This is a genomic window from Paenibacillus oleatilyticus (genome assembly GCF_018998565.1).
Lineage (GTDB): Bacteria > Bacillota > Bacilli > Paenibacillales > NBRC-103111 > Paenibacillus_G > Paenibacillus_G oleatilyticus.
In genome coordinates, this window is record NZ_JAHNZO010000008.1 from 113244 (window position 1) to 170914 (window position 57671).

Below are 57671 nucleotides of genomic sequence, written 5' to 3' on the forward strand. Positions count from 1 at the left end.
TTCAAGTGTCGGGCGTTTCCATGCGCGGGGAAAGGAAGCCGCATATGGATCGTGTTTATCCGTTGTCCAACATCGGGGATGCCGTTTCCGCCGCCGACTGGATAATCAATACTTTGCCGCTCACCGCACAAACGGATAAGCTGTTCGGGCGTGCGCTTTTCGCACGGATGAACGGGGCCGGCTTTATTAACGTCGGCCGTGGCCCGTCGGTCGATCAGGCTGCGCTGCTGGAGGCGCTTGATCAAGGCCATCTTCGTCTGGCGGTGCTCGACGTGTTCGAGGAGGAGCCGCTTCCCGATGCGTCCCCGCTATGGAAGCGCAAGGATGTGCAGGTAACGCCTCACGTAGCTGCCGTGACTTCCGTGGAAGAGGCGCTGAGCGGTTTTCTGGACACACTGCACAAGCTGGAAGCGGGAGAACGGGAGCTTGCGAATCGGGTGGACCCGATACGTGGATATTAGACGGTTGCCGTGATACGGAACTATGCAACGAGTTTTAGCTAGCTGGGGAGGAACAACACCATGACGCCAAGCGATGAAATCTTTGACATTTTTGACGAACGGATGAATCCGGCGGGACAGGCATCCCGCTCCGAGGTTCATGCACGGGGGCTGTGGCACCAAACGTTTCATTGCTGGATTGCGGTCCCTGCGGATGGGGATACGGAAGCGGTGCTGTTGTTTCAAGAACGGCATCCGGGCAAAGATACGTTTCCGTCATTGCTCGATACGTCCTGCGCCGGTCATCTGCTGGCAGGCGAAGCAGTCGAGGACGGAGTCCGCGAGCTGGAAGAGGAGCTTGGACTAAGCGTTCCGTTCGAAGCGCTCGTTCCCTGCGGGTTGTTTGCCGAGGAGGACGTCATCTCCGAAGCATGCATCGACCGTGAGTTCTGCCATGTGTTTCTTCATGTGAACCGGCAGCCGCTGACCCAATACCGGCTACAACCGGAGGAAGTCACGGGCTTATACCGGGTTCCGCTTGAGCAAGTACGGAAAATGGCTCAAGGAACGTTATCGGAGCCCATCCGGATTGCCGGCATTGCATCGGATGAGGACGGCGTGCCGGTGCCGGTCGAGCGGATAGTCGGACCTGCGGATTTCGTTCCGCATCCGGGAGCTTATTATGAGCTGGTGCTGAAGGCGATAGACCGGATAGGAAAATCCGCACTTTGACGTAGAGCGCTAAGCCGCATCCGGGTTTGCCAAGAGCGGGGAAGCGGGGTAATAACAGAGAATCGGGAAATGAAGCAACGCTGGGAAATGAACGGTGTATTTCCCGGGTAAGCGCACAACTCGATTCGTTATTCGATTTTTCAGACTTTTTCGACAATGGTGTTGTCGGGTTTATCCTATATAATGGGATACTTGCCATTCGTATAAAGAATTTCAAAAAAATAAGCGGGTAACGCCGTTATCATCGACATTCCTCAAGAAAGTCGGATGAACGGGGATACCCGCTTTTGCACCATTATACGGACACGCGGCTGATGGTCAAGAACGTCTTATGCACGTCGCCCTCTGGCACTTCTACCAGCTCTTGCTTCCGGTTCAGCTCGTCGGTTTTGGCCATCCACGGCTCGACGCAGACGAAGCTTTTGCCGCTTACGGACCACAGCACGACATATTTGAACGGCTCGCCATACGTCATCCGCACGACCAAGCGCTCTGCCGGGCTGAAGGTAATGTCCCTCCGCTGCGCGTTCAGGAAAACGACCGATTCCGGCAGCTTATCGAGATCGATGATCCGGCCGTCGTAGCTTTTTTCCGTTCCGTCGTTGTAATCGAAATATTTCGTCGCGTCGGTTTCGTAGGCGAGCGCTTTGCGGTCGGCGACAAAATACGGATGAAATCCGGGGTACATCGGCATCGGCTCTGCCGAGCCGTTCCGGTATTCCTGCTCGATGGTCAATTGACCGTTCTTCAACCGGTAGGTAAACCGAAGCTCGAAGTCGAACGGGTACGATTCCCGCGTTTCTGCGTCGCTGGCGAGCGTCAACGTAATGGCGGCGCCGTCATGGGTATCCGTCGATTCGACGCGCCAAGGGCGCACGCGGGCGACGCCGTGATTTTTCATGCTATAGCGCTTTCCGTTCCATTCGTAGGCGCCTTCCGCAAGCTGCCCGGAAATCGGGAACAGTACCGGAATGCCGCCGCGGATATTCGCGTTCGGATCGTCGAACGTCGCCTTGTCCAAATAAAGCAGCTCCTGACCGTTCGCCCCGAAGCTGATGATGATTCCGCCGCGCTCCGGGGCGATTTTGAACCACGAACGGGTACTGTGCTCGATCAACTCGTATATCTCGTAGGAATCTTGGTAAGTGCGGATTTCATATGGTTTCATGGTCCGTCTCCTTTCTCGTTTCCGCTATATTTTACCATAACGTTCCACGTTGTTCTACGAGCACGTTTTGCCCACTTGACGAAAATCCGAAATAACCGGCAGACCGCCGTTCCGGGCATGCATAATATTTCCGCACATGAAGATACTGGAATTAAAAAACAAGAGGTGTTCTTCATGTGCGAACGTTTTTCGTTGACGGCCGAATTGCCGGAGCTGTCGGAGCGTTATCGGATCGGTCAGGTGACCTACGCTTACAAGCCGCGATATAACATTGCGCCGACACAGCAGGTTGCCGTAATTGTCCGTGGGGCGGAAAGCCGGATGCTGGAGGAGCACCGATGGGGGCTGGTCCCGTTCTGGGGGAAGGACGCCGTGAACGCCGACAGTGCAGCCGTACACGAAAAACCGGCGTATCGCAAGCTGTTCGGCAAGCAGCGCTGCATCATCCCGAGCAACGGCTTTTATGTCTGGAAAACGGAGGGCAAAACAAGACGGCCGATTCGCATCGTCCTGAAGGACCGGGGCGTCTTCGCCATGGCCGGGCTGTATGAAGTGTGGAAAGATTCGCGGGGCGGCGAAACCCGCACCTGCACGGTCATGACGACGAGGTCGAACCGGCTGGTGTTCGATTACGACGAGCGGATGCCGGTTATTTTGGACGAACGGGACGTCGAGACGTGGCTCGATCCGAGCATGAACGGCGAACCGGACAGGCTGCAATCGCTGCTCCGGCCTTACGCTCCCGAGCGCATGTATGCGTACCCGGTCTCCCGGCGGGTAGCGGACCCTCTTGTCGAGTCGGAGGAATGCGTCGAAGAAGCGGCACCCCCCAAGTATGCGCTCCTCCGATGGTAAGACCGAGGGAAGCGTCCGAGCCTGGGACAGCGTGCCGGCCTGAAATAAACGTGAGCCTTATTCCTTGATGGAGTAAGGCTTCTTGACGTTAGGATGAAGGATGGAAAAACAAGTTAAAAAAGGAATTCGGCACGGCTCTCTCGAACTTGGAAAGGAATGCCTTTACCATAAGAGGCTGAAGAGGGGGGATGTGAGATGGCAAAGCGAGTTTATCCTGTCGAGGAATGGATCGAGGAAGCGACGGTCGGCGATTTGCAGCAGGCGATGGAATCCGGGGAGCGAACTGCGGCGGAGCTGGTCCGGGCGTATATGGCGCGGATTGCGGCATACGACAAGCAGGGACCGGCGTTGAATGCCGTGCTGGAGCTTAATCCGGATGCGCTTGCGATCGCCGAAGCGCTGGATGCCGAACGGCGGGCGCAAGGCCCGAGAGGACCCTTGCACGGTATCCCGGTGTTATTGAAGGACAATATCGATACGGCCGATAAAATGCATACGAGCGCAGGCTCCCTTGCGCTGGAGGGACATTACGCGTCAAGCGACGCTTTCCTGGTCAAGCGGCTGCGGGAGGCCGGTGCCGTCATTCTGGGAAAAGCCAATATGACGGAATGGGCAAACTTCATGACGCAAGGGATGCCGGGAGGCTACAGCTCCCGCGGCGGCCAAGTGTTGAACGCGTACGGTTCCAAGCTTGCGGCAGGCGGTTCGAGCACCGGGTCCGGCGTGGCTGTGGCGGCAAACCTGTGTGTGCTGGCCGTAGGGACGGAAACGTCCGGCTCGATTCTGAGCCCGGCGGCGAGCAGCTCGGTCGTCGGCATCAAGCCGACGGTCGGGTTAATCAGCCGCAGCGGAATTATTCCGCTGGCCCACAGTCAAGATACGGCGGGCCCGCTCGCCAGAACGGTGGCCGATGCAGCGCTGCTTCTCGGGGCGATGGCCGGGACGGACTCCGCCGATCCGATCACGGGCGCATCGCTGGGCCGGGTGCCTGCCGATTACAGAGAGTTCCTGGACAAGGGCGGACTGCAAGGGGCAAGGATCGGTATTCCAAGGGCGGTCTATCATGACAAGCTGGGCGAAGAGGAACGCAGGTCGTTCGACGCTCATGTCGCCGCTCTGCGGCTTGCCGGAGCGGAGGTTGTCGATCCGGCGGATATTCCTTCGGCGCAGGAGCTTGCTTCATTTCACTCCAGCGTGTTCCGCTATGAATTCAAAGCGGACGTGAACGCCTACTTAAGCAAGCTTGCGCCGCATCTGCCGGTCCATTCGCTGCGCGATGTTATCGCCTTTAATGCGAGGCATTTTGAGAGGACGTTAAAATACGGCCAAATGACCCTAATGAGCGCCGAAGAGACGTCGGGAACGCTCACCGAAGCGGAATATGTGGAGGACAGGCTGAAGGACATGCGGCTGTCCCGCACCGAAGGCATCGATGCGACGATGGCCAGGCACAGGTTGGATGCTTTGCTGTTCCCCGGGGCGTCCGGGGCCGGGATTGCCGCCGCGGCAGGCTATCCCTCGATTGCCGTTCCCGGCGGCTATACCGCGGCCGGACGGCCGTTCGCAGTCACGTTTACAGGGCAGGCGTACAGCGAGCCCGTGCTGATCCGGCTTGCCTATGCGTTCGAGCAGCTCGGACCGCAGCGGCGAAAGCCGACGTGGACGACGTAAGACAATAAGCGCGATACGATGAGTACGGATTGGAAAAGAGGTAAAAAGGAGCCGGGAATTAAGCGTCCGTAACGGACATTTAATCCCCGGCTTTTTTACGTGCGCGAAAACGGCGCACCTTCATAAGATTGCCGCATAGTTTGTCGTCGCAGTACCGCTTGGACCGGTTGCGGGTGTCGTCGTAATATACCCACAAGCAATCGGGGTTGCTGCAAATGCGCATCCGGGCAGGATCTTTGTCGGCCAAAGTCTGTGCGAACGAGGCGGCGATTTCGGCTCTAATCTGCGTCCAGCTAAGCAACGTCGGCACGTAGTCCAGCCGATAGCGCTCGTCTGTCCGGACGATCTGACGAACGACCGGCCCGTCGGCCATGACCCGGTTTAATTCCCCGAGATCTTCCGGATCGGGCCGCGAGCCTGCAGTGAAGGCTTGAACGATGCGAAGCAGCAGGTCCCGGAGCCTTTTCAATTCAATCATCTCTTGAGACGAAGGCAGGCGAGGGGCGGCAAGCCGGTGCTCGGACAGCCATTGCCCGATCCATTCAGGGCTCTCCAGCCGATCCTCGTTTCTGCCGCTGCCGCGCCAATCCCGCCACATGCTATTGAGAAAATCATCCCATATCATTGCGATCCCAGCTTTTTTGTCCCTTATTGTAGCAGGAAATATTGGCTTGCGCCAGCTTCTATACAATCGGCTTTACTTGTGGTATATTATGGATGTAACTATTAAAATTAAAGTTGGTAGTTACAAATATGGCGAAACGGGAGGAGAAGACGGTATGAACAAGAAGGAGCTGCTCCTGCACGAATGGGATATTTGTTACGATAAGGAAGACTGGTTTCCGCCGCTGCGCGAGGCGTTGAAGGGTCTAACGGCGGCCGAAGCCGACTGGCGGCCGGAAGGAGCCGCAGCCAATACGATCCGCGAAACCGTCCGGCATTTGACGTTCTATAAGGAGCGTCTGTTGAAACGGCTGTCGGGCGAAGATCCGCACTATCCCGACGGGTTGACCAACGACGATACGTTTGCCGCGTACGGGGAAAGGGAATCGACCTGGGAAGAAGAGGCCGCACGTTTGGAACATGTACATAAGGCTGTTCGGGCTGCGCTTGCAGAGTTAAGCGAAGACGACTTGGAACGGCCGCTCCCGAAAACCACGATAGCGCTTTCCATTACGAGCCTGGTCGTACACGACGCGTATCATATTGGGCAAATCGTGCAGATCCGCAAGCTGCAGGGCTCATGGCCTGCGCAGCGTTCTTTCGACTAGCGAAGAAACAATAGATTTCAGCCATCCTCGATATCACGGCAAAAAGACCCGGGCCTTTCCCGCCAGTGCGGAAGGTCCCGGGTCTTTGCGTTGTGCCGCGCGTGCTTCGCTCGATACGAAGGCGATCGCCGTTGGACAAGCAAGGAAAAACAAAAAAATGCAAAGGACAGGAAAAATAAAATTCATATGGGAATATATAGAAATATATCGACCTATTTGAAGGACTGATCATTCATTCATTAAAGGGGGAGGTTCACTTGTCCAAAGCCAAAAAAATACTGCTGTTCTCTTTATCCGGTGTTTTGGCGTTAGGGGCCATCGCAAGTGGAGGCAGTTATTGGTTTGTCCGCCAAGCGCTGGCGAAGACTGACGGCGAACTGATTTTGGGCGTATCCAAGCCGGTGTCCGTCGTGCGGGACGATTATGGGATTCCGCACATTTACGCTTCGAACGAGCGTGACTTAATGTTTGCGCAAGGGTATATCCATGCTCAGGACCGCCTCTGGCAGATGGAGCTGGCGCGTCGTTCCGTCAGCGGAACGCTGGCCGAAGTGTTTGGCGAAGCCACGCTGCCGCAGGACCGGTTTAACCGTACGATCGGGTTCAGACGAATGGCAGACGAACTGCTTCCCAGGCTGGACGAACGGACCAAGGAAGCGCTGCAGGCCTATGCGGACGGCGTCAACGCCTTTCGGGAAACAGGCTCGCTGCCGATCGAGTATACACTGACAGGCGCGACTTTCGAGCCATGGCAGATCGTCGATTCGGTCGCCATCGGTAAGAACATGGCATGGTATCTGGGCGATAACGCCGTCACGGAGCTGTTCGTAAGCTCGTCCTTGAAGAAGCTCGGTTTCGACAAGACGCAATCGCTTATCCCGGAGATCAAGCCGATTGAAGGAGGGGCTGTCTCTCTGAAGGACGGGGACGCGCGAAAGCTTGTCGACCTGATTGACGCATCGCGCCGATACGGCATTCCCGGCGAAGGACTCGGCAGCAACAACTGGGTTGTCGCTGGGAGCAAGAGTGTAACCGGCAAGCCGCTGCTTGCCAACGATATGCATCTGCAGCTGGGTGCGCCCTCGATTTTTTACCAAAATCACCTGACCGTCTCCGGGCAGTACAGCGTAACCGGTGTAGTTTTCCCGGGGCTCCCGGGTGTCGTAGCCGGGCATAACGAGCATATCGCCTGGGGCTTTACCAACTTGAACCCTGACGTGCAGGACCTGTATATAGAGAAGCCGAATCCCAACAATCCGCACCAGTTCGAATATGCGGGCCGTTACGAAGACGCCGTCGTGATTGAAGAAACGTTTCGCGTCAAGGGAAGGGCGGAGCCTGTTCGGGGCGAAACGGTCATCACCCGGCACGGGCCCATCATTACGGACATCGTCAAGGAAATCGGTGTGTCGGAACAGTTCAGCCAGCCCCTAGCTCTCCGATGGACCGCCTATGATCCCGGACCCGGCAACGAGATCACCGCTTGGCTGATGATGAACAAAGCCAAAAACCGCGACGAGTTTGAACAAGCGATGCGTCTTTTTGCTGCGCCCGCCCAGAACATTGTGTATGCGGACGATCAGGGGAACATTGGCTGGCGGGCGAACGGTCGGATTCCGATCCGTGCGAAGGGGGACGGCATGCAGCCGGTGCCAGGCTGGACCGATGAGTACGAGTGGAAGTCGTATATACCATGGGAAGAGCTGCCGCACGCCTGGAACCCTCCCGAAGGCTATATTGCCACCGCCAACAACCGTATCGTCGATGACAAGTACCCGTACTTTATTACCAACAACTGGTCGGAATCGTACCGCGCTGACCGGATTCATCAGATGCTGCGGGAGAAAGCGCGATTGACGCTGCAAGACATGCAGCGTATCCAGGGGGACTGGCAAAACCTGCAGGCGGCCCAGTATCGGGACATTTGGCTGCCCATTTTGAAGCGGGGCTCCTGGAATGCATCCCAGCAGCAGGCGCTGCGTACGCTGGAGGAATGGATGCGGGACCCGATCGACGCCCCCGACCTGGTCGGTCCGTCCATATTCCACACTACGTTGAACAAGACGATGCAGAAGCTGCTTGAGCCCCAACTTGGCCCCGATCTTTATGACGATTTCCAGTCTACCGGATTGAGCGGCAAAGCGGTAACCGAGCTGTTCGCGGGCAAAAACAACAAATGGCTGGCGGGCACAGACGGCACGATCGAGCAGGCGCTGCTTGACGGCTTCAAGGAGGCATTGCGCCTCTTGGAGCAGCAGCTTGGCGGCAAGCAGGAAAAGTGGGTGTGGGGAGCAATTCATACGCTGACGTTCGAGCATCCGCTCGGTGCGGTTAAACCGCTCAATCTGATGTTTAATGACGGTCCGCATCCGTACGGCGGAAGCAATGTTACCGTCGGCGATGCTTCCTTCTCACGTAAAGAGTGGCCCTACGAGGTGGTTGTCGGGGCTCCATGGCGCTTTACAGCCGACCTCTCCAACTTAAAAGCGTCGGAGGAGATTATGATCATGGGAGCCTCCGGCCAGCTCGGCAGCTCGCATTATTCGGATCAAACCTCCATGTGGCTCGCCGGACGCTACAAAACGATGTATTTCGATGAAGCGGATGTGACGGCCCATACGAAAGCGACGCTTGTCCTCCGTCCGCGCTAGGGAACGGAGCCGGTGAACGCGGGAGTTTAGACTCCCGCGTTTTTGATTTTTGGTTACATAATAAATATTATGTATACTTTATTGTGGCAAGCAAGCAGCAAGTCAAATATGGTATAATAGCAGGAAACCCAAACCCTGGAGGGTTGAGGCCATGTTCGTCGTCACGGCGGAAGAAATGAGAAGGATCGACTTGCATACAATTCAAACGGTAGGCATTCCGGCGCTTGTGCTGATGGAGAATGCTGGCCGGGCCGTGGCGGAAGAGGGCATGGAACTGTTCGACGGCCGCATAGGCGCTTTGGCCATCCTTGCAGGGAAAGGCAACAACGGCGGGGACGGGCTTGTAGCCGCCAGACATTTGATCGAAGCGGGTTATGACGTTAAAATCATATATGCCGAATCCCCGGAATCGTTCCGTGGGGAAGCGGCGATTCAGCGGGACATCGCGTTCCGGTTAGGAATACCTTACGAAGTGTACGATTCGTCGCCAATCGATTGGAGAGGATACAGCGGCATCATTGATGCGCTGCTTGGAACCGGCAGCCGCGGAGCCCCGAGAGAGGCGTACGCCGCTCTGATCGAACAAGCAAACCTGTCCGGACTGCCCATCCTCTCCGTTGACTTGCCAAGCGGCTTGGACGCGGATACCGGGCAAGTCTCCGATCCTTGTATCCGGGCGACTCGTACCGTTGCGCTGGCTTTTACGAAGCGGGGCTTGGAGCAGTACCCGGGCGCAGAGCTTGCCGGTGAGGTGAAGGTGCGTTATATTGGAATTCCTCAAAAGGCGGCTGTCGAAGCGGGTGTTCGCACGTTCCGGATCGAAGAGCCGCTCTTATCGCGGCAGCTCCGGCTTGAGGATTACCGGCTGCGGCGGGCCGATTCGCATAAAGGAACCTACGGCCACGTCCTCGTAGCCGCAGGCAGCCGATCGATGAGCGGGGCAGGGCTGCTGTCAGCCAAAGCCGCGCTTCACGGCGGAAGCGGCTTGGTTACGTGGGCTCTGCCGGATCGACTAGCCGAGCCGATGTTCGGCCAGGTGCCGGAGGCCATGCTTGCGGGGCTGGCGGATGAGCAGAGAGGAGACTGGAGCGCCGTCCATGCGGACGCGCTGGCGCAGCTCGCCGTCGGAAAAGACGCGCTGCTCTTCGGTCCGGGCGTCGGACGATGGGCACAAGATACAGCCTTCCTGCGTAAGTTATGGGAGGGAACCGACTGCCCCCTCGTGCTTGATGCGGATGCGCTGAATATGCTGGCCGCTGCGGAGAATGCCGCCAATTGGCCGAAGCGCGGAGCACCGGTCGTGCTGACGCCGCATCCGGGGGAAATGGCGCGTTTGACCGGCTCCACCGTACCGGCTGTCCAGCGGGATCGCATAGAGACGGCCCGCCGTTATGCGGCGCGCACCGGCGTGACGCTTGTCCTGAAGGGGGCGCGGACGGTGATTGCCGATCCCGAAGGGAACGTCTATATCAACCCGACCGGCAATGCGGGCATGGCTACCGGAGGAGCCGGGGACGTCTTGGCGGGAATCATCGCGAGCTTGTTCGCCCAAGGCTGGCATGGTCCCGAGGCGGCAGCGCTAGGGACATATCTTCATGGCGCCGCCGGAGACCGGGCGGCCGCCAGCCGCGAGCTTCCTGCATCGCTGACGGCCGGGGATATCATCGACCATTTGTGACAATTATCGACACATACAATTAATCCAGTTGATTATACTTGTCGTTAATATTTAATGACGTTTATTATAAACTCCGACACGTTTATATTCATTTTTCGTCATAAAACGCCTCACAAAAATCATTCGGCTGTCGAATACTATAATTATGACGTTTGAAGGAGGTTTCCATGGAGAAATCCATCAATCAACGTTACGTGCTTACCGAGCCGATTCTTCCGATGTTAAGCGGAATGCTATACAGTGGGAAAGATTTGCCTTTGCGAAGAGACGTCGTTTTTTTCGTCGTGGAAAGCACGGACGAAGCCGCCAAAGAGGCGTATATCCGCAAGCTGCGCGAGGTTGCGCCGCTTAGCGACAATCGTTTTTTACATATCCTCGATGTAGGGATGGAGCCGAATTATATTTTTGCCGTGCTGAAGACATTCGACGGCAAGCCGTTCATTCAGGAGCTGAAGGGGCATCGTTTTACCCCAGAGGAAGCGGTCTCCAAAGTGCTCGAGCTTGGAAAAGGCCTAATGGATGCGCTTGAGGAAGGGATATCCGGCTGTTCCGTACATGCTGCGAACCTGTGGCTCAGTGATGACGGCCAGCTCAAGATCATTAATTACTGGGAAAAAGGGACACACGCGCAGCGAGGCGCCCAAGGTCTCGGCTGCCTGCTGTATCAGATCCTGACCCGGTCCGAATCGATCCCCGTTTCGTTCGATACGATGGAGCATCGGCTTCGCGAGGCGCTTGCGGCGATTCCTCACGCAGAACAGGAGCTGCTGATTGCCACACTGCGGCGGGTGTGGAACGATCAGGAAACGCTGGCTTCGTTTATGCTCGTGCTGCAGAGCTTGCGGCAGGACACGGCCGTCAAGCAGGAGGTGTCCATGCCCGTATGGGATAGGCAAGTCCGGGAAAAGACACAACCGGAGCGAGCGTACGAAGAGGAAGAACCGGTCGAAGAGGAAGAAGAGGCTCCACCCCGGAGAAGCTTGGGGAGGGCAGGCCGTAAGTTACTGGTCGGAACGGCAATTGCCTGCTTGGGAGGGGCCGCAGCTTTCGTATGGCTGGGGAAGGATCAAGAGGAGCCTTCGGGCAAAGGAGCCTCGCCGGCCCAAACCGAGCATCACGCTCCCTTGCAGCTGCCGCATCAGACGTACGACAAACCAGCCGGACCTGAAATAGTAGAGACGAATGATTCGAATCCAAATCAAGCGGAAGACGAAATCGTAATCGTTCCTAATTTGATCGGGCTGCAGAACGATACGGCTGGCAAGCAGGCCATGGCAGCCGGTTTGCGATTCGAATTCGCCATGGAGGTAAACGAACGCGAGGAAGGCACGGTGTTCAAGCAGGAGCCGGCTGCCCAAACGCAAGTCCCTAAGGGCACCCGGGTCAAATATTGGGTAAGCAAAGGAACGCAGCAATAAACAAGCCGGCCCCGAGCGAGACGGGGACCGGCTTACAGGCGTTATTCCGATGGCTTGTCGATCGCTTCGGCCATCGTTTTATCGGTCAGGTGGGCGTAGATCTGCGTCGTTTCCGGCGACGCGTGCCCTAATTGCTCCTGCGTCTTGTACAAATCGTTGCGCAAATAATAGTCGGTCGCGAACGAATGGCGCAGCTTATGAACAGATAAGTAAGGCTTGCCGAACCGTTTGGCGTATTTGATCACCATCTCTTGAATGGCGCGCTTAGTCATGCGCTCGCCTTCTTTTTTGCCGTTGGCAACGGCAAGGAAGAGGGCTTTTTCCCGTTTGGGCGCTTTGTATCTCAGCTGGCGCTGCTCCAAATACGCAGACAAGCAGTCGACGGCTTCCTGCCGGAAATAAACCGGCGTCTTGAACGTATCGTCGTTTTTACCTTTACGGTATACATACGTCAGCTTTTTCTTCAAGTCGATGTCTTCGACATTGAGATTAAAAACCTCGGATACGCGGAGGCCGGAATTCAGGATCAGGCTGATGATGCAGACGTCGCGGACCTTGTTGAGCTCGTAGGAGTAGAGCGCCTGCTTGTTTTTGGCGACATCAATCGGATAGCCGGTTTGGACGTACTCGATAAATTCCGCGATTTCCGACTCCTGCAGCAGCTTTCCCTCCAGCTTGGCCGCGGTATCCTTCGGCTTGTGCGTGCGCTTGATCTCGACTTTGGCCATCACGTTGCGCTTCAGCAGCGGATAGAAGTTCTCGTCCTCGGCAATTTGGCTCAAGTAATGGAACAGCGACCGCAGCGAGGACAGCTTGCGGGCGATCGTCGTCTTGCCGTTCGAATTTTCTTTGCGCGTGGCGAGGAACATTTTGAAATTGTCGATGCTGTCCATATGAAGCCGTTCCAGGTCGACGAGCGGCACGTCCTTTACCGTTGGCGCGGACGACAAGCCTTCCGCAAGCAGCCATGAAAAGAAGGTATCGTAGTCCCGCACATATTCGAGCAGTGAGGAAGGGGAGAGGTCCGGCAGCTTGTAATTGATGAATTTCTCCACATACCATGGCATGGAGGGCACTTTTTTCTCCAGCTCGCTGCGGTCTTTGATTTTGATAATATTCATGCGAACCGCCTCCATACGAATAAATAGTTTACATAATAAATATTATGTAATGAACTTGTTGAGGGGCCAAAACCACTCGGTATTTTGTTTACATAATTATAATTATGTAAACTTATTCGACGATATCATGAAACGCTCCGGTTCTTAAATTTATTATGGGAGAGCGGGAACAGGTCTGTCAATTATAAACGGGAGCCGCTGCGTATAAACGGCAATCTCCGCAAACCTGAGCGAAACATCCCTCATATCTCTGGCGTCCCGAGGAGCGGTTACGGATTTGGGCCTAAAACCGCCAATCACCAATGCCAAAAAACGCCGTCTGCTCATTCAAACAGCGGCGGTTCTCTGACTTGCAGGCAAATTAGGCGGGCAGGGGAGTCGGAGTCGGCTTGGCGTAGCCTTTTTGATATTGCTTGTCGATCTGCTCGCGGATCTCTTTGGCCGATTGGCCCTGCTGCTGCCACTGCGCGGATTTGACGGCAATTTCCAGACATACGCCACAGCGGGTGGCGTGATCGTCCCATACGACCGAGCCGTCGGACGCGGTTTCTTTAATGAAGCAGTTCATGTTGCTTTGATGCCCCGCGCTCTCGCCGCAGCCGCAATAACAGGGGATATTGCGCAGCAGATCCTTCGTCTGGGCCGCGACCAAATACGCTTTCTTCATCTGCTCCGGCTGCTTGTCCAAGAAGGAGGGCAGCGTGCTCAGCGAAGCCGTCTTCTCTTGCAGATCGCCGCTCGGCGTTTGATGCCGGGCATGAGATTCTTCCGCCGGCTTAGAGCCGCCGCAAGCGCTCAGCATCAGCAGAAGGGCGGTCGAAGCCAAAATTACCGTTGCACGTCGAAACAATGGATTCACCTCGTCGCATTCGCTTTATTCGATCAGATTATACCATACCCTCGTATACCATGACAAAAGCAGCTTGCCTCCGGTTCGTACGATTTCGTCGCAATCATCGACACCGTCAGAATCGGTTGTCGAAGATCAAGGTCTTGCGGCCTAGGCGCCCTCCGCCTGCATGTTGCTATGCGCAAACAATTTCCTCTCAACCTGGAAAATAAAATGGATTGTATCCCATAATAGTGGAAATTTATCCCTCCCCACCTCCGTGCCGATATGCCATAATGAAAAGGAATGAGCCTAAAGTACCTCATATGCCAAGAGGAGGGAATTGATGTGTTCGATACGATCGTCCAAATTTTGTGTCAAATTAAGGAGGACCCGTCGCTGCGGGAAAGGCTTGCGCTTGAAACGGATTTGAACAACGAGGTCGGACTGGACTCGCTGCAAATGCTCAACTTTATGGTCAAGGTAGAGGAAGAGCTGAAGATCGAGATCGATTACGATGAGTTCGATTACCTTCATCTTCGCTCCATCGGCACGTTTATTGATTTCTTAAACCGGTGTGCTCCGGTCGAGGGCGCTTACGAGCATGCTGTCGAGTAAAGCCGCCGTCGCTTTGCGCAAAACGGTCATGGGCACGTTTGACCCGGAAACGCGCTGGAGAGATCCTCTGTTGTCGATACTGCCCCGGATTCCCGATCCGGAAAGGGACCGGATCGTTCTTTGCATGGATGAACTGCTTTTCCCGCTATGCGGGCCTGACGATATATTGGTTACCCGTTGCCGGATCGATGACGCGCTGCTGGACTATTTCGATAAGCTGAACGTCTCGTTTCGCCACCGCAGCGTTGTAGACTTGACTTCGCCGGAGGCCGAAGAAGCGCTGCGCACGGAGCATTTCGCGTCGTGCATCTTTAAGCTGGCTCCCCGGGACGGAATCCCCGGCGCCGATGCGGACAAGCCGTATATGCTTGAGCCGTACGCGGTAACCGAGGAGGCGCAAGAGTACGCGGGAAAGGTGGCTTTCGCCAACCCGCTTCCGGATTTGGCTGTGGTGAAGCGGGTGAATTCCAAGCTGTACCACCATCGGCTGCTGGAGGACACGGGACTGCACACGTACGGTACGCCGGCCATGAGTGTGGAGGATGTGGAGCAATACGGCACCGGGCTGCTGTGTAAAGGCGCTTTTCTGATCAAGGACCCGTTCGGCGTTTCCGGCAAAGGCAACTTGCTGATCGAAAGCCCGTCGCTGCTGAAGCGGATCGTTTCGTATCTGCGGAAGCAGGAAGAAGCCGGCTCCCAGACGCTCTTTTTGCTCGAACCGCTGTTGCCCAAGGCGGCCGATTTCTCCAGCCAATGGCTGCTTGAGCCGGATGGCTCCCGTCGGCTGATTTCCGTCCAACGGATGATGAATCGCCAGCAAAATTACGGGGGTTCCGTCACCGCGGAAGCCGCCTTTGTGAATTTACTGGAGGAAAAAGGGTACTTCCGCATGCTCGAAGCAGCTTTGCACGAGCTGTATCTGGACGGCTATTTCGGATACGTTTGCTTCGACTCGATGATGCTGGAGGACGGAGAGCTTGTCCCTATTGTCGAAATTAACGCCCGGATGTCGATGGGTCTCATCAATGCCCATCTGGACCGGCTGCTTGCAGGCTGGAACCTCCAGGGCTGGCTTACCTATCTTTCCGTCGCGCTGCCGGATGAATTCCGCTTCGAACGGCTGCTCCAAACGCTGGAGGATGAGCAGCTGTTGTTTACCCCGCTGCGGCAAAGCGGCATCATGCCGCTTTCCTCCGGTACGTTAACCGTGAACTGTGGCCCGGGCGGACGGTCAGAGTCGAAGCCGAAAGGCCGGTTGTACGTGTCGGTGATCGGACAGACGGAGGAGGCCCGGGAGGAAACGCTGGAGCGGCTGAAGCAAGTGCTGCATAACCTCTCGTTTACAGTATTCCATTAACGGAAGGGCAGGGAGCTGTCCATGACCAAGGACGCGATCACGCTGTTGGCCTCGGGCAATTCGCTCGGCGCTTATATTCCTGCCATTCATCTGCGGGAATACCTTGCCCGCCAACATATACAGGCGGAAGTACAGGTGCTTGAAACGCTCTATCGCGAGGAGACCCGCAGTAAAATCAACGGGTATAAAAAAGCGTTTCACAATAATTTTTCGGTCGCCTTAACCGGACACCGGATGGCCAAGGACATCAGCCCGAATCTCGACGATTCGGCGGTCCGCCGGCTGCACGCGCATTGGCGGCAAACCGGCTGTGCGACGTTTATCGCTTTTACGGGGTTTTGGCTGCCTGTTCTGGAAGCCTACAAGGAAATTGCGGGGTTTCCCGTCCATATCGAGTGGATTCATATGGATGCTTGCGACACCCCTTCGTATAAGGTTTATAAGTCTTCCTACCAAGCATACCGCAATGTTCAATTTTACGATGCCGAGCTGGGAAGCCCAGGTTATTTGATTGCGCCGCCGGACGCAGAGGACGTGTCCTTCGAGGAACGGAACGACCGGTTTCTTATTCATGGCGGCGGCTGGGGGATCGGCACCTACCGGGACAAAATCGAGCGGCTGCGGCTTGGTGGCTGCAGGCTGGACATCATTGCGTATGACGAGAGCGAAGTGCAGGAGGACGATGGGCAAACCCGCTATTTTATGGTCGATCCCGAGTGGAGTCCGTGGATCAAGGACGCCCGCGGAGCGCATACCTATCCTCCGATGCTGGAGCTCGTGAGGCGGCAGGGAACAGTCGAACGGCGCAGACTGCCGGACTATGCTGCTTATTTGGAGCTCGTTCGCTTAAGCCGGGCGATTATCAGCAAGCCGGGAGGCGCTACCTTGAACGATTCGCTGGTGTACGCTACGCCGCTGCTGCTGCTTGAGCCGTTCGGATATCACGAGGAAAGCAATGCCGCCTTTTGGAAACGGTGCGGATTCGGCATTAGCTATAACGATTGGGAGGAGGACGGATTTCCGGCCGCGTCTTTGCAGGCCTGCCACGAACGGCTGCGAAAGCAGCGTATTACAGCCTGCCACTACGGGAGGGAATTGGATACGATCCCTAAGGAACGTTACGTCTAAATCACCAGCCTGCCAAAAGATCAGGAGGACGCCATGGAACGGATCAGGGTGAGCGGACTGCATAAATCCTACGATTATTACACGAAGGAAGCGGGTCTCCGGCATTCCTTGAAAAATTTGTTTTCCCGCAAAACGCTGACGAAGGAAGCGGTCAAGTCGATTTCGTTCGAGATCGCCTCCGGGGAATGCGTCGGCTTCATCGGACCGAACGGAGCCGGGAAGACGACGACGCTGAAGATGCTTTCCGGGATTCTGCATCCGACCGGCGGGGAAGCGTCGGTGTTCGGCCATACGCCATGGGAGCGCAAGAACGAATTCAAGCGCATCTTTTCGCTGGTTATGGGACAAAAAAATCAGCTGTGGGTCGATCTGCCCGCCATCGAATCGATCTACCTGAACAAATGCATTTACCAGATTCCGGATGACGCCTACGAGCGGATGCTTGCCGAGCTGTCGGAGATGCTGGATGTAAAGCACTTGCTGCAGGTTCAGGTCCGGCGGCTGTCGCTCGGCGAACGGATGAAGATGGAGCTGATCGCCGCGCTCATCCACAGCCCCAAGCTGTTGTTTCTGGACGAGCCGACAATCGGTCTCGATCTGATCTCACAGAAGAAGATTCGGGAGTTTCTTACTTATTACAACGAACAATTCAAGGCAACCTTGATCTTGACCAGCCATTATATGAAGGATATCGAGGACGTCTGCAAGCGTACGATTGTCATTAACGAAGGACGGATTTTGTATGACGGCGATTTTAAGAAAATCAACGAGCTGTTCAACGAAGTCAAGGTGCTGAACGTTCAGTTTTCCGAGCCGGTGCCGGAAGAAAGCCTGAGGCCGCTCGGCTGCGTCACGAAGCGCGACTCGTATCACGCCGTAATCGAGCTGCCGAAGGAGCATTTGAAGCCGGTATCCCGGATGCTGCTCGACCGGTTCCCGGTTGTCGACTTCACGGTGGCGGACCTTCCGCTTGAAGAAAGCATTGCCAAGCTGTATGGCAAAGAAGTAGCCACCGGATGACCCCGCAGGCGAATTCAACCGCTTCTACTTAAGAAAGGCAGGGGGGAGTTTATGTTATGAATCAGTATCAATTGCCGCTGCATCCGCCGCCGATCAAAGGCTTCTTGCGCTGGGCGTATACGTTATCGATTACGCACAATTACGAAGAGACGCTGCCTTGGTACTATACCAATTTCATTCAAATGTCGTGCACCAAGCATTTTCTGGAGAAACGGCGGACGTTTTTTTTCGATTTTTTCCGTGGCAAGCCGAACGAGCTGAATTTCAACAATCCGTTTCTGCTGACCTGTGCCGTCAATTATGAGCTGCTGTCGGGCTATCGGCCGGATGAGCTTGTCGAGTTTATGATCGGGCGGATTAACCAAGGCTATTATGCGATCGTCTTCATCGACGAATCGAAAATAACGGCCAGCTTTGCTTATGAGGGGGACGCCTTTCCCCATCATCTGATGCTCTCCGGATACGACTTGAAGGAACGGACGTTCGATGTGTCGATGTTCGACTTCAATCAGGTGTACCGGACGATCAAAATCCCGTTCGAGGAGTTCATCAGCGCCTGCGATTCGATGAAACGGCTTATCGAAACCGGACTTGAAGCGGATCACCATACGTTTTTTTACCGGTTTAACGGGGAGCATCCCTTTGTGTTCGATCCGGTGGCGGTCGCGGATCAGCTGCGCGATTATTTGAACAGCGAGACTCATTTGAACCGGATCAACTATAACCCGGACGGCGAAGTGTTCGGTCTGCAGACATACGAATATCTCCAACTGTATTTCAAGGCCGCTGCGGAGCGGCATCCCTCGTTGGTGTGGCCCAATGCCGTAAGGCATCTGCATTTGCTCTGGGAGCACAAAAAGGTGATGACGGACCGAATCCGGTATTTTACGCAGCAAGGCATCATCGAGCGGGACGACGAGCTGCAGCAGTCGTTCGAAGAGCTCGCGAACAAGGCGAAGCTGCTGCGCGATCAGCTGGCCATCGCGGAAATGAAGGGCGATGACCGCATTTACGCGAAGATGCCCGCCAAGCTGGAGGCGATTAAGGAAAGAGAGCCGGAACTGCTGGAGCGGCTGTTGAAGCGCGTGGAGGCGGGCCAGCCGGTGCGGACATAACTCGAAAAAGGAAACAGCTGCTTGCGGGCGGCTGTTTTTTCATGCGCTGCGGATTGGACCTTTAGATTACATTTTCATGGTTGAACGGATCGCCGCTTCGACATATACTATATCGTAACGATATGTCGGCACGATATAAAAAGAGGAGGGTCACGATGTACGACTTGTTCGTTTTGGGGGAGTTGATGGTAGGAGACACTCACGGCTACCAGCTTCAAGAAAGACTGAAGCGTGCCGTCGGTCCGGTCCGGCAGATCAGCTCGGGAACGCTGTATCCTCTTCTCTCCCGGCTCGTGGAGCATGGGTGGATCAGCCTCCGGCTTGAGGAACAGGAAGGCGGGAGAGCGCGAAAAATTTACAAGCTGACGGAGGCCGGAAGAGAACGGTTTTTCGAACTGATGGCCAGTCCGCTGGACTACACGTCGGAGACGGAGCTGGTGTTTCATTTTAAGATGTCCAACTTTCCTTTTGTCACAAAAGAGGTCCGGCTCGCGTCTTTAGAACAGTATCTGAATTACCTCCAGCACAACCTGAAATATGTGGATTCTGTCGCCTGCATGATCTCCAGCAAGAAGATGGACGAGCGGAAACGCGTGCAAGTGCTGCGAATGCTCGATCACCGGAAGCATGTCGGGCTGGCGGATGCGGAGTGGGTAACGAAGGAGTTGGAGCGCATGAAGTCAGCCGGGGAATAACCGGCATCATGCAGCTTAGAATTTGACAACATCAAGGAGGAAACAAAAGATGGAGCGTCTATGGACCAAGCCGTTCATTCAGCTGACGGCAGGCATGCTGTTTCTGTTCACGGGCTTTTATTTGCTGCTGCCGACGATGCCGCTGTTCATCAAGCAATTAGGCGGCAGCGAGTCGCAGGTTGGATTTGTCGTCGGCGTATTTACGCTGTCTGCGGTTATTTTTCGCCCGATTGTCGGAGGCTTGCTCGACCGGTATGGCCGCAGGCCGTTTATCATATGGGGGCTGCTGCTCTTCGTCGTGGCGATGTATTTGTACAGCTGGGTAGGCGGGATCGTCGTTCTGCTTGCGCTGCGGATTGTGCACGGCATGAGCTGGGCGCTGTCTACAACGGCTGTCGGGACGGCCATCACGGATGTGATTCCGCCCGCAAGGCGCGGAGAGGGGATGGGCTGGTACGGGATGGCGATGACCGTAGCTATGGCTATCGGGCCGATGCTTGGCATATGGATGCTGCAAAAGCTTTCGTTCCACGGTCTGTTCCTGTACGCTACCGGCTTTGCGGCTGTGGCTCTGCTCCTGGCGCTTGGAACCAAAATACCGTTTCAACCGAAAGCGGGCGCCGGGCGCATTCAATTGGTCGAAAAGTCGGTATTGTCCGTGACGGTGGCGATATTCTTTTTGGCCGTTCCTTATGGAGGCATTACGACCTTCTTGCCGCTTTTTGCCGAATCGATCAAGGTGAATCCGGGTACTTTCTTTCTGGTCTACGCCGTGGCGTTGACGCTGATTCGACCCATCGCCGGTAAGCTCTCCGACCGGTACGGCGAGTCGTTTATCATTATCCCGGCGCTTGGGACGACGATGGCGGCGCTGCTCGTATTGAGCTTTTCCAGCGGGCTGACCGGCGTGATCGTCGCGGCCGTATTGTACGGGATCGGATTCGGTTCCGCACAGCCGGCGCTGCAAGCGGCCACGCTGCGTCTTGCGCCTGCGGACCGCAAAGGGGTGGCCAACGCTTCGTTCTTTACTGCGTTCGACCTGGGCATCGGACTCGGGGCGATTGCACTCGGCTGGGTTTCCCAGCATACGGGATACCAGGCCTTGTTCACGGTTAGCGCCGTGTCGGTGGCGGTTTCGTTGATCCTGTTTGCCGTCTTCGTTAGACAGCTGCTGCGCGCCGCGGTGCCGCAGAATTGAGTCGAAATATGAGAAGCGGGAGGTAAGCTCGATGGATATAAATCTTTATTTACACCGCATTCAGATGGCAGAGCCTGTTCAACAGACTTTGGAAAGCTTGACGCAGCTGCAGAAGCGGCACGTGACCCGAATTCCTTTTGAAAATTTGGATATCCTGCGCGGCATTCCGATCGCGCTTCAGTCCGGCGATCTCTTCGATAAACTCGTCAATCGGCGGAGGGGTGGCGTCTGCTATGAATTAAACGGACTGTTCAGCGAGCTGCTGCGCCGGACCGGGTTCGAGACCCATATGATTGCCGCAACGGTCTATCGGGGAGAAGGTCAATGGGGGACGGAAGGCTCGCATGCCACCAATCTCGTTCGTTTGGAAGGGCGTCCATATTTGGTTGACGTCGGCTTTGGCGGCAACTCCCCCCGTCGGCCGATTCCCATGACCGGGGAGGAGATTCAGGACGCGGACGGCTTCTATCGGATCAGACCGTATCCTGAGCTGCGGAACGGTTATACTTTAGAGAAAAAGGAAGACCGGGACTGGGTCATCCTGTACAGGTTTGATCCGGAACCGAAGCAGCTCGAGGATTTTGCCGAGGTGTGCGATGTGACGCAATACGCCCCGGAATCGCCATTCAACAAGGTTTATTTCTTAATGAAAGTGACGGAGGAAGGCCGGATGACGCTGTTCGATCATTCCTTGACCGTCGTCGACGGCACGAATAAAACCAAAAAGACGATCGAAGCCGGCCGCATCGACGATATCTTGGACCGATTTCTCGCTCCCTAAGTCAGACGCACCATTGCAGCCGCTCCCATGCATGACATATAATAACGACAGACTTGCGAGAACAAGGCAGAGGAGCGTACATACAAATGAACAAACCGATTCCATTACATAAACACGGATTTCCCGCCAGCCGGCTCGTGCTTGGCTGCATGGGGCTCGGCGGAAGCTGGGACCGGGAGCCGTACACGGCGGAGCATGTCAAGCAGGCGCACGAAGCGGTCGAGGCGGCGCTCTCCGCAGGCATCAATATGTTCGATCACGCGAATATATACACCAAAGGCAAGGCCGAGCAAGTGTTCGGTCAAGTATTGAAGGAGCGTCCCGATCTGCGGGAGCGGATCATTGTTCAATCGAAATGCGGCATCCGCTTCGAGGAAGAGGGAGTTCCGGGGCGGTACGATTTCTCGAAGGAGCATATTGAAGCGAGTATCGACGGGATTTTAAGCCGCCTCGGTATCGAGACGCTGGATATTTTGCTGCTGCACCGGCCCGATCCGCTGATGGAACCGGAAGAGGTGGCGGAAGCGTTCCAGCGGCTGCACGAAAAGGGCAAAGTGAAAGCGTTTGGCGTCTCGAACATGAGCGCGGCACAAATCCGCTTCCTGCAGTCCGCGATCCGGCAGCCGCTCATCGCGAATCAGCTGGAAATGAGCCTGCTCAAGCTGGACTGGCTGGATGCAGGCGTACATTTGAACCAGCCGCAGGGCACCGGCGTCTCGTTCCCGGAAGGAACGATGGAGTATTGCCAGATGGAGCATATCCAAATCCAGGCATGGAGCCCGCTCGCACGGGGCTTGTTCACAGGCGGCGACTTGTCGGGACAGCCGGAATCTGTCCGGGCCACCGCGGCCTTGGTCAGTCGTATGGCCGAGCAGAAGGACGTATCGCCCGAAGCGATCGTGCTCGCGTTTCTGCTGCGCCATCCCGCAGGCATCCAGCCGGTGATCGGCACCGTGCGTCCCGACCGTATCCGGGCTTGCGGCGAAGCGGAGCGGGTGACGTTGACGCGGGAGGAGTGGTACACGCTCTACGTCGCCTCCCGGGGCCGCAACATGCCTTAAGCTCCTCATTTTGAGGGAAGCCCCGCTTTTCGATTGCCGGCCACCGCTGGCTCGCTTCGTGTTAAGTTCAATTCAACATGAACATGTTCAGAAAGTGTGAGAATGAACTATGACAACGGAAATGGTGCAATCCATCTATTATAATCAAGCGTCTGATACATTACGACGTAAGATTGCTATAATTTTACATCGAGCTTGGCCGGATGTTTGTCCAATGCCGGGTGCAACGATTCCGGAAGCTCACGAGAAAGAGTTTAATGTACGCTCATTTTATTCCTGCATAGATGGAAAACTGGTCAGCTATGCAGGTGTGGTGCATAAGACGATTAAGCACGATGGACAAACATTCAATATTGCCGGACTTAGCTGCGTGGCTACCGATCCCGAGTATCATGGTCAAGGGTTAGGTTTACGTACAGTTGCTGCCGCCACTCAATGGATTGAAAAACAAAGCGACATCGATTTTGGCATATTCACGTGTGAACCATCTTTAGCTTATTTCTATAATCGTGCCGGTGCTTGGCCTATTGTTCCAGATGTGGTACTCATTGGCAGTGGGGATGAGGGGGCTTTATCTAGCGAATCCTTGGACGTTGTCGTTTTGATGCGTCTGTTTTCAGAGAAAGCTAAAGCGAATGAATTACAATTGCGTCATACCACGATTAATCTTGATTTTCCTGTAGGCGAGTTTTTATAATAGCGAGCAAGAAAGTCATGCTTTGAACACTCCCATTCGTACACAAGAGATGCTGACTCATCTTCCCCTTATCGAAGAGGGAGTCTTCTCAGCCATAACGATAAAGAACCCGGACCCAACCGAAGCAGAGCCGAGCAAGCGTTGAGCCTGCGCAAAAACGGCCCGAGGCGCAAAAATGCCGCCTTCGGGCCGTTTTTATCCAATTAGCGAAAGTGACGGGATATACCGTTATACTGGCGGGCGCCGCGCTTCCAACGCAGGCGAATGAGCGCTTCGATGAAGATTAGATTCGGAATCCAGCACAGCCGAGTCTCGAGACCCATCCGCCCGTTGCATACCAAGCCAAAAAAAGATTGACGAGACCGCTTATCGTAATGGAAAGCACTAAGCATAGCCAAGCAGCAGGTGGCGGCGGCGCTTCATGCCCGCAGGCTTCGGGAACAGCTGGAACGGACCGATCACCAGCGCCAACAGGGCCGTTATGATATGGATATACAGAATATAAATCCACGGCTCCAGGTGAAAATCGGGACTTCTCAGCTTTTTCTTGATGAAATCGGTGGTCAGAGGATTGTTCAAGCCGTACTGATAGACGGCATAAGCTCCAATCGCCAACGCCAAGACGATCACAAGCGCTCTTACGCTGCTCTTGCCCATCAGAAATACCTCCTCATTAGACGATTGACCCGTCTTCGTCCGCTTGCCCCCCCGTTTACATGTGCTCCGCGCTGCCGTCGAGAGAACGCTTCGCCGCTTTGGCATCCGGCGCCACTTTGTTCGTCCCCATAACGACGTCCATAACCGGGTTGGATACGCCGTACCAAGCGTGCTCATCCAAATAATGATGCAGCAAATGCTTCTTTTTCAACCATTTGCCCCACGGCGTGAGAGGTACGATAGGGCGGTGGGAGACAAAATGCTTCCATTGGTAGTACATCTGGCAGACGACCGTCCCGAAGACGACCGACAAAGCCAGATGAAGCTCTCCCGTCAGCGCCCAAAAAAGCAGCAGCAGCAAGGGATACGTGACGACCTCGTACCAGACGGAACCGAACAAAAACTGGTCGTCGTTCGGATGCTGATGGTGCGCCACATGCCCTTCATATGCCTTCGGAAGCAGGCCGGGGAATTCATGCATAATATACCGGTGCACGACGTATTCGATAAGTCCAAAAAGGACGATTCCTCCCGCAATGGCGAGCCATGTCAGCGAAGAACCGTAGGTGATGCCTACCCCCGTTCCGCTTAGCACAATCAGGATCATCAGGAACACGATTAACCGGAATTGCAAAAACTCTAGAACATATTTCATTCGTCATACACCTCATCCGTCGCAAGCGCCTTTCGAATGCGGGCCCGCATAAAAGGCATCTCTTTGTAGTATATATACAAACCTTTAGACGGCCCCGGACGGAGAAGCCCTTCAAATCGGGTACAAATTCATGGAAAAAAGGGGGGGAGACGTATTTTCGATTAAACGGGAGAGGGGATGGAGAAAGGGTAGAGATGGCCGTTCAGGCAAAAGGAGGTTTTCCCGGTCTCCTCGGATACGACGATGATTAACGCATCGGTCCGCTCCGAGAGTCCGATGGCGGCGCGGTGACGAGTGCCGAGCTTTTGATTGGGGAAGGTTCGTTCGGTTAGAGGGAGGATATTGGCGGCCGAGACGATCTGATTGGAGCGTATAAATACGGCCCCGTCGTGCAGCGGGCTGCCCGGAACGAAGATGGACTCCAGCAAGGAACTGGTAATTTCTGCAGACAGAAGGATGCCGGGGGTGATCCACGAATCGATGCTGTCTTCCCGCTGGATGACGATGAGGGCGCCTTGGCGTTTGAGACTCAGGTGGTTCACCGAACGGGAAATCTCTTTATACTTGCTCGTATAGGGTGACAGAAAACAGTTCAAATAATAGGTGGAAGCAAGCGCTCCCGTCTTGGAGAACCGCTTGGAAATTTGCTCGATCTCGTTAAGCAGGCACGTATTGACCTCGTCCAGGCTGGAGACGACTTGTCCGATGCTGGCAAGGATATCGGTCAATTGTTCCTTGAGCTCCTTTTTTAAAGGGGAAACGTCACAGTCCAAATGCTCCATCTGCGAATCCCATCCTTTCCATACTTTAGCTTAACCGATCCAAAAAGCGATTATTCGAGGTTTGTTGATGCGAGGGAGGAGGCGCGCTAAGGAAACGCGAGAAAGGTACACAGCCCCTATCCTAGTTAAAAAGGTGGGGGCTGTTTGACGCTTGCCAACTAACCGGCCATTTCCCTACTTTACAAACCCCTTCAAGTAGTCCAGGAGCAGCGGATAGAAATCCGGCTTGAAGTGAACACCGTTGTCCGCGTAATGGATTTTGTTGGCGGCGAAGAGAGGTGACAAATCAACGTAATTGATTTTGACTTCATCGGCCAACTGTTCAAGTGCTTTGTTGAAGTCCGTAATGTTCGCATATCGCGGCTCTCGCTTCAGGGCTTCCTCAGCGACTGGCGGGATCGACAGGATGTGGAGCGTGGCCTTCGGCAGCTTGTTCCGGATGCTGCCGATCAGCTGGCGATAGCCCTCGACGAATTCCTGCTTGTCCGACAACCGAATGTCATTGCTGCCCAGCAGAATGAATACATGCTCCGGCGCCTGGCCGGCGAGTCTCTCGACGTTCGGGAGGGCGAGAGCGAGCGTCGCGCCGCTTGGGGCGATGACATTCGCCGAATCCAGTTTGTTCAGATAGGACAACGCCCCTAGAATGGAATCCCCCAGGAAAACACTGTGCCTGAACGCTGCTTTGTAGGTTTCGTTCGGATCGGTGACCACCGGACCGCGCGGCTGATGGGCCAGATCCGTCCATTCCTTCAAATAGTCCAGCAGGATTGGGTAGAATGCGTTCGTGAAATGAGAGCCGTCTTCATCGTATTGAATTTTGTGCTGCCGGAAAATGGGGGCAAGGTCGATGTAGTCTACTCCCTTCTCCTTCGCCATCTTCTGCAGGGCTGCGTTGAATGTTTCAATCTGCAGGTTCATGAACGCACCGACTGGCGATGCGGCATCTACCGGCGTAATTGACAGCACGTAAACGCGCGCCGCCGGCAGCAGTTCCCTTATCCGATCAACCAGCCGGGTGTATTTCTGTACGAACGTCTTCTTCGCTTCCTCCGGCTGTTCCCCGAGATCGTTCTGCCCCATTGACAGGAACAGATGCGACGGCTTGCGGCTCGCGATCTCTTCGAGGTTGTCCAGTGTAGTTTGGACCGTTGCGCCCAATCCCCCCATTACGTTCGCTTCAGGAAGCAGGTCATCGTTCGTCAGTCCTCCGATAATGGAGTCGCCTACGAACAAGCTGCTGCCGAACAATTCCTGAACGCTGCCCGTGGGCTCCTGCGTCGCAGCGAGCTGAGTCTGACCCTTGTCGTCAGCCGCGCCGCAGGCGGCGAGGGTCGATAGTATCACCGCTGACAGAAAAATGCTTACCCATCGTTGTACTCTTTTCATACGCAATAACTCCTTCTTGCAAGATACCCATTATCATAGAATAGAGAAATCAATATCAGGTGCAGACGAGATCAACCACTACTTTATTTTCTCTGAACAAAAAGCAGCCCCGAAGTCATCCGGAAATGACTTGCGGGACTGCCGATCATATTACTTCAGGTTTGCATCCGCATAAACGGCCATCGCATCGCGCATAAATTTCGCCAATCCGTCTCCGAAGCGGTCGATATTTTTGGTAAAACGCTCATCATCCACATACATTTGCCCCAAGCATTTGAAGGCTTCGAGCGTGTAAGAGCCCATTTGGTTCAATAGATCGTACCATTCTTTAATGGCCGCCTGCGCCTCTGCGGAATCCGGCGAGCCGCTGCGAAGTTCGGCAAGCTTGGCGTAGATTCCATTCATCGTTTTGGTCATGGCTTCCTGTTCGTCCTTCGACATGGAGCCGGCTTTGGCGTTGGCCTTGTCGACCGCTTCATCGCCCCAGCGTTCGCGGGCTTCTTGCTCATAAGGATTTCGGCTAAAGTCAAAGCCTTCGAATTTTTCTTTCGTCGTCATCTGAATTTCTCCTCTCGCGTTTCGCATCGTTTTATCGATTGTCGTTATCATTTTATCGATCCGGCTGCGCTTGTCGAGCAGCATGCTCCGGTGCAGCTCCAGCGCTTCCATACGGTCAAAGGAAGGGCTGTGAATCATTTCTTTGATTTTCGTTAAAGGGAAGTCAAGTTCTCTGAAAAATAAGATCTGCTGCAGCATTTCGAGATTTTCGTCAGAGTACAAACGATACCCGGCTTCCGTCGTCCCATCCGGGGTCAACAGCCCGATCGCATCATAATGATGAAGTGTGCGCACACTGATGCCGACTAAATCCGCAACCTCTTTTACCTTCACCGAAATCTTGCGACCTCCTTTCAAGAATTACTATAGAGTATAACGTAACGTTAGAGTCAACCACAAAATACAACCCTAAAAAACAAAAAAACACTTCCTTTTGAGAGAAGTGTCTTTGCAACGATCCGCTACCTATACCTAATTACCGGTACATGTTCCGGGACATTCGTTCCATCCGTTGATCCTGCTTGCGCTCGTGGACGACCAGACAGGCATGAATGGCGCCCGGCAGCCAGAAGAACAGCGTCAGAATGAAGTTGAGAAGGGCCTGTATCGGTTTTCCGCAAAATAGAACGGCGACAGGAGGAAGCAGTATAGCCAGAAGATACATTCGAAAAACCTCCTTTTAGGTTCGTTATTCTTTTATACGAGATTAGGTATGAAAAGTTTCCGGAAAGGGACAGTGCAATTTTTGCACGGAACGGACGACAATAGTTGTTCTGTTTTTGGCGCGAAGGTCAATTGTATAATAAGGGCGTCAGATAACATACTAGATTGGAAAGATAGACTGACGGAGGGGGGGATGGGTGATTCTGGACCAGAGGCGCGCCGGCATGCTCGCCATGCTGCAGGAAACCGGAGATTACGTGTCCGTCCGTGAAATCATGAAGAAGTTCGATATCTCCAAGCGGACGGTCTACTACGATCTGCAAGCCGTCAACGAGTGGCTCTCGGACCACGGACTCGCTCCTGTCGAATATGTTCGCGGCCGGGGGTATCTGCTGCCGGAGGAAAGCCGCTCCCGCATCCCTTCCATGGCGCAAGAAGTTGAAAAGGACGACTATTACTTGTCCCCGCGGGAGCGAAAAGCCTGGGTGGCGATTCAGTTGCTCACCCGCAGGGAACCGCTGTTTATGCAAGAGATCACGGACTTATTGTTGGTTAGCCGCGGTACCGGATTGAACGAGCTGAAGCAGGTGAAGAAAGAGCTTGCCGCTTTTCAGCTTGAGGTGATGTTCGATAAAAAGAACGGTTACAGCGTCGAAGGGAAAGAGACTGACCAGCGCAAGGCGTTGTCGTACTTTATGTCGCAAGTGCTTCATCACGTCAGCTGGAAAAGCTTCGTCTCGCAGTTTCAAGGGCTGGTCAATGCCAATGTAGTTCACCGCAAGCTTCCGTTCTTTCAAGAGGAACAGCTCGCGGAAGTGTACGAGCTCGTCACCCGCTGCGAGAAGACGCTCGGGTTGGAATTCACCGACGATATGGTGTTTAGTCTCACCACCAGATTGCTCGTTTACGCGAACCGGCTCCAACAGGGACATCGCATTACACTCGACGCCGACGAAAAAGAAGCCCTAAAGCAAACGCCGGAATACGCGGGAGCTGTCCAACTGGCGGGCGAGCTAGGACGCCTGTTCGACCTCGAATTTCCGGAGGATGAGATCTGTTACTTGATGCTCCAGCTGTTGGGGGCGCGGGTGAACCGGGCGAGCGGCGGGGAGGTGTTGGCCGATCCCGACAAGGATGCCGACGCCGACGAAACCGTCCCGCTGTTAAGGCGATTGATCCGGCAGATGATCGACTTGTTCGAGCGGCATGCGTGCATTTTTTTTCAACACCGTGACGAGCTGGAGCAGCGGCTGCTGATCCATTTGAAACCGGCTTATTACCGGATCAAATTCGGACTGGAGATCGACAATCCGCTCGCGGAAGCGATGAAAGCGAAATACGGAGAAATATTCGAAATTTCCAGAAAATGCGTAAAACCGCTGGAAGAGCATTTGGGCAAGCCGGTCGACGACAATGAGGTCGCCTACCTGGCGATGCATTTCGGAGGCTGGATGCGCCGGGAAAACGCCATGCCCGTCCGGCGGAAAAAGGCGGCGATCGTATGCGTCAACGGCATTTCCGCCGCGCGCATGTTAAGAATCCAGCTGGAGCAGCTATTCCCGGCCCTGGATATCGAAGCGGTCTTGTCGCTCCGGGATTATGAATCTTTTCCGGCGGAATCGGTGGATCTGCTGTTCTCGACCGTACCGCTGCAGGACAGCCCGGCGCCGGTGTTTACGGTGCATCCGATTTTATCGGATGCCGACAAAGCGCACCTGCTTCATCAGGTGAACCGGGTATCGGGGCAGATGGATGCGCCGCAGGGCCGCTCCGCGCAGGCGATTCTGGAGATGGTCCGGAAGTACGCGCGGATCTCGGACGAAGAAGGTCTGCTGCGGGAGCTCCAGCGCTACTTGTCCGCCGGACGCGCTCCGGCGGCGGAAGAAGAGAAGCCCTCGCTTGGCAGCTTGCTGCCGCCGGAGCACTTGGTGCTGCGGGGCGGGGCATCTGATTGGAAGGACGCGATCGGGCTGGCGGCAGGGCCGCTGCTGCGCAGAGGCTTCATCGAACCGCGGTATGTGAATGCAATGATCGCCAAAGTCGACAGCTACGGACCGTATATCGTCGTCAGCCCGGGGGTGGCTATCGCTCACGCGAAGCCGGAGGAGGGCGTCCGGCGGCTGGGCATGAGCCTGCTGAAGCTGGAGCATGCCGTCCCGTTCGGTCCGGAGGCCCGCCACCAGATCCGGCTCGTGCTGGTGCTCGCCAGCGCGGACGGCGAATCGCATTTGCGGGCGCTGTCCCAGCTGACGATGCTGCTACGGGAGGAAGAAACAAAGGATATCCTTCTCAAGGCACAGACCGCCGAACAGCTTGCCGGACTGATCCGGCAGCATACGTCATAGCAAGGAATCGTAGCAGGGAGGAGAGGAACGGATGAAATTTTTGGAAAAGGAACTGATCGGTCTCGATGTGGAGGTGCAATCGGCGGAGGAAGCGATTCGAGCCGCCGGCTCGCTGCTCGTCAGCGGGGGAGCGGCGGACGCCTCCTACGTCGAGGCGATGGTGCAGGCGTACCGCGACAAGGGGCCATACTTTGTGCTCGCGCCGCACATCGCCCTGCCGCACGCGAAAGCCGAGGACGGTGTCCATGAGGCGTCCGTCGCTTTCGTCCGGTTGAAACAACCGGTGGTGTTCGGCCACCAAACGAACGATCCGGTCGATCTGGTCTTCGCGCTCGGTTCGGCCTCGAACGCCGACCATATCGCCTTGCTAAGAAGGCTGACGCTGATTTTGAACGACCCGAACCATGTACAGTGCTTCAGAGAAGCCAGAAGCTCGGAAGACATCGAAAATATCATCTTGAGGAGGAATGAAGCATGAAAATTTTATGCGTATGCGGTTTAGGTCAAGGAACGAGTTTGATTTTGCGGATGAACGTGGAAAGCGTGCTGAGGGAATTGGGTGTGAGCGCCGATGTGGAGCATACGGACGTTTCTTCGGCATCGGGCATGTCCGCCGATCATATCATCACGAGCAACGAGCTGGCGCAGAGCCTGCAGGGGCACTCCGCCAATATCGTGATCGTGAACAACTATTTCGATCTGAACGAAATTAAAGAGAAATTGAAAGACACCATCTAATCCTTAAAGGGGGATTTTACATGGAAGTCATTTTTTGGATTGCGACCAACGTCTTCGGCACGCCGGCCATTTTGCTCGGATTCATCGTACTGGTCGGTCTCCTGCTTCAGAAAAAAACGACAAGCCAGGTGATCAGCGGGACGTTCAAGGCCGTCATCGGCTTCCTTATCATCGGGGCGGGGGCGGGCGTTATCGTCAATGCGCTTAATGTGTTCGAGCCGATGTGGAAGGAAGTGTTCGGGCTGCAAGCCGAATCGCTCGGCCAATTCATGGGGCAGCAGACGTTCAACTCCAAATTCGGAAGCGCAGTCACGCTGGCGATGTTCATCGGCTTTTTGATCAACGTCCTGCTCGCGAGGTTCACCAAGTTCAAGTTCATTTACTTGACCGGTCACATGATGTTCTGGACATCGACCGTATTCGCAGGCGTCGTGGTCCATTCGGCAGGCAACGTTTCTTTCGGCAAGCTGGTCTTGTTCCTATCGATTATTCTCGGTCTGTATTGGACGCTGCAGCCTGCGCTCACCCAGCCGTTCGTCCGCAAAATTACGGGCAATGACAACATCGCCCTCGGGCATACGTCGGCGTCGGTTGCGCTGCTTGGCGCGCTGCTCGGCAAGTGGTTCGGGAACAAAGAGAACGACGCGGAAAAAATCAAAGTGCCGAAGGGCTTCGAGTTTCTTCGAGACTCCAACGTCATTACGGCGCTCAGCATGGGGCTGCTGTTCCTGATCGGCGCGATCGTCGTCGTCATGAAAGACACGCCGGGTGCAAAAGAGCTGGTCGCCAAAGCGGGCGAGCAGAACTTCATCATCTACGCGATGCTTCAATCGCTCACGTTTGCCGGCGGGATTGCAATCGTTCTCATGGGCGTGCGCATGTTCATCGGCGAGCTGGTGCCGGCGTTTAACGGGATCGCCACCAAGATCGTTCCCGGCGCGAAGCCTGCGCTCGATTGCCCGGTTACGTTCCCTTATGCGCCAAACGCCGTCATTCTCGGGTTTATGGGAGCCTTTGTCGGGGCTCTGATTTGGCTCGTCGTTCTCGGCAACACGGTCGCTTACATCTTCGTGCCGACGATGATCGTGCTGTTCTTCCACGGCGCTACGGCAGGCGTCTTCGGCAACGCGACCGGGGGAGCGCGCGGCGCGGTGCTCGCCGGGTTTGTCACCGCAACCGTCGTCGCTTGGGGCCAGTACGCGATGGTCAAATTTTTCATCGCTTCGACGATTCCGGATACGGCCATGTGGGCGGCAGACTCCGACATGTTCATTATCGGGCCGATCATCAGCCTGCTTGCGAAGCTGCTATTTTAACCAAAATCGCCATTCGGCCCCGGCCGGTTCGCCGGCCGCGGCGCGATAAGGAGGTCACAGAGAGATGAGTTTCGTTCGGACTTTGCGTGGAGATATCCCTAAGGAGCAGCTTGGCTTTACGTATTCCCATGAGCATATCGTTTGCCGTCCGGCCTTCTGGGCGGAGCGGGGAGAAGACGACCTGCTGCTGGATGATAAGGAAAAATCGAAGCTGGACGTGCTGGACTTCAAACGCCACGGCGGCCAAACGATCATCGACGCCACAGCGGTCGATTACGGACGCGACGTCGATGCGGTGTACGCCATCATGGAGGAAACCGGCGTTCAGATCGTCGGCACGGCCGGCTTCAACAAAAGCTTTCTGTGGAATGCCAAAGTGAAGGAAGAGCTGAAGCCGATCATCGGCAATTACAATACGTACTACGAGTGGATCGATGCGAAAAGCATCAACGAGCTGGCGGATTTCGTCATCCGCGAGGTAGAGGAAGGGCTCGAAGGAACGCCGTTCAAAGGCGGTCAAGTGAAATTCGGCACAGGCTACAACCGGATTACGCCGCTGGAGGAGAAGACGCTGCGGGCCGTCGCCCGGGCGCACCACGAGACAAAAGCGCCGGTCCACTCCCATACGGAGGTCGGAACGATGGGATTGGAGCAGATCGAGCTGCTGCGGAGCGAGAACGTGAATCTGGCATACGTCAGCTTCGGCCATATGGACCGGAATCCCGATCCGTACTACCACGAGCAAATGGCGAAAACCGGCGCTTATCTGTGCTTCGACGGCATCGCCAAAATCAAACACGCGCCGGAGAGCACGCGGATTCATCTCCTGCTGGAGCTGGTGCGCAAAGGGTACGAGGACCAAATTTTGATCAGCGGCGACACGGCGAGAAAAACCTACTACAAGCACTACGATTACGGGCTCGGCCTGGAATATATCATCGCCAAGTGGGTGCCGCGCTTTATCGACGAGGCGAACAAGGCCGGGTTCGACGGGGATAAGCTGGTGGAAAAGTTTTTCGTGACGAATCCGGCGAACTGCTTCGCCTTTAAACGGTGAGGAGGTCCGGCCATGCAACTGCAATACGAAAATTCGTTTGACGTCAAGGAGAAAATCGTCCGGGCGCAGGCTGCGATTTTGCCAATCGGCGCAGTAGAAGCACACGGGCCCCATCTTCCGCTCGGGACGGACAATCTGCTGGCGGAGCGGCTGGCCGCCAAGCTGGCGGAGCGGACCGGCAGCTTCGTTCTGCCGACGCTGCCTTACGGCCAGGTATGGAGCCTGCGGAATTTTCCGGGCAGCATCAACGTGTCCAACGAGGCGCTGATCGCCTTGCTGAGCGATATCGGCGAAAGCTTGTTCCGGCAAGGCTTTCGCATCTTCATCATGCTGAACGGTCACCTCGGCAACGCCACGGCCTTGAAGGAAGCGGCCCGCAAGCTGGCGGAACGGGTACCCGAGCTGAAGGTTTATTATTTCTTTTATCCCGGTGTGAAAGAAATTACGGCTCAGGTCCGCGAGTCTTCCAGCAGCCATGCTTCGTACTTTCACGCTTGCGAGATTGAAACCTCGTATATGCTGTATCTGGCCGGCGAGCATGTCGACATGAGCCGGGCGATTTGCGATATCCCCGACATCGGGGTGGAGGCGGACTGTACGCCTACCCCTTGGGAGACGTTCACCTCGTCCGCCGTTCTCGGCGACGCGACGCTGGCCACCTCGGAGAAAGGGCGGGAGATCCTGGAGACGAGTCTCGACGTCATGACGCGTATCGTGAACGATGCCAAGCAGCGGCATCAACCCACATTATGAAGAAAAGCAGGTGAAGGCAGCTATGATCCAAACCTATTTCAATCATATACGGCACATGCTGAACCAGGTGGAAATGACCGAAACGGCTGCGATGTGGCAGGCTGCGGAACGGACGGCCGACTGCATCATTGGCGGAGGTGTCGTTCATTTGTTCGGATGCGGCCACTCGCATATTTTGACGGAGGAAGTGTTTTACCGCGCAGGCGGCTTGGTTCCGATCCGGCCGATCTTCGTGGAGCCGCTCATGCTGCACGAAGGGGCGGTCCGCTCCTCGGAGCTGGAAAGGCAGAACGGACTGGCCCGCACGTTTATGGAGGAGCAGGACATCCGTCCCGGCGAAGTTGCGTTCGTGCTGTCCACCTCCGGGCGCAATCCGGTTCCGGTCGACGTCGTGCTGGCGGCGAAGGAAAAAGGGGCCTTTACGATCGGCATTACTTCGCTTGAGTATTCGCAAAGCCAGCCTTCGCGGCATACGAGCGGCAAGCATCTGTACGATGCCGCGGACTTGGTCCTTAACAATTATGCGGTCAAAGGCGATGCGGTGTTGAACCATCCGGACGTTCCGATCCCGTTCACCCCGACGTCTACGGTAATCGGAGCGGCGCTGCTCAATGCCGTGCTGGCCTCGGCCATCGAACGGATGGCGGAGCGGGGGTTCCAGCCGCCTGTCTTCCTGAGCGGTAACATCGACGGGGCCGACCGCCACAATGCTGCCCTGATCGAACGGTACAAGGAACGCATCCCGCTTTTGAACTAATTGATTCCCGTTCAATATATAAAAATGATCGGTTAGGAGGTATGCCGCATGGTGACGAAAGAGATAATCATACTTAACGAACAAGGTTTTCACGTCCGCCCGGCCCAGTTGTTCGTAGACAAGGCTAACGAGTTTCATTCGGACCTGAAGGTGCGCAGTGAAAGCGGCGAAGAAGCCGACGGAAAAAGCATGCTGGACCTGATGACCCTCGGACTGGAAAAAGGGGCCCGTGTTACTTTGGAAGTTAGCGGTCCGGACGAGCAGGAATGCTTGCAGTCATTGGCCGAGCTGATCGAAAGCAAGTTCGGTGAAGCGTGATGAGGGAGCAGCGGATTTCAGGCATCGGCGTGTCGGAAGGCGTGCGGATCGGACGCGCGCTGCGGTATTCGCCGGGACCGTCGGCCGGCATGGCGCCGGAGCGCGAAAGCATCGGTCCTGACGAAGTGGCAGCGGAAACGGCAAAGCTGCGGCAGGCGAAGGAGGCCTGCGCGGCGGAGCTGCAAGCTATGGTGGAGCGGACGAAGCGGACGCTCGGCGAAGACAAAGCCGGAATTATTGCGGGCCAGCTGCGGTTTCTCGACGATCCCAAGTTTTATCCGGCGATGGAACGGAAGGTCGCGGAGCTGCATATATCGGCGGACCGGGCGGTCCGGGAGGTCACCGAATTTTACGCGGCGCGGTTGGAAAGCATGGCGAACGAGTATATGCGGGAGCGCGCGGCGGATATCCGGGACATTGGGAGCCGCCTGCTTTCCAGCCTGCGCGGAGGGACTGCGGTTAAGCTCTCGGAGCTTCGCGAGCCCGTGATTCTCGTCGCCGACGATCTCGCGCCGTCGGATACGGTGCAGCTCGACCCGAGTGTCGTGTTGGCCTTCGTCACGAGGGTCGGCGGGAAGACGTCGCATACGGCGATTCTCGCCCGGTCGCTGGGCATTCCTGCGGTCGTTGGCGCGGGTGATGCTCTGGATACCGTGCAGGACGGCGAGACGCTGGTCGTCGACGGGAGCGCAGGCCTGTGCGTCCGCAACCCGGAGGACGCTTATCTCCGGCAGGCGGCGGAGCTGCAGGAGCGGGAGCGTGCGCTTCGGGACGAGCTTGAGGCGTTCCGCTCCCGCCCGGCGGTAACTGCAGACGGGCGGCGGGTGGAGCTGGCCGCCAATATCGGCACGGTTCCGGAGGCCGAGGCGGCTGCGGTGGCTGGTGCGGACGGCATCGGGCTGTACCGGACGGAGTTTCTGTTCATGGGGGCGTCGCGGCTTCCGGATGAAGAAGCGCAATATGCTGCATACCGGCGTGCCGCAGAAGCGATGGACGGCCGTCCCGTGATCATCCGTACGCTTGACATTGGCGGAGACAAGGAGCTTCCGGCGCTGGAGCTACCCAAGGAGACGAACCCGTTTCTCGGCTACCGCGCCATTCGGATCGGCCTCGATCGCCCCGAGCTGCTGAGAACGCAGCTGCGGGCGATTTTGCGGGCCAGCGCGCATGGCTGCGTCAAGATCATGTTTCCGATGATCTCCAGCATGGACGAATGGAGAAGGGCGAGAGGGGCAGCGCATGAGGCGATGGAGGAGCTGCGCCGCGAGGACGTCGATTTCGACCGGAATATCGAGCTGGGCATCATGGTGGAGGTTCCGTCTACGGCGGTGATGGCCGACAGCTTTGCGCGCGAGGTCGATTTCTTCAGCATCGGGACGAACGATCTCGTCCAGTACACGCTGGCCGTAGACCGGATGAACGAGAAGGTCGCGGAGCTGTACGATTATTTCCATCCGGCAGTGCTGGAGCTGATTTGCCGGGTGATCGAAGCCGCCCACCGGCACGGCAAGTGGACGGGGATGTGCGGCGGCATGGCCGGCGATCCGCTGGCGGCGCCGCTCCTGCTCGGTCTCGATCTCGACGAGTGGAGCATGGAAGCGGGAGCGCTGCCGAAGGTGAAGCGCGCGCTCGCCCGGCTGAACGCCGAGACGTGCCGGGAGCGAGCGCAGCAGTGGCTGCAGTTGGCTACTGCAGCCGAAGTGCGAAGCGAACTGGAGCGCTTCCGGGCGGAGCTGCAGGACTGAGCGCCAGCTTATTGTGAAAAATAGTTTGAGGACGTATCCCAAGCTGCGAAAATGCGTGGGAACGTCCTCTTTTCGTATCTGAAATACAAAAAATGTTAAAAAATAGTCGGCACCATTCCTCCATCCATACGGATTGGAGAACCTTTAAATGCGGATGCATAAGGACTGCACACAAATGCAGCTAGTCTCCCTATTTCAATAGGCTTGATAAATCGCCGGATCTCAGATTGAGGCAGGTTTGTCATCATAAATTTTTTCTCTTTTTCCGAAAAAGTCAGATCTTCATTGGGGTACATCCCTTCAATGATTTGATGCACGTTTTCAGAGAGTGTAGGTCCTGGCAGGATCGTATTGACCGTAACTTCTGTTCCTGCTGTCAATTTGGATAGGCTTTTTGATAACGATAATAGCATGGATTTTGTCATACAATACTGTGGCATTTGTCCTGAAGGCATAATGGCTTCTTCACTCGCAATAAAAATAATGCGGCCATAATCATTTTTCAGCATTTTAGGTAAATAAAATTTGGATAGCCCATTTGCTGCAAGAACATTCGTACGGAAGTATTTTTCCCATACTGCGTCGTCTACGTCCTCATATTGCATAATTTCGTAAATCCCCATATTGTTAACTAAAATATCAACGTTGGGGAATTTTTTAAATAAAGCTTCTCTTTGTTGAATATCCACAATATCGGCTGCGGCATTTTGAGGAGAAGTAGCCGGAAAATCCGACTTAATTTCATCTACAACTCGTTCGACCTCTTCATAATTTCGTCCGTTAATTAGTACATGAACACCTTCTTTGGCCAGTTCGATGGCAATGGCTTTACCTATACCTTTCGTTGATCCTGTAACTAAAGCCGTTTTATTGTTTAATCCCATATCCATAGAACATTTCTCCTTTTTATCTACTTTAGAATTGGTTTAGCTAGTTCGTACGTAAATGTTCGTTCCGCCAACTAGAAGGTGTATCGCCTTCCCAGAGGCGAAAGGCGCGGTAGAACGAGTTCTGGTCTTCATATCCAATCAGGAAAGCCACTTCTTTAATATCGAGCGAGGGGTCCGCCAAGTACTCTCGTGCCTGCTCATGTCTAGCCTGGGTCAATAGATGCTTGAAGCTCGTATTTTCGTCAGTAAGCCGGCGCTGCAAGGTACGATCGCTCATACCCAACTCCTTTGCGACGGTCTGAATGTCGGGACGCCCTCCGGTAAGGCTGCGTTTCATGATCCATTTGACCGTCTCGGTAATGGAGCGGCTGCGCTGCTGTTCATCCAACGATCGGTCCAGAGCGGGGGTCAGGATCTCCAGCAACTCTTCGTTGTACGAGACAAAGGGGCGGTCCAGATCTTTTCGATGCAGCGTCAACCGGTTGCATTCTGCGCCAATCCGGATAGGGCAACCGAAGTAAGCTTCAAGGGTCTGCACATCGCCCATGGAGTGCGAGAATTCGACGAACCGCGCCGTCAAAGGTTGACCTGTGCCCCGGCGCCCAAGCTCCAGAAGATAGGCCAGCGTGATCCCAACCAGCAGCGGCGGGCCGGGTTGCTCGGCATCCAGCCATTCCAGTTCGATTGTACAGCGCTCGCCCTCCTCGGTGATACGTAAGCTTTCAGGGGGACACAGTTGTTTGTACCGAGCCATTCGGTTGAGAGCGTCGCGGTAGTCACGCGCGTGGTAAGTCGCCAAGACGGCCGGCGGGTACTTTGCTGTTTCAAAGACGGTCACAAGCTTGACGATTCCTTTGGCCGTGTCCCCAACGAGGTCGGAATAAGCTTGCCAGATCGCGAAATATTGAGCGGTGGTGACTGCCGGTTCGGTAATCATGGTGAGCGGCAGTCGTGCTCTGCGAGCGACGTCGCGGGCGGCAATCCCTAATTGATGTAATCCTGCCCAAAATCCCGGCGGGATTTTAATCCGGTCAGAGGAATGAGACTTCATATATATGGGCCTCCTTTGGCTGCTTGCATATTCGCTGGTTTTGGTTGCGACCCGGTGTCCGGCCTAGTTGAAGGGACAGCTATTATCGTACTTCCCCTGGGTCGCTCTGTAACTAGCGGAAGGCGACATTTTACTTGCGAATGACGCCAAATCTTAAGTCCACCTAAGAATACTCTTAAGTCTATTAAGGTGTCTACATTAACGTAATAAGCTTGCAGCTTTATGCATTTCATGGAAATTTAGTTTCTGTGAGCGAGGACGGCGGGGGATAAGAGAGGCAAATGTGCCAAACGTCAGATTCCATGTAATATTATATAACAAATTGAGGTGAGATAGTTGTCGGGAGAAAATGGAATCGGCTGCGGGGCTTACCGCCCGCTAGATGCGCAGGCTGCCGAATTGAAACGGATTTTCGTTGATCCTTCTTTCAGAAATAAAGGGATTGCGTCAACTATCTTGTCCTTTCTGGAGCAGGAAGCGGTGCGGGCAGGGTTTACGTCCTTACTCCTGGAAACCGGGCCCATGCAGCCCGAATCGATAGCGTTGTACAAGAAATTCGGATTTATCGATATCGCACCTTTTGGAGAATATGCGGATTGCCCCAGCAGTATATGTATGGAGAAAATGCTTCTTTGACCGACACCTGTACCTTTGGGGAACAAGACCAAAACGTTTGCCCTCCGTCTTCGAGAGCAGGCGTTTTTTTGCTTGGAACTCCTGTCGTGAAACATTTAAGCCTGACGTCGCGTTTAGGAGATTGAGAACAACAAATATGGGGCGCTGGCTCCATGGGTTGCTATCTTACATAAGGTTATTACAGGAGGATATGACATCATGAAACCATTCAAAGTACTCGGGACTGTCCTGGCCGGCGCGCTGCTTGCAACCAACGTCGTGTCCGCCGCTCCAAGCGAGCCTGCGACGGTAAAGTCGTTGCCGATTTCCGCTCCCACTCCTCAGGATTCTTACGGCGGTCTAAAATTTGTTCTCGTAATCGATGGAAAAGGATTCTCTCCGGAAGAGAACCCGATCTATGTAGGCGCCAAAAATGAAATTATGATACCGATCCGCGTTGCCGCCGAAGCTCTGGGTTATAAGCTGACCTGGAAGCCGGACACGCAGTCGCTGGAGATGGTTCAAGGTAACCAATGGCTAACCCTTCGGATCGGACAAGACCAATACGGCTTTGCCAAAATGCTCGTTCCGCTCGAAGTGGCGCCGGAGTTAACGAATGAGAAAACGTATGTTCCGCTGTCCTATTTCGAAAAGGTGATGAAGCTTCAAGTGAAGGTGGATGCAACGGGTACGATCAATCTTCATTCCAAGAAGCAAGAAAACGGTGAACAGGCGGCGAGCACAACCAAGCAAGGAACGGTTACCAGCATTACCTACCGCGATAAAGGCGGAGAGATCGGCCTTAACGGCTATAGGCACGGCGTCCGACTGAATATTTCCGACGAGACGGAGATCGTATCCGATACGAACCAGAAGCTGACGTTTGCCGATCTGCAGCTCGGTATGTCCATCGAAGCGGAGCACAGTCTGGTTATGGCCATGAGCATGCCGCCGATGACCCATGCGAAAAAGATTATCGTGAAACAAAGTCCTGCAGCCCAGCAAACGTTAGGTACGGCCGGTGAGATCGAGGAGATTACTTCATCGGCAGAGGGAACAACGCGGCTTACGATCAAAGGGAATAAGCTTAGCGACGGATCTCAAGATACGGTCGTCCTGAATGTGGCAGGGGATACACCTGTAATCGGAACGAAGGACAATCAACCGGTCGCCGCCAATCAGCTTAAAAAAGGCGACAAAGTGTATGCCTTCTATGGTCCGATCTTGACCAAAAGCTTGCCGCCAATCGGCCAAGCCGTCAAAATCGTTGTAGAAAACTAAATTACGGCATCAACGCAAAAGAGGCGGTCCTTTAGCTATTTCATGTTAAAGGACTGCCTCTTTTTTTGCGATTCCGAAAGCAAATAATTAAGGGCTCAATATTCTGCTCGATCACTTTTTATCATGGCACCCAAGGCGGCCATTGAATTTTCGAGCACGCCGGTAATATCGCTGACCAAACGATCGATGAATTGAAAGTCCTCGTCCGAGTAGCGGCTGATGAAATCTATAAAAAATTTCTCCACATACTGATGATACCTTTCATGGACATCATAGACGATCTGGCCATCCGGCGTCAGACGGAAGAGGACCTCCTTACGGTTCCCGTTGAGCGAAAACTTCTCGATCCAGCCGCGATCCAGTAGCTTGGCGCTGATTTTGGTAATCGCGCCTTTGGTCATGCCCATCTTCTCGGCAAGCCGGGTTACGTTGATGGATTCGTGATTGCCGATTAGCTCAATCGCGCGCGTTTCGGACATCGTCAGGTCGTCGGTTAAATTCCTGATCCCGTATTGCCGGGCAATAGCAAAGAAAATGTCTTTTTCTTTCTTATCATGATCTTCATACAGATGCACCATTTTCATTACTTTGGCGTATAAATGCTGGGCGTTGGCATCGTTTCCCAAGATAAGACTCCTCCGAAAAACAAGTATAGGATGCCTTAACTGTACCATTAGAGCCGTCGCTTTTTCAACTGGCGGGAAGAGTCAAGTCACCCTTCGGTCTTCATAGGGGAGAGTGCCGTACGGGTTTCTTTGGGCTGCAAATAACGGGCCAGCACCGCAGATAATGCGAGTAACAGCGCGGTAACCGCGCTTACTAGAATAATGTCGTTCCCGCCGGTATATAAGATTCCTCCCATGGTCGGTCCTGCGGCCATGCCGAAGTATCGAACGAGATTGTAGACGCCGATCGCGGTTGCCCGGTTATGAACAAACTGCTCGCTAAGCAGCGTGGTCTGCATTGGCAGCGTCAAGCCCAGACTAAAGCCGAGCAGCAGGAAGGAGGCCATCAGCAGCGGAAAATTAATTCCTGCCAAGCACCCGAACAGAACGACAGCTCCGATGGATGAAGCTGTCGTGACAAGCAGGCTTCGCAGAACGCCAAACCGGGATTGCAAACGAATGCTGACGGCGCTAGCCCCCATGAGCAGAACGATAAACGGCATAATGACAACCCCTGTCAAGGCAGGTCCCATGCTATATCGATTGTTCAGAAAAGTTGGCAGGAGAACAGCGACGGTGTACAGCGTGAAATTGGTTGTGAAGCCGATCGCCAGCACGATAGCCCCGATTTTATTACGCACGACGTTCAGGAAATTTTGCGCGATGGATGGGTTTGCGGCGATGGTAGGCCTGGCGGGCGGCCTCTGTTCTTCTTTGATCCAGAATGCATTCATGATGAAAATGGCCAAGCCGCTAAAGGCAAGGAACAGAAACGCATTCCCGTAGTGACCCGATCCGCCCAAAAGACCGCCAAGCGGGGGACCGATAGCCGGAGTTACTGCAAGGAGCGTTTGGTATATGCCCATGGCCTTGACTCGTTCCTCCCCATGGAACTTATCGCCGATCAGAGTCACGGCAACGAGAGGGATTGCAGCCGCGCCGACACCCTGGAGAATACGCATGGCTAACAGCAGATAGATATTTCCGGCATATGCGCAGCCGATGGAGGCAGCGACATAGAGCAAGATGCTGGGCAGCAGCACGATCTTGCGTCCTTTCGCATCGACAAGCGGGCCGTAGACGACCTGCATGGCGGCAAGCGCTACGGTAAAGATCGAGACGGTTAAATTGGTTGTAAAGTAAGAGGCATTCATAAGTTCTCGCACCTGTGACAGTAATGGCGTGTAAATATGCGTAGCCAGTGAGCTGACAAGGGCACTGATGCCTAAAATAAACAGCGTGCTTTTTAATTTCATTCCTATTAAGCACCGTCCTTTCGCAAAGCGAATAGATAATATTGTTTCCTGGGATACAATGAGTGTGAGCTTCGGCCTAGGATCGAGCAGACACGCTTTTTTATGTTTCCCAGTAAACAATATAACTTGGGTTGAAGTGAATTGCAAGATCTGGCTGACATATTTTTCTTCCGGGCTGTTATCTGGGAAAGAACGAGAAGCCGTTTCCCTAAACGGAGAACCGGCTTCCCGATGCTTAAAGCTTCTTGCTCACAAGGGCCATACTAATCGCCAATATGAGGAAATACATAGGCATGGTTAGCAACGAACCATTGTGCAGATAGCTCATCCCGCTGGTGATCAGGCTGACCACTACGTAATAACCCAATCCGAAAATAGCGCCTGCGGTGCCAAGGACATCGCCGTAATTGACGAGCGCCAGACTCAGGCAGTTAGGAATAGCCATGCCAATTCCCAGCAGGAGGACAAAGATCGAAGCTACCATAAATGCCAATCCTGCTGCGGAAGGGCTTATGCCATAAAGTGCAAGAACGGTGAGACCTACGGCTCCCGCCATCGTGACGAGGGAACCGAGAAAAATAATTTTTTCCGCCGGGACCCGGGTTAGCAGTTTCTTCGACAGCATCGCACCGAGGATGGAGGACAGCGCCACGAAAATTCCCAAAAAACCGAATACGCCCGGACTCATGTGAAAAAACTCGATAAAAATGAATGGGGCCTCGGCGTAGTAACTAAACAAGATGCCGTTTGTCGCTCCGATGAGAAACCCGAATGCCCATACTCTTCGGTCAGAAACCAGCCGTTTGGCTACAGAAAACGTATGAACCCCGGGGCTCGTGGACACTCTTGTCTCGGGCAGAGAAACCAACGTGTACGTAAAAATGGCGGCGCTCATCACTACAAGCGTGAGGAACACAGCTCTAAAACCGAACACTTGATCGACCCAGCCGCCAATGAACGGCCCGATGGCAGGCGTAAAGGCAAGTGCCGCAGAGATCTGGGCAAACACGGCATGACGCTTGGTGCCGTCGATACTCTCACGAAGCATGGTTTGCGTCACCACCGAACCGGTGCTGGCGCCGAAAGCTTGAATGAACCGGCTGGCAAGCAGCCATTCCGCCGAACCGGACAGGTAACATCCCAAGCTGCCCAGGGCATAAACCAAGATCCCCCAAAGCATGGCGGGACGCCGCCCAACGGAATCCGAAAGCCTTCCCCAGCAAAAAACGCCAGCGGCGAAGCCGAGGAAATAAATGCTGAGCGTCAGTTGAATCGCATTGCCGGTTGTGTGCAGGCGATTTGCGATATCCGGTAAGGATGGGGTATAGATCGTTTCGCTAATTTGCGGGAAACCAACAAGAATAATGAACAGCCATAATGATGGTGTTGAGATTTTTCTTTGCACAGCCAATCCCCCTATAATTCAAAAATCTCAATGAGCCGGCAAAGAAATTACGGGATCGGGGGTTTGCATTTGCTCAATCTGGAAAAGGATAGCATGATGTTTCACCTTTATTTTTTTATAGGGGGAGATCTATAGGGCATTCTAGCAGGATTTGGGGAGTCTGTCGACAACCGGGGCGATTCTTTGCAATATGAGCATATTGTAAAAAAACGGAATAAAACAATATAATCATATTGTATAAAATGAAAGGAGCATTTTGCCATGCCCAAAAAAGTCGATCTTACGGAGAGGAAAAACCAGATCGCATCCGCTACTTGGCGTGTGATATTAAAGCATGGATTGGATAAAGCATCGATCCAACAAATCGCAGATGAAGCAAGCATCTCGGCCGGAATGATCCAGCATCATTTTTCGTCAAAGGATCTATTGATCTATTACTCCATGAAGCTGGTGTTGGATCGGGTGCATGACAGAGCCATGACTCGGACGGAAGCTTTTCAGGGGACGGATGAAGAAGCGATCAGAAGACTGATGAAATTTCTCGTTCCTGTTAATCCGGAGGAGCTGTCGGAGCGGAGGGTGTGGGTTGCGTTTCTCGGCCAGTCCTTCAGCAATCCGGAGCTACTTGAACTGCAGCAGCAGATGAACCATTATACAAGGTATATCATGGGGATGATTGTCGATCTTATGGGGGAGCTCGGTTACCTTCAAACGGACTGTGATCGGGAATTGGAAGCGGAGATGGTTTATTGTTTTATTGAAGGGCTGATCATCCATGTGCTTCAAAGCCCGGAACAACACCCGGAACAAAAAGTGGATCAGCTCATCGACTATTACTTAACGAGAAAAAGAGGGGATCAGGCGGATGGATAAATTTATGCTCATTATCCTTGCCGTCGTTTGCGATGCTTGCCGGAAGGGTGGTCATCTTGTTATTGTTTAATTTTTTCGCCATAGTGTCATCCTTCGATGCAGGTCAAGAACAGTTTGCGAATGAAATCGCTCGTATTTCGGCTGACTGGTTGATCTGGTCCACCATCACCGCATCGTCTATCCTATACAGCTTGACCTTGTACAGGAATCATTCGGGAATCAGGGATTTTATTCATGAACGATTGAAAAAAGTGGGACGGTAACTTCTTCTTTACTTTAACGCAGCATGATCCTTTATGAGGCAACGCGGTTGACCACGGCGGAGATTATTGAGGGCAGCCGACTGTTTTGAGCGGATTCCGCTCAGTTGACATAAAGGGGAACAAGTTCTTAAATTTTTCTGCAAGTCCTTCCAAGGGCTTGCTTTTTTGGCATGAACGTAGAAAATTTAATAGGTTAGTATCGATATATGTTTATGCTGCGGAGGGATGTACGTTGCGGAAGCTTTTCAAAAACAACGCAGGCCAGATGCGGCTCGGATGGGATCTGCTCTTATCCTTGCTCTTGTTCGTGGGCTTGCAATTCACGATTGCACTCGTACTATCGGTCAAATGGGGCGGCAAGTCACTCGTTTCTTCTGTTCGACCGGAGCTGATTACCCCGCTGGGTGGAATTGCGGCCACGCTTCTGATCTGGGGACTGCTTAAAAAACGAAGCCTCCGGGATCTGGGCATGCGCTTGACGTTGGCGGGAGTTCGTGAGTTGGGTGCCGGCATTGTACTGGGCCTCGGTTTTATGTCGATGATCGCGGGGATTCTGGTGGCCGCCGGTGCGGTTACGCTTCGGATCAATCCATCCTGGAGCGCGTCCGGCCTGCTCTGGAGCCTGATGATGTTTATATGGGTCGGATTCTCGGAGGAAATGTTTTTCCGGGGATACATCATGAAAACGATGGAAGCCTTAAAATACCGGCTGCCCTTTGCTTATACGCTGTCGGCGATGTTGTTCGCTTTGATTCATCTTGGAAATAACGACATATCGGCCTTGGCAATTTTCAATATTTTTTTGACCGGCTTGTTGTTTTCTTATATGTTCACGATAACGGGCAGCTTATGGATGCCGATCGGCTATCATCTTGCTTGGAACTACGCGCAGGGCAGCCTTTATGGACTAGCCGTCAGCGGGAACGATGTGAAAGGGGTATTCGAAGCTGCGTTTCAAACGCATTCAGGCTGGCTGACCGGTGGAGACTTCGGGCCGGAAGCGGGGCTGCTGGACACGGGAATGAGCGTTCTCGGTTTTATGGTGTTGTATGCGTGGCATAGAAGACGGCAGCGGCTTTGCAAAAAAAATAAGAAGAGAACCGAACCTTTTTCCGATACAGAGGCAATATAGGGTGTAAGCTGCTTATTCAGGAGGGCCCTCCGAATGCAAAATGAAGAGATGTACCAACTACTCGTAAAAATGAAAGATGGTGATCAACAGGCGTTTCAAACGATGTATGATGCCACCTATCGGGATGTTTACCGGACCGTCTCCTTTCTGGTGGATCATCAGCAGGATCGGGAAGATGTCATGAACGAGATCTATATGCAAATGTGGACCTCACTTGCCAACTACGATACGAACCGTTCTTTCCACTTCTGGCTGCACGGCTTGGTCATCCGTCAGGTGCAGCGATTTCGGGTCAAGAGCTGGAGGAGATTCCGAATTTTCGAACGCATCCGTATCTTCTCTCGGGAAGAGCATCATTGGGATGAGCCCACGTTGATCATGAAGGGAACGAACCAAGAGATATCGCAGGCAATCCAAAAACTGACCGACAAACAGCGGACAGTGATTATCTTCCGCTTTTTTCACGACTATACTCTTGAGGAAATTGCGACTTTGCTCGATATTCCGCTGGGTACAGTCAAGTCCAGATATCATGCGGGCTTGCAGGCGCTGCGAAAAAACATAGGGAATCTCCTCCCGGAAAGGATGGGAAAGACCAATGCCTATGGAACGCAAAATCCGTGAACATCTGCTCAAAGAGGCAGAAACGATGGAATGCCCTCCGGCCATTTCCAAACGAATTGAACAATCGTATTCTCAATATTTGCAACGGAAAAGGAGCGAAAGAACCATGAAAAAACGATTAATTGGTGGAATAGTTGCTGCTGCGATTTTGGTTCCAACCGCAGCATTTGCGGCCCCTCCCCTGATTGAAATGATTACAAGAAAACCAATGACCGCTGAACAAGTCAAGGTGGACAAGGTTGGCAAAGCAACGCTTGAGAAGCTGTATAGCGCATTTCCCGAAACAAGATCGTTTGAGATTATCGATGCAAGCAACGCTCAAGGCGATGTACTCAATCCGGCAGGCTCCTCTGGTTTATCCCAAATGAAAGTGAACCAAACAAGCATCATACTGCGAGAAAAAGGAGGAACCGGCAAAAAGATTACCCTTCATACTAACGGTATTTCGGGTGAGATTGAACACGTGGATCAAGAGAATTGGGAGCCTAAGGAGAAGCCGCTCATTACTTTAACCGATAAGGAAATCAAGGCGAAGGTAGATCATCTCATTGATAAAATGTATGGTAACGTCAAAGCGTACGAGTTTGCTATGGAACAAATGGAGAACTCAAATCAACAAAAAACATTGATGTTGAATTACATCATTAAGGGATCAGAATCACCGTTCTTCCAGGTATTTGTTCATGACAATGCAATCAATCTTACTCGGGTAGGAGGTGAACCTGCACCTTCACACATTAAAGTAGAAGGTTTATTCACTCGAGATGGTAAGCCTGATTATACTTATGATTCCGTTTTGAACGATGATAAACTGTTTTCTTTGCTAAAAATTAGCCCGACAGAATTAAAAGAAGAATTAGCAAAAGGTAAATCCGTTGCGGATATTGCAGCATCTAAAAATATCTCTAAACAACAAGTGTACGAGGTGATTGCAAATACGCAGATTGAAAAACAACTGGAAGCTGAACAAAATGGGGTAGTTCCTAAAAACAATCGTTCAAAGGAACAAAGGTTAAAAGATATTGAACCAAAATTATTGCCAGTCATTGAACACAAAAATGAAACACCACAGAAGAAATAACAAGCCAAGACGGATATTCATTGAGATTAGTGAAAAAGTAATAAGAGGCCGGTTTCCTTAGCGTATAGGAAGCCGGTCTTTTTTAGATCAAACTGGGCTTAGCGCACAACTTGTTGGCGGTAGTCTGCGGCCTGCCTCCACATGGGACTTTCGGAGTGGCGAAATCGGGAAAGTAAATGGTTGAATTAATTCACCAAATTGTTATGATAGTGAAGGATATATCTTCCATTATGTTTTAAAACAAGGAGATGATAAAGGAAACAAAAAACAAACGTTTTTTTGTAAGCGCTTCGTCTAACCTAAGGGAGAGTGAGCTCGTAGATGATGAACAACTTAAAGAAAAGGAATTGCTTGCTGACTGCTGTACTCATGATTGTTTCCGTCATTGTGACGTCCTTTTTCCCGTCAGTCAGCCTAGCGGCTTATTTACCCAAAAACAGTGAAAAATCCAACGGCGCTTCGAACATTGCGCTCATCTACACCGGCTACTATAACCCGGACGATTATGATGGCATGAAGGTAGGGGAATATGACAAGGACCGTTTTTTGCCCTATGCAGGTTATCTGAATGACAAAGGCGTTGCGGAAGACTATTTTTTTGACACCTTTCTGATGGTCACGGCCTACTCTCCATACAAAGGGAGCCTGGGACGTTATTACGAGTGGGCAGCCGGCAGCAGACCCGGTACCCTGCAGGATTGGAAATGGGCGATGGATCGGGTATTCGAGAAGGGGATACAGCTGGATGGTCTTGAGGCTGCGGTGGAGCAGGTAAGCGGCGATTTGAAAGATCCGGGCAAGAGGGTGAACGTGTATTTCACCTTGCCGTTCCCCGATCCGCAAAGCAAAGATTTCGGCGATTTTAATGGAGACGGAACCGTTAAAAATCTGGAAAGTCTGGATACGCGAAAAGCATTGATCCGCTGGTATGTCGATACGATGACGGCGCGTTTCGAGCATCAGAATTATAAGCATTTGAAGCTGAGCGGGTTTTATTGGCTTCAGAAAGACTTGGATACGACTGTTGCCGGCGAGCAGGAAAGTGTAAAGTATGCTTCGGAATATTTGCGGGAACGAGGCATGCGTCTGGGCTGGACCCCGTGGTTCGGGGCGAGGGAGAGAGGCAATGGCCAGCGGCTCGGATTTGATTTTTCCGCGATTCAGCCGGACCATTATTCCGATGATAGCTCCACAATGGCTCGTGTAGAAGAGACAGCGGATATTGCTTACGCCAATGAAGCAGGCTTGGAAGTAGAGTTCGATCAGCGCATGATTGACCTTCCAAGGTATCGTCAAGCTTTTTACAATTACCTGATAGCTGGCGTTAAGAAGCAATTCATGAACGATGCGCTGATTGCTTATTATCATGACGTTTACGCTCTGTATGATCTCTATCATTCCGAGTTTCCAGCGGCTAAGCAAATGTACAGGGACATATACAAGTTTGCCAAAGGAACATTTACAGCTCCGACAGGGAACTTTGCGGGGCGTGTGGTCGATCGTGACGGAAACGGGATAGCCGATGCTACGTTAACCGATCGGGGAGGAACCGTCGTAACGACAGATGTGTACGGAAAATTTGAAATAAAGGGGTTATATGCGACGCAAAATGCATTTGTCGTGGAGAAACCGGGAATGCAAGGCCGAGAGGTGACGGTTGACATTCGCGACGGGCAAACCGTCTATCGTGACATTGCTCTACAGAACGCAGGGGATGGTCCGGTCAAAACGGTGCCCGATTATGCGATAACGCTTCCATCCAAGCTGGCGACGATGGAGATCGGCGCGGTATGGGCACCGGTTGTCATCGACCGGAATGATATAGCGCAGAAGAAGGCGGAGGCCGTGTTCACCAGCTCGGACCCCAGTGTCATTGAAGTATTGCCGGAAGGCAAGATTCGAGCTGTACAAGCGGGTACGGCTGTGCTTCGTGCACAGGTTGGGCCTTTGGAAGCGGAATCTGTAGTGGTCGAGGTCGCGCCGTGGACATCTCATCGGTTAAAGGGCACAGATGCGCCTCTCCAAATCAATAAGGGATTCGATAACCCGGTTCTTCGTGATCCGCTGCGGGGAGGTACCCAATATGTCGTCAAGGAAGGCAGTACCGTCAAGATTGCGCACAAATACAATAGTGGCAACGATCTGTGGATGGTGTTCGACCATGCCGGAGCCAACAAGCTGTATGGGATGAAAGAATGGCGCCTTAGCCCGAATGTGAACACGGATGCCAGTCCTGAATTGGCCCGTTCTTCCGTTATGCTGTGGCCGGATGTTTCCGATTGGATCGGCCCGTATATTGTAGGCGCCAATCAGAATGGCAATGGCAACGGACAGGATTTTACCGGGGGTAACCACAACTACGACGGCGGCGAGAACAGCTCTGCGACAGGCAGAACCGTACAGTATAAAGTGTGGATTGACGGGAAAGAGCTTCAGAACGGAAAGGTCATTTCCGGCAAAAAGGTGAAGATCGAGGTTGTGAATCGGGTCCAAGGCTTTAACACGAAGGAGCAGGACGGCAGCGGACGCGAGATCCTGCAAGAAACGGTTACGTATGAGGTTGAGGGCGGTAAAGTACAAGTCCATACTGAGATTCAGCCTTTGGAAGACATCACCTTGTACCGCTATTACGGCTTGCAATCCGTCAATGGCGCATGGAATCATGAAATTCGTTATTATGCAGGTGAGACGGAGGTCGCAAGAGGCGAAGCTGGCAAGTATAGCGACTCGGGCATGAAATCCCAGCATCCTGACGTAGACAAGTACTGGCTTAGCTCAGCTGTACAGGACGGAAGCCAGCATCAGCTGCTTGTATCGCTCGATCGTCATTACGGACTAGGGCAATTGCAATATCTCGCTGATGATCAGCCGGTTGCGTTTACGCAAGCGTATGGCAAATCTTATTTCCTGCAAGTGTTTAATATGTCGGCCGTGTTGAAGAAGGGGGCCAAGGTTGCTTGGCGCGGACAGTATCACTTCTTTTCCACGCCGGCCCAGGAAAGAACGATTAAGCTGCTGAGCAACTTCGGAAATGGTTATGCGGTTCCCGAAGAGGAGGCTTCCTATCAGTGGGAGGTTATTGGCGATGCGGTCGAGAAGGTGAGCGGAGCCGGAAGCCATATTCGGATTAAAGGAGTAAAAGAAGGCACGGCAACGATCAAAGCAACGATCACCTATAACGGCAAGCCGCAGATGCTTGAATCGACCGTTCAGGTAGGGGGTAATCGTCAGGTGGACACCTCTGAGCTGCAGCAATTGCTTGACGAAGCGAAGACGCTCCTGCAGCAAACGGGTAACGAATACCATAAGGAAAAGGGGGAGCTGGCCGAGACTTCGATCCATATCATGAGAAAGCTGAAGCAAGAAGGCTTCACGCAGGCGAATGTCGATGAAGCAACCGCCCGGCTAAAGGAAGCGATCGCACACTTTAAGAAGGCAACACAGACTCCGGCCCCTTAGGAGAAGAGCTTGGTTTACGGGATGCCGTCTGCTCGTTGGCATGAAGTATGCATAACAAATATTAACTTTGTGCATAGTAAAGGCGAACGTATGCTAAGAAGGAGGCATTTAGAGGATGACAGAAAGCGACAAAGAGCAAGCGGCCGAGGCGAACCGGTTGAACTTTTATGACCAGACGGACGATGTGGTGAACGAAGTGCCCGCGACGACGGATGTAGACGAAGCCGTCGAGGCGATCACCGCACATATCAATAAATATGATGTACCCGATGAGTTAGAGAAAAAATAGCGAATAGTCCAAGCACGCACAGGATAACCTGCTGCGTGCTTTTTTTAGGCATGACGCGGCAGATCTTGAAGCAAGAATACGAAAATTGTGTCCAAATCTATAGCCAATTATGCATGCCAACATTTCCTTAACAAAAATCGTGTAAGTGTGATAAATGTCACTTTTACGTAAATGCTAAGGATGGTTTGAATTGGAACGCGAGGAGTTGTATTCATGAATCGCATGAACCCAAGGTTGGATTCCATGATCATCGGGCTCGACGTGGGCTCGACTACGGTAAAAGCGACCGTGGTTGACCCACGCACGAAGGAGATCGTTTGGGCCGAATATCAGCGGCATCACACGAAGCAGGCGGAAAAAGCGCTTGATTTTCTGGTGGCGATCGGAAACGAGTTTCCGGATGTGAAGCCGGAACATATCCGCGTTTTTGCTACGGGCTCCGGGAGCGGCCCCATCGCTCCGCAGATCGGGGCCAAATTCGTGCAGGAAGTCAACGCGGTTACAATGGCGGTGGAGCATCTTCACCCCGATGTGGGAAGCGTGATCGAACTTGGGGGACAAGACGCCAAGATCATCATTTTCAAGGAGAATGTGGAGACCGGCAACAAACAGGCGCTGACCTCGATGAACGACAAGTGCGCTTCGGGCACAGGCGCCACCATCGATAAGTGCATGATCAAGGTCGGCATGCCGATGGACGAAGTGGGCAAGCTGCATTTCGACGACAGCAAGCTGCACCATGTGGCCGCCAAATGCGGCGTGTTCGCCGAAACGGATATCGTCAACCTCGTCAAAAGCGGCATTCCTTCACCGGAAATCATGTGCTCTTTGGCGGATGCCATCGTCATGCAAAATCTTTCCGTGCTAACCCGCGGAAATACGCTTCGTCACCGTGTGCTGCTGTTGGGGGGACCGAACACGTATTTGCCTTTCCTGCAGGAATGCTGGAGGCTCCGCATTCCGCAAACCTGGCGGGAGCGGGGGTATGATTATCCGAAAGACATGCCTGTTGAGGAATTGATTTTCGTCCCTGATAATTCCCAGTATTATGCAGCCTATGGCGCTGTGCTGTACGGCATGCATGAGCCGGCCGAAGTGGGCCTGTATACGGGGCTGGAAGGGCTGAAGGAGTTTATTGCCCACGGCCGGAAGGCTAAGCTCGGCGAAAAAGCCGGTCCTCCTCTCGCAGCGGGCCGGAGCGAATTGGAACAATTCCGCGAGCAATACCGGATTCCTAAATTTTCCCCGGTCGCATTTAGCCCGCAGCAGAAGGTACGTGCCGCCATCGGTCTTGACGGCGGGTCCACCTCGTCCAAAGCGGTCCTTGTCGATGAAGAGGGTACCATTTTGCTAAAGGAATACCAGCTCTCCAAAGGCAACCCGCTGGAAGATACCAAAGAAATGCTGATGCGCATCCGCGACAAAGTGCGGGCTCAGGGGGCCGAGCTAGAGGTTATCGGGTTCGGCGCGACGGGTTATGCCGCGGACGTGCTGGAAAAAACGCTGCAGGCGGATGTCAACATCGTGGAAACGGTAGCGCATATGATGAGCGCCGTTCATCAATTCGGCGACATCGACGTGATTTGCGATATCGGCGGCCAAGATATCAAAGTGCTGTTTCTCAAAAACGGGGATATCCGTAACTTCAAGCTGTCCAACCAATGCTCCGCCGGAAACGGGATGCTGCTGCAAGCGATGGCGGATCAGTTCGGCATTCCGGTCCAGGAATATGCCGACACGGCTTTCAGCGCGGAGCTGAGCCCGAAATTTTCGTATGGCTGCGCGGTATTTTTGGATGCGGACCGGGTCAACTTTCAGAAAGAGGGATATTCCAAGGAAGAATTGCTGGCCGGTTTGGCTATGGTTTTACCGAAAAACGTATGGCAGTACGTTGTGCAGGTTCCGCGCATGTCCGAATTGGGGCGGAAGTTCGTCCTGCAGGGAGGAACACAATACAATTTGGCCGCCGTCAAGGCGCAGGTCGACTATATTCAGCAGCGGGTTCCCGATGCCGAAGTGTATGTGCATCCCCATCCCGGGGAAGCGGGCGCGATCGGGGCGGCTATGGAGACGCTGCGCGTCGTGAAACGGCGGGGGTACTCTACATTCCTCGGGCTCGACGCGGCCATTAACCTGCGCTACGTGTCGCGAAATGACGAGTCTACACGTTGCCATTTTTGCCCCAACCAATGCAGCCGCACCTTTATTGACTCCGAGACGCCGGACGGAAAAACCGCCCGCTATATTTCCGGGTTCAGCTGCGAAAAAGGAACGGTGGAGGACAAGGAGGCTGTCGTCAAGCTGACCCGGGATCGGCAAGAGTTGAAGAAGCATTACCCCAATCTGGTGGACTATGAGGCGCGCCGCATGTTCCAGCATTTCTACGATGCGGAGCCGCTGCCCGAAGCCGGGACACAGGTGGAAGACATCCGTTTGAAACGAAGCTTGCTCGGGCTTGGCGGCATGCGCAGAACGTCTTACCGGAGGCCGTTTCACCGTTCTTCCGCCGAAGCTGCGGAAAGGCGGAGCCAGATCCGCATCGGCATTCCGAAGGTGCTGAACATTTGGTCGACCGCGCCGTTTTGGCGGACTTATTTTGAAGTGCTCGGTATCAACCAGCGGAACATCGTATTCAGCGACAATACGAGCGAGGAAATGTGGCAGGAAGGGGGCAAATACGGATCGATCGATCCATGCTACCCTTCCAAAGTGGCCCAGGCTCATGTGCACAACCTGCTGTTCAAGCACCATGCGAAAACTGCGCTCGACTACATTGTGTTCCCGTGCATCACCCACATTCCGACTCACATGCAAAATGTAATGGACTCCGCCAGCTGCCCTATCGTAGCCGGAGCCCCGAATGTCATCAAGGCTGCGTTTACCAAAGAGGTGGACTTTTTTGAAACGAGAGGGGTCGTCTATCTGGACCCGGCCGTAACCTTCACCGAACCGAACATGATGAAGAAGCAGCTGTATGAGGCGTTTGCGGAGCATTTGCAGATGACCGAGGATGAAAGCGACTTTGCTGCCGAGCAGGGCTTGAGGGCGATGGAGCTGTTCGATGAGGAAATGCAGGAAAAGGGCAAATCCATCCTGGAGCAGGTCGAGCGGGAAAACCGTCTCGCCATTCTAATGATCGGCCGGCCGTACCATTCCGATCCCGGTCTGAATCATGGCGTGCTGGAGGAATTTCAGGTGCTCGGATATCCCATTTTGTCTATGCGTTCGATTCCGAAAGACGAGGCTTGGCTGAGTCGGTTCTTCAAGGAAGATCTGCAGAGCGGAAGAGTGAACTACGCGCTGGAGGTAACAGATGTGTGGCCGGAAAACTTCAGTTCCAACAGCGTACAAAAGGTGTGGGCCGCTAAATTCGCCGCGCGTCATCCGAACGTGGCGGTGCTCGATCTATCCAGCTTCAAATGCGGGCATGATGCGCCTACCTACGGGTTGATCGACTCCATTATTTCGACGGCGGGCACTCCGTTCTCCGCCTTGCACGATATCGACGCCAACAAACCGAGCGGTTCGATCAAAATCCGCGTCAAGACTTACGCCCACAGTCTCGGACTTCATGAGGAGCGGCTGCAGGACTTGGCCCGTAAAAAAGCGGAACTTGTGGCGCGATTGGAGCAAAAACGCACCGAACTGATGGGCATGAAGCAGGACGGACAAGCAGAGGTTATTTGAGACTAACGACTAAATGAAGGAGTGCATCCGATCGTGGCGAACGTGGGCACAAAGAAAAAGACTGAAAATCAATTGTCCCTTGAGGAGAAGCTGCTGCAATTTCAAAAGGAACAGGAAAAAGCGTTGGGGTTGGATCAGGCAAACCGACACCAATGGTTTGATCCCGTTCCGCGCCAGTTTTTAGCCAAAGACAAATCAGCGACGACGCTGCTGTTCGGCGGACTGACGATGGCGCACGATTATTTGGTAGAAGGGGCGCTCAAGGGGCTCGGGTATACCGTCAAGCATATGGATTGTCCGGATAACGAGTCGCTACGCTTCGGAGAAAACAGCCGCTGCCGGCAAAATTGACGTCCGTATCATCTTGCCTGCCGTCCCCGATCACCAAATTGTGCATTGGGCATCGTTGTCCTACGTAAAAGAATTGTTGCAGTCGGGGGGCCGCTTTTATTTCTACGAGAAAGGGTTTATCCATGCGAAGGTCATTATAGCCGATGATTTGGCGTTCTCCGGCTCCCCGAACATGGACATTCGCAGCTTTTGCGGCCAATTTGAACTTGGAGCTGTTTTTTTTGACGGGAGAATCGTGGATCGTTTAGTTCACGATTTTGTTAGGGATCTGGGCGCGAGCAGGGAAATTCTGCTGCCGCAGTTTGAGAGACGGTCGAAATTCCAGAAATGCAAAGAAGTTTTCGCCCGATTGCTTTCCCCCTTGTTTTAGGGGGAAGGAGGAAGGCAAGAGCCGACCTCCTCGTGCTTCAAAATAACGGCGAGAGCGCCCGGGCAAGAGACTCTTTTATTTTCTGGATATCGTGCCGTTTACTGAATTCCGAAAGCAAGATCTCCGAACTTGCCTGTAAGTCCCGCTCGAAATCTTCCTCGAAGCGATCGACGACCTTACGGTCAAAAAAAACGGCATGGATTTCGAATTGGTCATAAAAGCTGCGCATATCCATATTGGCCGTGCCGCAGCAAGCCAAGTCATCGACAATCATCACTTTGGCATGAATGAACCCTTTGTCATACTGAAAAAAACGGACTCCCGCCTCAAGCAGCTCCTGGACAAAGGATAAAGTCGCCCATTGCACAATTTTGGAGTCGGAAACCGCCGGAATAATGATGCGAACGTCAACTCCGCTCGCCGCAGCCGTCTTTAAGGCCATCAAGATGCTCGGATCGGGAATAAAATAAGGCGTCTCCATATAGATCCGTTCCCTTGCCGAAACGATGCAAGAGAAAAACACTTCCAGTATCGTATCTCTATGCCCATCCGGGCCGCTTTTAATGATTTGCACCATCTCTCTCCCCGATGAACCGGCCATTGGAAAATAATTGGATCCGGTTAATGCTGCTCCTTTGACATAGAACCAATCGGTTACAAATGTATACTGGAGCCATAGCACCGCATCGCCTTTCACGCTTAGGTGGGTATCACGCCAAAACCCAAGATTCGAGTCTTTCCCCAAATATTCGTCCCCAATATTCAAGCCGCCGAAGAAGCAGATTTTTCCGTCGACGACCAAGATTTTTCGATGATTGCGGTAATTGAGGCGCCTGTCGATGAATGCGCTCCATAGAGGGGAAAAGCATCCCGTCTCGACGCCGGCGTCATGCAGTTGTGTCAAGTACTTCTCATTCAATTGATGGCTGCCGATCCCATCATAAAGAAGGCGTACCTTGACCCCTTGTATTGCTTTTTCAATCATCAATTGCTGGAAGCGGGTGCCGATATTGTCATCGCGGACAATGTAAAACTCGATATGGATATGGTCCTTGGCCGCGCTCATCGCTTCCAACATGGCTTCAAAGGCGTGAGCTCCATCAGGGAATACGCTTGTCTCATTGTGAACGGTGATTGGGGCG

General features: G+C 53.8%; 54 protein-coding genes (2 of these 54 cut by a window edge). 38 read left to right on the forward strand and 16 right to left on the reverse strand.

The window, feature by feature from the left end:
• Positions 1–461 carry the final stretch of a D-2-hydroxyacid dehydrogenase gene (locus tag KQX66_RS12740; protein WP_216792878.1) on the forward strand. 472 nt of this gene lie to the left of the window's left edge, so the window shows 461 of its 933 coding nt (coding positions 473–933); the start codon falls outside the window, past its left edge; it ends in the stop codon at positions 459–461.
• A gap of 60 nt (positions 462–521) precedes the next feature.
• On the forward strand, positions 522–1172 hold the full coding sequence (locus KQX66_RS12745; RefSeq protein WP_216792880.1) for an NUDIX hydrolase: 651 nt from the start codon (positions 522–524) through the stop codon (positions 1170–1172).
• A 295-nt stretch (positions 1173–1467) separates the two neighbouring features.
• On the opposite strand, the gene KQX66_RS12750 is transcribed toward KQX66_RS12745, so the two are convergent.
• Positions 1468–2340, reverse strand: a complete 873-nt coding sequence (locus KQX66_RS12750) for an aldose epimerase family protein (RefSeq protein ID WP_216792882.1) — start codon at positions 2338–2340, stop codon at positions 1468–1470.
• A 174-nt stretch (positions 2341–2514) separates the two neighbouring features.
• On the opposite strand from KQX66_RS12750, the gene KQX66_RS12755 reads away from it, so the two are divergent.
• A complete protein-coding gene (locus KQX66_RS12755; RefSeq protein WP_216792884.1) occupies positions 2515–3195 on the forward strand; it encodes an SOS response-associated peptidase in 681 nt (226 codons plus the stop codon).
• Between the two features lie 195 nt (positions 3196–3390).
• Positions 3391–4866: an amidase family protein gene (locus KQX66_RS12760; protein WP_216792886.1), complete on the forward strand. Its 1476-nt coding sequence runs from the start codon at positions 3391–3393 to the stop codon at positions 4864–4866.
• Between the two features lie 79 nt (positions 4867–4945).
• Here KQX66_RS12760 and KQX66_RS12765 read toward each other — a convergent pair whose 3' ends face one another.
• Complete coding sequence (locus KQX66_RS12765; protein ID WP_216792888.1) at positions 4946–5491, reverse strand: CGNR zinc finger domain-containing protein; 546 nt, start codon at positions 5489–5491, stop codon at positions 4946–4948.
• 154 nt (positions 5492–5645) lie between these two features.
• On the opposite strand from KQX66_RS12765, the gene KQX66_RS12770 reads away from it, so the two are divergent.
• The 4 genes from KQX66_RS12770 to KQX66_RS12785 all read left to right on the forward strand — a co-directional run bounded on the left by KQX66_RS12770 (position 5646) and on the right by KQX66_RS12785 (position 11884).
• Positions 5646–6137, forward strand: a complete 492-nt coding sequence (locus KQX66_RS12770; protein WP_216792891.1) for a DinB family protein — start codon at positions 5646–5648, stop codon at positions 6135–6137.
• A gap of 257 nt (positions 6138–6394) precedes the next feature.
• Positions 6395–8788 (forward strand): penicillin acylase family protein, encoded by a 2394-nt coding sequence (locus KQX66_RS12775; RefSeq protein ID WP_216792893.1) that lies wholly within the window; start codon positions 6395–6397, stop codon positions 8786–8788.
• A 151-nt stretch (positions 8789–8939) separates the two neighbouring features.
• On the forward strand, positions 8940–10466 hold the full coding sequence (locus KQX66_RS12780) for an NAD(P)H-hydrate dehydratase (RefSeq protein WP_216792895.1): 1527 nt from the start codon (positions 8940–8942) through the stop codon (positions 10464–10466).
• 167 nt (positions 10467–10633) lie between these two features.
• A complete protein-coding gene (locus tag KQX66_RS12785; protein WP_216792897.1) occupies positions 10634–11884 on the forward strand; it encodes a PASTA domain-containing protein in 1251 nt (416 codons plus the stop codon).
• 41 nt (positions 11885–11925) lie between these two features.
• Here the strand turns inward: KQX66_RS12785 and xerS are convergent, their stop codons facing one another.
• Positions 11926–13005 (reverse strand): tyrosine recombinase XerS, encoded by a 1080-nt coding sequence (xerS, locus tag KQX66_RS12790; RefSeq protein WP_216792899.1) that lies wholly within the window; start codon positions 13003–13005, stop codon positions 11926–11928.
• A gap of 361 nt (positions 13006–13366) precedes the next feature.
• Positions 13367–13807 carry a PCYCGC motif-containing (lipo)protein gene (locus tag KQX66_RS12795; RefSeq protein WP_216793091.1) on the reverse strand — a complete coding sequence of 147 codons (441 nt, stop codon included), beginning with the start codon at positions 13805–13807 and terminating at the stop codon, positions 13367–13369.
• A 375-nt stretch (positions 13808–14182) separates the two neighbouring features.
• On the opposite strand from KQX66_RS12795, the gene KQX66_RS12800 reads away from it, so the two are divergent.
• The 10 genes from KQX66_RS12800 (at position 14183) to KQX66_RS12845 (ending at position 23504) form a co-directional block, all read left to right on the forward strand.
• Entirely contained in the window at positions 14183–14452 is a 270-nt protein-coding gene (locus tag KQX66_RS12800; protein WP_216792902.1) for an acyl carrier protein, read from the forward strand.
• Positions 14439–15809, forward strand: a complete 1371-nt coding sequence (locus KQX66_RS12805) for an ATP-grasp domain-containing protein (RefSeq protein WP_216792904.1) — start codon at positions 14439–14441, stop codon at positions 15807–15809. The genes KQX66_RS12800 and KQX66_RS12805 overlap by 14 nt, the downstream gene beginning before the upstream one ends.
• Positions 15810–15830: 21 nt before the next feature.
• Positions 15831–16937: a hypothetical protein gene (locus tag KQX66_RS12810; protein WP_216792905.1), complete on the forward strand. Its 1107-nt coding sequence runs from the start codon at positions 15831–15833 to the stop codon at positions 16935–16937.
• Positions 16938–16970: 33 nt separating this feature from the next.
• Complete coding sequence (locus tag KQX66_RS12815; RefSeq protein WP_216792907.1) at positions 16971–17957, forward strand: ABC transporter ATP-binding protein; 987 nt, start codon at positions 16971–16973, stop codon at positions 17955–17957.
• A 56-nt stretch (positions 17958–18013) separates the two neighbouring features.
• Positions 18014–19072: a hypothetical protein gene (locus KQX66_RS12820; protein WP_216792909.1), complete on the forward strand. Its 1059-nt coding sequence runs from the start codon at positions 18014–18016 to the stop codon at positions 19070–19072.
• A 155-nt stretch (positions 19073–19227) separates the two neighbouring features.
• Positions 19228–19767: a PadR family transcriptional regulator gene (locus KQX66_RS12825; protein ID WP_216792911.1), complete on the forward strand. Its 540-nt coding sequence runs from the start codon at positions 19228–19230 to the stop codon at positions 19765–19767.
• 49 nt (positions 19768–19816) lie between these two features.
• Positions 19817–20965, forward strand: a complete 1149-nt coding sequence (locus KQX66_RS12830; protein ID WP_216792913.1) for an MFS transporter — start codon at positions 19817–19819, stop codon at positions 20963–20965.
• A gap of 31 nt (positions 20966–20996) precedes the next feature.
• Entirely contained in the window at positions 20997–21746 is a 750-nt protein-coding gene (locus tag KQX66_RS12835; protein WP_216792915.1) for an arylamine N-acetyltransferase family protein, read from the forward strand.
• An 86-nt stretch (positions 21747–21832) separates the two neighbouring features.
• Positions 21833–22807 (forward strand): aldo/keto reductase, encoded by a 975-nt coding sequence (locus KQX66_RS12840; RefSeq protein ID WP_216792916.1) that lies wholly within the window; start codon positions 21833–21835, stop codon positions 22805–22807.
• 109 nt (positions 22808–22916) lie between these two features.
• Positions 22917–23504 (forward strand): GNAT family N-acetyltransferase, encoded by a 588-nt coding sequence (locus tag KQX66_RS12845; protein WP_216792917.1) that lies wholly within the window; start codon positions 22917–22919, stop codon positions 23502–23504.
• 384 nt (positions 23505–23888) lie between these two features.
• Here the strand turns inward: KQX66_RS12845 and KQX66_RS12850 are convergent, their stop codons facing one another.
• The 6 genes from KQX66_RS12850 to KQX66_RS12875 all read right to left on the reverse strand — a co-directional run bounded on the left by KQX66_RS12850 (position 23889) and on the right by KQX66_RS12875 (position 28209).
• On the reverse strand, positions 23889–24161 hold the full coding sequence (locus KQX66_RS12850; RefSeq protein ID WP_216792918.1) for a DUF2306 domain-containing protein: 273 nt from the start codon (positions 24159–24161) through the stop codon (positions 23889–23891).
• A 55-nt stretch (positions 24162–24216) separates the two neighbouring features.
• Complete coding sequence (locus KQX66_RS12855) at positions 24217–24816, reverse strand: sterol desaturase family protein (RefSeq protein ID WP_216792919.1); 600 nt, start codon at positions 24814–24816, stop codon at positions 24217–24219.
• A 161-nt stretch (positions 24817–24977) separates the two neighbouring features.
• Positions 24978–25598 (reverse strand): sporulation-specific diadenylate cyclase CdaS, encoded by a 621-nt coding sequence (cdaS, locus tag KQX66_RS12860; protein WP_216792921.1) that lies wholly within the window; start codon positions 25596–25598, stop codon positions 24978–24980.
• A gap of 174 nt (positions 25599–25772) precedes the next feature.
• Entirely contained in the window at positions 25773–26987 is a 1215-nt protein-coding gene (locus tag KQX66_RS12865; protein ID WP_216792923.1) for a GDSL-type esterase/lipase family protein, read from the reverse strand.
• Positions 26988–27137: 150 nt separating this feature from the next.
• Entirely contained in the window at positions 27138–27884 is a 747-nt protein-coding gene (locus KQX66_RS12870; protein ID WP_216793093.1) for a MerR family transcriptional regulator, read from the reverse strand.
• 136 nt (positions 27885–28020) lie between these two features.
• On the reverse strand, positions 28021–28209 hold the full coding sequence (locus tag KQX66_RS12875) for a YqaE/Pmp3 family membrane protein (protein ID WP_010500852.1): 189 nt from the start codon (positions 28207–28209) through the stop codon (positions 28021–28023).
• Between the two features lie 196 nt (positions 28210–28405).
• Here KQX66_RS12875 and KQX66_RS12880 point away from each other — a divergent pair, with 196 nt between their 5' ends.
• The 9 genes from KQX66_RS12880 to ptsP all read left to right on the forward strand — a co-directional run bounded on the left by KQX66_RS12880 (position 28406) and on the right by ptsP (position 37237).
• A complete protein-coding gene (locus KQX66_RS12880; RefSeq protein ID WP_308647234.1) occupies positions 28406–30553 on the forward strand; it encodes a BglG family transcription antiterminator in 2148 nt (715 codons plus the stop codon).
• A 31-nt stretch (positions 30554–30584) separates the two neighbouring features.
• Positions 30585–31031: a PTS sugar transporter subunit IIA gene (locus KQX66_RS12885; protein ID WP_216792925.1), complete on the forward strand. Its 447-nt coding sequence runs from the start codon at positions 30585–30587 to the stop codon at positions 31029–31031.
• Positions 31028–31291: a PTS sugar transporter subunit IIB gene (locus KQX66_RS12890; protein WP_216792927.1), complete on the forward strand. Its 264-nt coding sequence runs from the start codon at positions 31028–31030 to the stop codon at positions 31289–31291. Before KQX66_RS12885 ends, KQX66_RS12890 begins: the two co-directional genes overlap by 4 nt.
• 20 nt (positions 31292–31311) lie before the next feature.
• Positions 31312–32607, forward strand: a complete 1296-nt coding sequence (gene ulaA, locus KQX66_RS12895; RefSeq protein ID WP_216792929.1) for a PTS ascorbate transporter subunit IIC — start codon at positions 31312–31314, stop codon at positions 32605–32607.
• Positions 32608–32671: 64 nt separating this feature from the next.
• Complete coding sequence (locus tag KQX66_RS12900; protein ID WP_216792931.1) at positions 32672–33664, forward strand: phosphotriesterase family protein; 993 nt, start codon at positions 32672–32674, stop codon at positions 33662–33664.
• 12 nt (positions 33665–33676) lie between these two features.
• Complete coding sequence (locus tag KQX66_RS12905; protein ID WP_216792934.1) at positions 33677–34417, forward strand: creatininase family protein; 741 nt, start codon at positions 33677–33679, stop codon at positions 34415–34417.
• A gap of 22 nt (positions 34418–34439) precedes the next feature.
• The gene (locus tag KQX66_RS12910) at positions 34440–35174 is read left to right on the forward strand and encodes an SIS domain-containing protein (protein WP_216792936.1); all 735 of its coding nucleotides are present in this window, start codon (positions 34440–34442) and stop codon (positions 35172–35174) included.
• A 48-nt stretch (positions 35175–35222) separates the two neighbouring features.
• Entirely contained in the window at positions 35223–35492 is a 270-nt protein-coding gene (locus KQX66_RS12915) for an HPr family phosphocarrier protein (protein ID WP_216792938.1), read from the forward strand.
• The gene (gene ptsP, locus KQX66_RS12920; RefSeq protein WP_216792941.1) at positions 35492–37237 is read left to right on the forward strand and encodes a phosphoenolpyruvate--protein phosphotransferase; all 1746 of its coding nucleotides are present in this window, start codon (positions 35492–35494) and stop codon (positions 37235–37237) included. Before KQX66_RS12915 ends, ptsP begins: the two co-directional genes overlap by 1 nt.
• A 95-nt stretch (positions 37238–37332) precedes the next feature.
• Here the strand turns inward: ptsP and KQX66_RS12925 are convergent, their stop codons facing one another.
• Together KQX66_RS12925 and KQX66_RS12930 are read right to left on the reverse strand one after the other, a co-directional pair.
• Positions 37333–38127, reverse strand: a complete 795-nt coding sequence (locus KQX66_RS12925; RefSeq protein ID WP_216792944.1) for an SDR family NAD(P)-dependent oxidoreductase — start codon at positions 38125–38127, stop codon at positions 37333–37335.
• 40 nt (positions 38128–38167) lie between these two features.
• Positions 38168–39178 (reverse strand): helix-turn-helix transcriptional regulator, encoded by a 1011-nt coding sequence (locus KQX66_RS12930; protein ID WP_216792946.1) that lies wholly within the window; start codon positions 39176–39178, stop codon positions 38168–38170.
• A 336-nt stretch (positions 39179–39514) separates the two neighbouring features.
• Between KQX66_RS12930 and KQX66_RS12935 the strand changes: the two genes are divergently transcribed.
• Both KQX66_RS12935 and KQX66_RS12940 read left to right on the forward strand, forming a co-directional pair.
• On the forward strand, positions 39515–39814 hold the full coding sequence (locus tag KQX66_RS12935; protein ID WP_216792948.1) for a GNAT family N-acetyltransferase: 300 nt from the start codon (positions 39515–39517) through the stop codon (positions 39812–39814).
• 198 nt (positions 39815–40012) lie between these two features.
• Positions 40013–41074, forward strand: coding sequence for a copper amine oxidase N-terminal domain-containing protein (locus KQX66_RS12940; RefSeq protein ID WP_216792951.1), 1062 nt, complete (start codon positions 40013–40015; stop codon positions 41072–41074).
• A gap of 95 nt (positions 41075–41169) precedes the next feature.
• Here KQX66_RS12940 and KQX66_RS12945 read toward each other — a convergent pair whose 3' ends face one another.
• The 3 genes from KQX66_RS12945 to KQX66_RS12955 all read right to left on the reverse strand — a co-directional run bounded on the left by KQX66_RS12945 (position 41170) and on the right by KQX66_RS12955 (position 44400).
• Complete coding sequence (locus KQX66_RS12945) at positions 41170–41700, reverse strand: MarR family transcriptional regulator (RefSeq protein WP_216792953.1); 531 nt, start codon at positions 41698–41700, stop codon at positions 41170–41172.
• Between the two features lie 86 nt (positions 41701–41786).
• Positions 41787–42995, reverse strand: coding sequence for an MFS transporter (locus tag KQX66_RS12950; RefSeq protein WP_216792955.1), 1209 nt, complete (start codon positions 42993–42995; stop codon positions 41787–41789).
• A 235-nt stretch (positions 42996–43230) separates the two neighbouring features.
• The gene (locus KQX66_RS12955) at positions 43231–44400 is read right to left on the reverse strand and encodes a multidrug effflux MFS transporter (RefSeq protein ID WP_216792957.1); all 1170 of its coding nucleotides are present in this window, start codon (positions 44398–44400) and stop codon (positions 43231–43233) included.
• 261 nt (positions 44401–44661) lie between these two features.
• Between KQX66_RS12955 and KQX66_RS12960 the strand changes: the two genes are divergently transcribed.
• From KQX66_RS12960 to KQX66_RS13000, 9 genes are all read left to right on the forward strand, one after another.
• Entirely contained in the window at positions 44662–45273 is a 612-nt protein-coding gene (locus KQX66_RS12960) for a TetR/AcrR family transcriptional regulator (protein ID WP_216792959.1), read from the forward strand.
• A gap of 495 nt (positions 45274–45768) precedes the next feature.
• The gene (locus tag KQX66_RS12965; RefSeq protein ID WP_216792961.1) at positions 45769–46668 is read left to right on the forward strand and encodes a CPBP family intramembrane glutamic endopeptidase; all 900 of its coding nucleotides are present in this window, start codon (positions 45769–45771) and stop codon (positions 46666–46668) included.
• A 33-nt stretch (positions 46669–46701) separates the two neighbouring features.
• Positions 46702–47292: a sigma-70 family RNA polymerase sigma factor gene (locus KQX66_RS12970; protein ID WP_216792963.1), complete on the forward strand. Its 591-nt coding sequence runs from the start codon at positions 46702–46704 to the stop codon at positions 47290–47292.
• Positions 47267–48373: a hypothetical protein gene (locus tag KQX66_RS12975; protein WP_216792965.1), complete on the forward strand. Its 1107-nt coding sequence runs from the start codon at positions 47267–47269 to the stop codon at positions 48371–48373. The genes KQX66_RS12970 and KQX66_RS12975 overlap by 26 nt, the downstream gene beginning before the upstream one ends.
• A 321-nt stretch (positions 48374–48694) precedes the next feature.
• Positions 48695–51832 carry a DUF4855 domain-containing protein gene (locus KQX66_RS12980; protein ID WP_216792967.1) on the forward strand — a complete coding sequence of 1046 codons (3138 nt, stop codon included), beginning with the start codon at positions 48695–48697 and terminating at the stop codon, positions 51830–51832.
• Positions 51833–51947: 115 nt separating this feature from the next.
• Positions 51948–52121 carry a hypothetical protein gene (locus KQX66_RS12985; RefSeq protein WP_216792969.1) on the forward strand — a complete coding sequence of 58 codons (174 nt, stop codon included), beginning with the start codon at positions 51948–51950 and terminating at the stop codon, positions 52119–52121.
• Positions 52122–52334: 213 nt separating this feature from the next.
• On the forward strand, positions 52335–55808 hold the full coding sequence (locus KQX66_RS12990) for a BadF/BadG/BcrA/BcrD ATPase family protein (protein ID WP_216792970.1): 3474 nt from the start codon (positions 52335–52337) through the stop codon (positions 55806–55808).
• Between the two features lie 33 nt (positions 55809–55841).
• Entirely contained in the window at positions 55842–56159 is a 318-nt protein-coding gene (locus KQX66_RS12995; RefSeq protein WP_253957111.1) for a hypothetical protein, read from the forward strand.
• Between the two features lie 13 nt (positions 56160–56172).
• On the forward strand, positions 56173–56529 hold the full coding sequence (locus KQX66_RS13000; protein WP_253957112.1) for a phospholipase D-like domain-containing protein: 357 nt from the start codon (positions 56173–56175) through the stop codon (positions 56527–56529).
• 37 nt (positions 56530–56566) lie between these two features.
• On the opposite strand, the gene cls is transcribed toward KQX66_RS13000, so the two are convergent.
• A protein-coding gene (gene cls / locus KQX66_RS13005) for a cardiolipin synthase (RefSeq protein ID WP_306665875.1) crosses the window boundary here: on the reverse strand, positions 56567–57671 show its 3' portion. The gene runs 299 nt beyond the window's last position; the window shows 1105 of its 1404 coding nt (coding positions 300–1404); its start codon lies beyond the right edge, outside the window; it ends in the stop codon at positions 56567–56569.

Bases quoted from the DNA above. Each gene is read 5' to 3' on its own strand.
- KQX66_RS12840 (WP_216792916.1), top strand. From the start codon at position 21,833: ATGAACAAACCGATTCCATTACATAAACACGGATTTCCCGCCAGCCGG.
- KQX66_RS12815 (WP_216792907.1), top strand. From the start codon at position 16,971: ATGGAACGGATCAGGGTGAGCGGACTGCATAAATCCTACGATTATTAC.
- KQX66_RS12990 (WP_216792970.1), top strand. From the start codon at position 52,335: ATGAATCGCATGAACCCAAGGTTGGATTCCATGATCATCGGGCTCGAC.
- KQX66_RS12905 (WP_216792934.1), top strand. From the start codon at position 33,677: ATGCAACTGCAATACGAAAATTCGTTTGACGTCAAGGAGAAAATCGTC.
- KQX66_RS12900 (WP_216792931.1), top strand. From the start codon at position 32,672: ATGAGTTTCGTTCGGACTTTGCGTGGAGATATCCCTAAGGAGCAGCTT.
- KQX66_RS12960 (WP_216792959.1), top strand. From the start codon at position 44,662: ATGCCCAAAAAAGTCGATCTTACGGAGAGGAAAAACCAGATCGCATCC.
- KQX66_RS12890 (WP_216792927.1), top strand. From the start codon at position 31,028: ATGAAAATTTTATGCGTATGCGGTTTAGGTCAAGGAACGAGTTTGATT.
- KQX66_RS12930 (WP_216792946.1), bottom strand. From the start codon at position 39,178: ATGAAGTCTCATTCCTCTGACCGGATTAAAATCCCGCCGGGATTTTGG.
- KQX66_RS12830 (WP_216792913.1), top strand. From the start codon at position 19,817: ATGGAGCGTCTATGGACCAAGCCGTTCATTCAGCTGACGGCAGGCATG.
- KQX66_RS12910 (WP_216792936.1), top strand. From the start codon at position 34,440: ATGATCCAAACCTATTTCAATCATATACGGCACATGCTGAACCAGGTG.
- KQX66_RS12970 (WP_216792963.1), top strand. From the start codon at position 46,702: ATGCAAAATGAAGAGATGTACCAACTACTCGTAAAAATGAAAGATGGT.
- KQX66_RS12750 (WP_216792882.1), bottom strand. From the start codon at position 2,340: ATGAAACCATATGAAATCCGCACTTACCAAGATTCCTACGAGATATAC.
- ulaA (WP_216792929.1), top strand. From the start codon at position 31,312: ATGGAAGTCATTTTTTGGATTGCGACCAACGTCTTCGGCACGCCGGCC.
- KQX66_RS12785 (WP_216792897.1), top strand. From the start codon at position 10,634: ATGGAGAAATCCATCAATCAACGTTACGTGCTTACCGAGCCGATTCTT.
- KQX66_RS12925 (WP_216792944.1), bottom strand. From the start codon at position 38,127: ATGGATATGGGATTAAACAATAAAACGGCTTTAGTTACAGGATCAACG.
- KQX66_RS12810 (WP_216792905.1), top strand. From the start codon at position 15,831: ATGACCAAGGACGCGATCACGCTGTTGGCCTCGGGCAATTCGCTCGGC.
- KQX66_RS12940 (WP_216792951.1), top strand. From the start codon at position 40,013: ATGAAACCATTCAAAGTACTCGGGACTGTCCTGGCCGGCGCGCTGCTT.
- KQX66_RS12780 (WP_216792895.1), top strand. From the start codon at position 8,940: ATGTTCGTCGTCACGGCGGAAGAAATGAGAAGGATCGACTTGCATACA.
- KQX66_RS12845 (WP_216792917.1), top strand. From the start codon at position 22,917: ATGACAACGGAAATGGTGCAATCCATCTATTATAATCAAGCGTCTGAT.
- KQX66_RS12985 (WP_216792969.1), top strand. From the start codon at position 51,948: ATGACAGAAAGCGACAAAGAGCAAGCGGCCGAGGCGAACCGGTTGAAC.
- KQX66_RS12885 (WP_216792925.1), top strand. From the start codon at position 30,585: ATGAAATTTTTGGAAAAGGAACTGATCGGTCTCGATGTGGAGGTGCAA.
- KQX66_RS12835 (WP_216792915.1), top strand. From the start codon at position 20,997: ATGGATATAAATCTTTATTTACACCGCATTCAGATGGCAGAGCCTGTT.
- KQX66_RS12875 (WP_010500852.1), bottom strand. From the start codon at position 28,209: ATGTATCTTCTGGCTATACTGCTTCCTCCTGTCGCCGTTCTATTTTGC.
- KQX66_RS12825 (WP_216792911.1), top strand. From the start codon at position 19,228: ATGTACGACTTGTTCGTTTTGGGGGAGTTGATGGTAGGAGACACTCAC.
- KQX66_RS12850 (WP_216792918.1), bottom strand. From the start codon at position 24,161: ATGGGCAAGAGCAGCGTAAGAGCGCTTGTGATCGTCTTGGCGTTGGCG.
- KQX66_RS12915 (WP_216792938.1), top strand. From the start codon at position 35,223: ATGGTGACGAAAGAGATAATCATACTTAACGAACAAGGTTTTCACGTC.
- KQX66_RS12805 (WP_216792904.1), top strand. From the start codon at position 14,439: ATGCTGTCGAGTAAAGCCGCCGTCGCTTTGCGCAAAACGGTCATGGGC.
- KQX66_RS12760 (WP_216792886.1), top strand. From the start codon at position 3,391: ATGGCAAAGCGAGTTTATCCTGTCGAGGAATGGATCGAGGAAGCGACG.
- KQX66_RS12755 (WP_216792884.1), top strand. From the start codon at position 2,515: ATGTGCGAACGTTTTTCGTTGACGGCCGAATTGCCGGAGCTGTCGGAG.
- ptsP (WP_216792941.1), top strand. From the start codon at position 35,492: ATGAGGGAGCAGCGGATTTCAGGCATCGGCGTGTCGGAAGGCGTGCGG.
- cdaS (WP_216792921.1), bottom strand. From the start codon at position 25,598: ATGGAGCATTTGGACTGTGACGTTTCCCCTTTAAAAAAGGAGCTCAAG.
- KQX66_RS12745 (WP_216792880.1), top strand. From the start codon at position 522: ATGACGCCAAGCGATGAAATCTTTGACATTTTTGACGAACGGATGAAT.
- KQX66_RS12770 (WP_216792891.1), top strand. From the start codon at position 5,646: ATGAACAAGAAGGAGCTGCTCCTGCACGAATGGGATATTTGTTACGAT.
- KQX66_RS12975 (WP_216792965.1), top strand. From the start codon at position 47,267: ATGCCTATGGAACGCAAAATCCGTGAACATCTGCTCAAAGAGGCAGAA.
- xerS (WP_216792899.1), bottom strand. From the start codon at position 13,005: ATGAATATTATCAAAATCAAAGACCGCAGCGAGCTGGAGAAAAAAGTG.
- KQX66_RS12820 (WP_216792909.1), top strand. From the start codon at position 18,014: ATGAATCAGTATCAATTGCCGCTGCATCCGCCGCCGATCAAAGGCTTC.
- KQX66_RS12865 (WP_216792923.1), bottom strand. From the start codon at position 26,987: ATGAAAAGAGTACAACGATGGGTAAGCATTTTTCTGTCAGCGGTGATA.
- KQX66_RS12855 (WP_216792919.1), bottom strand. From the start codon at position 24,816: ATGAAATATGTTCTAGAGTTTTTGCAATTCCGGTTAATCGTGTTCCTG.
- KQX66_RS12980 (WP_216792967.1), top strand. From the start codon at position 48,695: ATGATGAACAACTTAAAGAAAAGGAATTGCTTGCTGACTGCTGTACTC.
- KQX66_RS12795 (WP_216793091.1), bottom strand. From the start codon at position 13,807: ATGCTGAGCGCTTGCGGCGGCTCTAAGCCGGCGGAAGAATCTCATGCC.
- KQX66_RS12950 (WP_216792955.1), bottom strand. From the start codon at position 42,995: ATGAAATTAAAAAGCACGCTGTTTATTTTAGGCATCAGTGCCCTTGTC.
- KQX66_RS12765 (WP_216792888.1), bottom strand. From the start codon at position 5,491: ATGATATGGGATGATTTTCTCAATAGCATGTGGCGGGATTGGCGCGGC.